The organism is Fulverythrobacter ferritrahens, from assembly GCF_020539485.1.
Taxonomy (GTDB): domain Bacteria; phylum Pseudomonadota; class Alphaproteobacteria; order Sphingomonadales; family Sphingomonadaceae; genus Andeanibacterium; species Andeanibacterium ferritrahens.
The window spans coordinates 1-55,368 of the sequence record NZ_JACDXU010000002.1; the positions used below are offsets into that span (position 1 = coordinate 1).

60 protein-coding genes (1 of these 60 only partly in view) are annotated in these 55,368 nt (G+C 64.8%); 28 read left to right on the forward strand and 32 right to left on the reverse strand.

Translation table 11 applies throughout. From position 1 onward, the window contains the following. Nucleotides 1–611: 611 nt before the first annotated feature. The 10 genes from H0274_RS08020 to H0274_RS08065 all read right to left on the reverse strand — a co-directional run bounded on the left by H0274_RS08020 (nt 612) and on the right by H0274_RS08065 (nt 10,307). A complete protein-coding gene (locus H0274_RS08020) occupies nt 612–1,682 on the reverse strand; it encodes a ribonucleotide-diphosphate reductase subunit beta (RefSeq protein ID WP_226794477.1) in 1,071 nt (356 codons plus the stop codon). 138 nt (nt 1,683–1,820) lie between these two features. Continuing rightward, on the reverse strand, nt 1,821–2,204 hold the full coding sequence (locus tag H0274_RS08025; protein WP_226794478.1) for a PepSY domain-containing protein: 384 nt from the start codon (nt 2,202–2,204) through the stop codon (nt 1,821–1,823). Between the two features lie 158 nt (nt 2,205–2,362). Next, nucleotides 2,363–2,656 carry an LPXTG cell wall anchor domain-containing protein gene (locus H0274_RS08030; RefSeq protein WP_226794479.1) on the reverse strand — a complete coding sequence of 98 codons (294 nt, stop codon included), beginning with the start codon at nt 2,654–2,656 and terminating at the stop codon, nt 2,363–2,365. Between the two features lie 271 nt (nt 2,657–2,927). Then, entirely contained in the window at nt 2,928–3,209 is a 282-nt protein-coding gene (locus tag H0274_RS08035) for a hypothetical protein (RefSeq protein WP_226794480.1), read from the reverse strand. Nucleotides 3,210–3,350: 141 nt separating this feature from the next. Continuing rightward, nucleotides 3,351–5,450 (reverse strand): ribonucleoside-diphosphate reductase subunit alpha, encoded by a 2,100-nt coding sequence (locus H0274_RS08040; RefSeq protein ID WP_413463472.1) that lies wholly within the window; start codon nt 5,448–5,450, stop codon nt 3,351–3,353. A 655-nt stretch (nt 5,451–6,105) separates the two neighbouring features. Beyond that, a complete protein-coding gene (locus H0274_RS08045) occupies nt 6,106–6,405 on the reverse strand; it encodes a GIY-YIG nuclease family protein (protein ID WP_226794481.1) in 300 nt (99 codons plus the stop codon). Between the two features lie 43 nt (nt 6,406–6,448). After that, entirely contained in the window at nt 6,449–7,072 is a 624-nt protein-coding gene (locus H0274_RS08050; protein WP_226794482.1) for a hypothetical protein, read from the reverse strand. A gap of 85 nt (nt 7,073–7,157) precedes the next feature. Further along, on the reverse strand, nt 7,158–8,747 hold the full coding sequence (nadB, locus tag H0274_RS08055) for an L-aspartate oxidase (protein WP_226794483.1): 1,590 nt from the start codon (nt 8,745–8,747) through the stop codon (nt 7,158–7,160). Between the two features lie 64 nt (nt 8,748–8,811). Beyond that, nucleotides 8,812–9,339 carry a hypothetical protein gene (locus H0274_RS08060; RefSeq protein ID WP_226794484.1) on the reverse strand — a complete coding sequence of 176 codons (528 nt, stop codon included), beginning with the start codon at nt 9,337–9,339 and terminating at the stop codon, nt 8,812–8,814. Further along, nucleotides 9,336–10,307 carry an ABC transporter ATP-binding protein gene (locus H0274_RS08065; RefSeq protein WP_226794485.1) on the reverse strand — a complete coding sequence of 324 codons (972 nt, stop codon included), beginning with the start codon at nt 10,305–10,307 and terminating at the stop codon, nt 9,336–9,338. The genes H0274_RS08060 and H0274_RS08065 overlap by 4 nt, the downstream gene beginning before the upstream one ends. A gap of 101 nt (nt 10,308–10,408) precedes the next feature. Here H0274_RS08065 and H0274_RS08070 point away from each other — a divergent pair, with 101 nt between their 5' ends. The 5 genes from H0274_RS08070 to phoA all read left to right on the forward strand — a co-directional run bounded on the left by H0274_RS08070 (nt 10,409) and on the right by phoA (nt 15,066). Then, nucleotides 10,409–10,657: a zinc-finger domain-containing protein gene (locus tag H0274_RS08070; protein ID WP_226794486.1), complete on the forward strand. Its 249-nt coding sequence runs from the start codon at nt 10,409–10,411 to the stop codon at nt 10,655–10,657. 119 nt (nt 10,658–10,776) lie between these two features. Beyond that, nucleotides 10,777–12,201 carry a metalloprotease TldD gene (tldD, locus tag H0274_RS08075; RefSeq protein WP_226794487.1) on the forward strand — a complete coding sequence of 475 codons (1,425 nt, stop codon included), beginning with the start codon at nt 10,777–10,779 and terminating at the stop codon, nt 12,199–12,201. Nucleotides 12,202–12,557: 356 nt separating this feature from the next. Further along, a complete protein-coding gene (locus H0274_RS08080) occupies nt 12,558–12,962 on the forward strand; it encodes a hypothetical protein (RefSeq protein ID WP_226794488.1) in 405 nt (134 codons plus the stop codon). An 8-nt stretch (nt 12,963–12,970) separates the two neighbouring features. Continuing rightward, nucleotides 12,971–13,525: a DUF924 family protein gene (locus H0274_RS08085; RefSeq protein WP_226794489.1), complete on the forward strand. Its 555-nt coding sequence runs from the start codon at nt 12,971–12,973 to the stop codon at nt 13,523–13,525. Nucleotides 13,526–13,617: 92 nt separating this feature from the next. After that, nucleotides 13,618–15,066, forward strand: a complete 1,449-nt coding sequence (gene phoA / locus H0274_RS08090; RefSeq protein ID WP_226794490.1) for an alkaline phosphatase — start codon at nt 13,618–13,620, stop codon at nt 15,064–15,066. 12 nt (nt 15,067–15,078) lie between these two features. Here phoA and H0274_RS08095 read toward each other — a convergent pair whose 3' ends face one another. The 4 genes from H0274_RS08095 to H0274_RS08110 form a co-directional block, all read right to left on the reverse strand. Further along, nucleotides 15,079–15,768 carry a DNA alkylation repair protein gene (locus H0274_RS08095; RefSeq protein ID WP_226794491.1) on the reverse strand — a complete coding sequence of 230 codons (690 nt, stop codon included), beginning with the start codon at nt 15,766–15,768 and terminating at the stop codon, nt 15,079–15,081. Beyond that, complete coding sequence (locus tag H0274_RS08100; protein ID WP_226794492.1) at nt 15,765–16,229, reverse strand: GNAT family N-acetyltransferase; 465 nt, start codon at nt 16,227–16,229, stop codon at nt 15,765–15,767. Before H0274_RS08100 ends, H0274_RS08095 begins: the two co-directional genes overlap by 4 nt. Nucleotides 16,230–16,341: 112 nt before the next feature. After that, nucleotides 16,342–16,917 carry an NADPH-dependent FMN reductase gene (locus H0274_RS08105; RefSeq protein ID WP_226794493.1) on the reverse strand — a complete coding sequence of 192 codons (576 nt, stop codon included), beginning with the start codon at nt 16,915–16,917 and terminating at the stop codon, nt 16,342–16,344. 89 nt (nt 16,918–17,006) lie between these two features. Then, the gene (locus H0274_RS08110) at nt 17,007–17,642 is read right to left on the reverse strand and encodes a YqaA family protein (RefSeq protein WP_226794494.1); all 636 of its coding nucleotides are present in this window, start codon (nt 17,640–17,642) and stop codon (nt 17,007–17,009) included. Nucleotides 17,643–17,890: 248 nt separating this feature from the next. Here H0274_RS08110 and H0274_RS08115 point away from each other — a divergent pair, with 248 nt between their 5' ends. Beyond that, a complete protein-coding gene (locus tag H0274_RS08115; RefSeq protein ID WP_226794495.1) occupies nt 17,891–18,418 on the forward strand; it encodes a hypothetical protein in 528 nt (175 codons plus the stop codon). Further along, the gene (locus H0274_RS08120; RefSeq protein ID WP_226794496.1) at nt 18,408–19,751 is read left to right on the forward strand and encodes a DNA-packaging protein; all 1,344 of its coding nucleotides are present in this window, start codon (nt 18,408–18,410) and stop codon (nt 19,749–19,751) included. The genes H0274_RS08115 and H0274_RS08120 overlap by 11 nt, the downstream gene beginning before the upstream one ends. An 858-nt stretch (nt 19,752–20,609) precedes the next feature. On the opposite strand, the gene H0274_RS08125 is transcribed toward H0274_RS08120, so the two are convergent. Next, nucleotides 20,610–20,924 carry a GIY-YIG nuclease family protein gene (locus tag H0274_RS08125; protein WP_226794497.1) on the reverse strand — a complete coding sequence of 105 codons (315 nt, stop codon included), beginning with the start codon at nt 20,922–20,924 and terminating at the stop codon, nt 20,610–20,612. 90 nt (nt 20,925–21,014) lie between these two features. Here H0274_RS08125 and H0274_RS08130 point away from each other — a divergent pair, with 90 nt between their 5' ends. The 17 genes from H0274_RS08130 (at nt 21,015) to H0274_RS08210 (ending at nt 33,952) form a co-directional block, all read left to right on the forward strand. Further along, entirely contained in the window at nt 21,015–22,166 is a 1,152-nt protein-coding gene (locus tag H0274_RS08130; RefSeq protein ID WP_226794498.1) for a phage portal protein, read from the forward strand. Then, nucleotides 22,163–22,471, forward strand: a complete 309-nt coding sequence (locus H0274_RS08135; RefSeq protein WP_226794499.1) for a DUF6127 family protein — start codon at nt 22,163–22,165, stop codon at nt 22,469–22,471. The genes H0274_RS08130 and H0274_RS08135 overlap by 4 nt, the downstream gene beginning before the upstream one ends. Continuing rightward, complete coding sequence (locus H0274_RS08140; protein ID WP_226794500.1) at nt 22,468–22,872, forward strand: HK97 family phage prohead protease; 405 nt, start codon at nt 22,468–22,470, stop codon at nt 22,870–22,872. The genes H0274_RS08135 and H0274_RS08140 overlap by 4 nt, the downstream gene beginning before the upstream one ends. 134 nt (nt 22,873–23,006) lie before the next feature. Continuing rightward, nucleotides 23,007–24,140 carry a phage major capsid protein gene (locus H0274_RS08145; RefSeq protein ID WP_226794501.1) on the forward strand — a complete coding sequence of 378 codons (1,134 nt, stop codon included), beginning with the start codon at nt 23,007–23,009 and terminating at the stop codon, nt 24,138–24,140. Nucleotides 24,141–24,296: 156 nt separating this feature from the next. Next, nucleotides 24,297–24,845, forward strand: a complete 549-nt coding sequence (locus H0274_RS08150; protein ID WP_226794502.1) for a head-tail connector protein — start codon at nt 24,297–24,299, stop codon at nt 24,843–24,845. Then, nucleotides 24,842–25,009 carry a hypothetical protein gene (locus H0274_RS08155; protein WP_226794503.1) on the forward strand — a complete coding sequence of 56 codons (168 nt, stop codon included), beginning with the start codon at nt 24,842–24,844 and terminating at the stop codon, nt 25,007–25,009. Before H0274_RS08150 ends, H0274_RS08155 begins: the two co-directional genes overlap by 4 nt. A 3-nt stretch (nt 25,010–25,012) precedes the next feature. Continuing rightward, complete coding sequence (locus H0274_RS08160) at nt 25,013–25,399, forward strand: DUF3168 domain-containing protein (RefSeq protein WP_226794504.1); 387 nt, start codon at nt 25,013–25,015, stop codon at nt 25,397–25,399. 68 nt (nt 25,400–25,467) lie between these two features. Beyond that, nucleotides 25,468–25,875 carry a phage tail tube protein gene (locus tag H0274_RS08165; RefSeq protein ID WP_226794505.1) on the forward strand — a complete coding sequence of 136 codons (408 nt, stop codon included), beginning with the start codon at nt 25,468–25,470 and terminating at the stop codon, nt 25,873–25,875. Further along, complete coding sequence (locus tag H0274_RS08170; RefSeq protein WP_226794506.1) at nt 25,872–26,186, forward strand: gene transfer agent family protein; 315 nt, start codon at nt 25,872–25,874, stop codon at nt 26,184–26,186. The genes H0274_RS08165 and H0274_RS08170 overlap by 4 nt, the downstream gene beginning before the upstream one ends. Next, nucleotides 26,183–26,380 carry a phage tail assembly chaperone gene (locus H0274_RS08175; RefSeq protein ID WP_226794507.1) on the forward strand — a complete coding sequence of 66 codons (198 nt, stop codon included), beginning with the start codon at nt 26,183–26,185 and terminating at the stop codon, nt 26,378–26,380. Before H0274_RS08170 ends, H0274_RS08175 begins: the two co-directional genes overlap by 4 nt. Next, entirely contained in the window at nt 26,373–26,945 is a 573-nt protein-coding gene (locus H0274_RS08180) for a tail tape measure protein (RefSeq protein ID WP_226794508.1), read from the forward strand. The genes H0274_RS08175 and H0274_RS08180 overlap by 8 nt, the downstream gene beginning before the upstream one ends. 126 nt (nt 26,946–27,071) lie before the next feature. Next, nucleotides 27,072–29,402, forward strand: coding sequence for a DUF2460 domain-containing protein (locus tag H0274_RS08185; protein ID WP_226794509.1), 2,331 nt, complete (start codon nt 27,072–27,074; stop codon nt 29,400–29,402). After that, entirely contained in the window at nt 29,399–30,223 is an 825-nt protein-coding gene (locus H0274_RS08190; RefSeq protein WP_226794510.1) for a DUF2163 domain-containing protein, read from the forward strand. Before H0274_RS08185 ends, H0274_RS08190 begins: the two co-directional genes overlap by 4 nt. Before the next feature lie 11 nt (nt 30,224–30,234). Next, the gene (locus H0274_RS08195; protein ID WP_226794511.1) at nt 30,235–30,666 is read left to right on the forward strand and encodes an NlpC/P60 family protein; all 432 of its coding nucleotides are present in this window, start codon (nt 30,235–30,237) and stop codon (nt 30,664–30,666) included. Between the two features lie 10 nt (nt 30,667–30,676). Next, nucleotides 30,677–32,863: a GTA baseplate fiber-binding domain-containing protein gene (locus tag H0274_RS08200; protein WP_226794512.1), complete on the forward strand. Its 2,187-nt coding sequence runs from the start codon at nt 30,677–30,679 to the stop codon at nt 32,861–32,863. Between the two features lie 15 nt (nt 32,864–32,878). Continuing rightward, nucleotides 32,879–33,337, forward strand: coding sequence for a DUF2793 domain-containing protein (locus H0274_RS08205; protein ID WP_226794513.1), 459 nt, complete (start codon nt 32,879–32,881; stop codon nt 33,335–33,337). Between the two features lie 63 nt (nt 33,338–33,400). Beyond that, nucleotides 33,401–33,952: a superoxide dismutase family protein gene (locus H0274_RS08210; protein WP_226794514.1), complete on the forward strand. Its 552-nt coding sequence runs from the start codon at nt 33,401–33,403 to the stop codon at nt 33,950–33,952. A 14-nt stretch (nt 33,953–33,966) separates the two neighbouring features. Here the strand turns inward: H0274_RS08210 and H0274_RS08215 are convergent, their stop codons facing one another. The 7 genes from H0274_RS08215 to H0274_RS15650 form a co-directional block, all read right to left on the reverse strand. Beyond that, nucleotides 33,967–35,532, reverse strand: coding sequence for an MFS transporter (locus tag H0274_RS08215; protein ID WP_226794515.1), 1,566 nt, complete (start codon nt 35,530–35,532; stop codon nt 33,967–33,969). Nucleotides 35,533–35,559: 27 nt separating this feature from the next. After that, a complete protein-coding gene (gene queC / locus H0274_RS08220; RefSeq protein ID WP_226794516.1) occupies nt 35,560–36,273 on the reverse strand; it encodes a 7-cyano-7-deazaguanine synthase QueC in 714 nt (237 codons plus the stop codon). A 68-nt stretch (nt 36,274–36,341) separates the two neighbouring features. Further along, complete coding sequence (locus H0274_RS08225; protein ID WP_226794517.1) at nt 36,342–36,755, reverse strand: hypothetical protein; 414 nt, start codon at nt 36,753–36,755, stop codon at nt 36,342–36,344. A gap of 86 nt (nt 36,756–36,841) precedes the next feature. Further along, nucleotides 36,842–37,750 carry an Hsp33 family molecular chaperone HslO gene (gene hslO / locus H0274_RS08230; protein WP_226794518.1) on the reverse strand — a complete coding sequence of 303 codons (909 nt, stop codon included), beginning with the start codon at nt 37,748–37,750 and terminating at the stop codon, nt 36,842–36,844. A gap of 9 nt (nt 37,751–37,759) precedes the next feature. Continuing rightward, on the reverse strand, nt 37,760–38,686 hold the full coding sequence (gene argF / locus H0274_RS08235; RefSeq protein ID WP_226794519.1) for an ornithine carbamoyltransferase: 927 nt from the start codon (nt 38,684–38,686) through the stop codon (nt 37,760–37,762). 4 nt (nt 38,687–38,690) lie between these two features. Further along, the gene (locus tag H0274_RS08240; protein ID WP_226794520.1) at nt 38,691–39,887 is read right to left on the reverse strand and encodes an aspartate aminotransferase family protein; all 1,197 of its coding nucleotides are present in this window, start codon (nt 39,885–39,887) and stop codon (nt 38,691–38,693) included. A 144-nt stretch (nt 39,888–40,031) separates the two neighbouring features. Next, a complete protein-coding gene (locus H0274_RS15650; RefSeq protein ID WP_319018211.1) occupies nt 40,032–40,811 on the reverse strand; it encodes a cold-shock protein in 780 nt (259 codons plus the stop codon). A gap of 251 nt (nt 40,812–41,062) precedes the next feature. On the opposite strand from H0274_RS15650, the gene H0274_RS08255 reads away from it, so the two are divergent. Genes H0274_RS08255 through H0274_RS08270 form a run of 4 tightly spaced genes read left to right on the forward strand, consistent with a single transcriptional unit; the run spans nt 41,063 to nt 43,659 of the window. Further along, nucleotides 41,063–41,866, forward strand: coding sequence for a TerC family protein (locus H0274_RS08255; protein ID WP_226794521.1), 804 nt, complete (start codon nt 41,063–41,065; stop codon nt 41,864–41,866). Then, nucleotides 41,863–42,300 carry a protein tyrosine phosphatase family protein gene (locus tag H0274_RS08260; RefSeq protein WP_226794522.1) on the forward strand — a complete coding sequence of 146 codons (438 nt, stop codon included), beginning with the start codon at nt 41,863–41,865 and terminating at the stop codon, nt 42,298–42,300. Before H0274_RS08255 ends, H0274_RS08260 begins: the two co-directional genes overlap by 4 nt. Before the next feature lie 9 nt (nt 42,301–42,309). Then, complete coding sequence (locus tag H0274_RS08265) at nt 42,310–42,711, forward strand: hypothetical protein (RefSeq protein ID WP_226794523.1); 402 nt, start codon at nt 42,310–42,312, stop codon at nt 42,709–42,711. 3 nt (nt 42,712–42,714) lie between these two features. Then, a complete protein-coding gene (locus H0274_RS08270; RefSeq protein ID WP_226794524.1) occupies nt 42,715–43,659 on the forward strand; it encodes a sterol desaturase family protein in 945 nt (314 codons plus the stop codon). Nucleotides 43,660–43,722: 63 nt separating this feature from the next. On the opposite strand, the gene H0274_RS08275 is transcribed toward H0274_RS08270, so the two are convergent. The 10 genes from H0274_RS08275 to pheS form a co-directional block, all read right to left on the reverse strand. Continuing rightward, nucleotides 43,723–45,864: a tetratricopeptide repeat-containing sulfotransferase family protein gene (locus tag H0274_RS08275; RefSeq protein WP_226794525.1), complete on the reverse strand. Its 2,142-nt coding sequence runs from the start codon at nt 45,862–45,864 to the stop codon at nt 43,723–43,725. 187 nt (nt 45,865–46,051) lie between these two features. Continuing rightward, nucleotides 46,052–46,390 carry a P-II family nitrogen regulator gene (locus H0274_RS08280; RefSeq protein ID WP_226794526.1) on the reverse strand — a complete coding sequence of 113 codons (339 nt, stop codon included), beginning with the start codon at nt 46,388–46,390 and terminating at the stop codon, nt 46,052–46,054. Between the two features lie 234 nt (nt 46,391–46,624). Next, entirely contained in the window at nt 46,625–48,031 is a 1,407-nt protein-coding gene (locus H0274_RS08285; RefSeq protein WP_226794527.1) for an ammonium transporter, read from the reverse strand. A gap of 29 nt (nt 48,032–48,060) precedes the next feature. Further along, on the reverse strand, nt 48,061–48,399 hold the full coding sequence (locus H0274_RS08290) for a P-II family nitrogen regulator (RefSeq protein ID WP_226794528.1): 339 nt from the start codon (nt 48,397–48,399) through the stop codon (nt 48,061–48,063). Nucleotides 48,400–48,661: 262 nt separating this feature from the next. Beyond that, the gene (locus H0274_RS08295) at nt 48,662–49,369 is read right to left on the reverse strand and encodes an endonuclease/exonuclease/phosphatase family protein (protein ID WP_226794529.1); all 708 of its coding nucleotides are present in this window, start codon (nt 49,367–49,369) and stop codon (nt 48,662–48,664) included. Nucleotides 49,370–49,374: 5 nt separating this feature from the next. Beyond that, nucleotides 49,375–49,953: a pyridoxamine 5'-phosphate oxidase family protein gene (locus tag H0274_RS08300; RefSeq protein WP_226794530.1), complete on the reverse strand. Its 579-nt coding sequence runs from the start codon at nt 49,951–49,953 to the stop codon at nt 49,375–49,377. A gap of 273 nt (nt 49,954–50,226) precedes the next feature. Further along, nucleotides 50,227–51,762 carry a peptide chain release factor 3 gene (locus tag H0274_RS08305; protein ID WP_226794531.1) on the reverse strand — a complete coding sequence of 512 codons (1,536 nt, stop codon included), beginning with the start codon at nt 51,760–51,762 and terminating at the stop codon, nt 50,227–50,229. A gap of 138 nt (nt 51,763–51,900) precedes the next feature. Then, the gene (locus tag H0274_RS08310) at nt 51,901–52,275 is read right to left on the reverse strand and encodes a hypothetical protein (protein WP_226794532.1); all 375 of its coding nucleotides are present in this window, start codon (nt 52,273–52,275) and stop codon (nt 51,901–51,903) included. 25 nt (nt 52,276–52,300) lie between these two features. Next, nucleotides 52,301–54,706 carry a phenylalanine--tRNA ligase subunit beta gene (gene pheT, locus H0274_RS08315; protein ID WP_226794533.1) on the reverse strand — a complete coding sequence of 802 codons (2,406 nt, stop codon included), beginning with the start codon at nt 54,704–54,706 and terminating at the stop codon, nt 52,301–52,303. Continuing rightward, nucleotides 54,703–55,368: the 3' portion of a phenylalanine--tRNA ligase subunit alpha gene (pheS, locus tag H0274_RS08320; RefSeq protein ID WP_226794534.1), read on the reverse strand. The gene runs 450 nt beyond the window's last position; 666 of the gene's 1,116 nt are visible here — the last part of the coding sequence; its start codon lies off the right edge, out of view; it ends in the stop codon at nt 54,703–54,705. Before pheS ends, pheT begins: the two co-directional genes overlap by 4 nt.

Genomic DNA, 55,368 nt, shown 5'->3' on the forward strand with positions numbered 1-55,368 from the left:
GGGCGTTGACATCCACCCTGTCCATGAGGCCCGGCTCTGCAGACAGCGCCGACCCGGCGCGGGAGAGGAGCGAAGCGCTACCGCCCCCGCAACCCGTCACTGCTGGGCCATATAACCCAAATGGTTCGCAATGTCAAGATGGCGTGCCATATGCGCTCGTCATCCCGAGTCAAGCCCGGGGTGACGATGGAGGCCAGCCTAATCCTCTACAGTCACCCCGGCCTCGTGCCGGGGTCCAGCTTTCTAACAGGAAAAAGCGGGATCCCGGAACTAGTCCGGGATGACGATGTATCGGGCGCTGCGCCCTGAGTGAGTGAAAAGGGATTCGCGCAAAGATCGCCAAACCCCTCCTTCGTCATCCCCGCGTAGGCGGGGATCCAGCAGCAACCGCCGAGCTGGATTCCCGCCTACGCGGGAATGACGAGACAGAAAAATGAACGCCAGTGCTTGAGTGCCATCAGCGAATGACGGAACTCGAAACCGTCTTTATAGAAATAAAAACTAATCACTGCCAATTGGCTTTCTAATCTAAAAGTCCAAGCCAATCAGCGAATATTTGGACGGTAGCGACCATCGCTTCCACTGCTGACGCGTGGGAAACATTTACCCCCTCACTCCGCCGCCTGCACCCCGCCGGACGCATCGCCAAACATATCCGGCTCGCCATCGTCAGCCGCCACATCATTCGCGCCGTCGCTGGTCTTGGCCTTGCGGCGCTGGTCGAAGCTGGACCAGACGTCGTTCCAATTGCCCTTGGTCGCGCCCTTTGAATATTCGGTGGCGCGGGTTTCGAAGAAGTTGGCGTGTTCCACGCCGTTGAGCAGCGGGGTGAGCCAGGGCAGCGGGTGGTCGTCCACCATGTAGATCGCCGGGAGGCCCAGCTGGCCGAGGCGCCAGTCGGCGATGTAGCGGATGTAGCGCTTGATTTCCTTGGCCGTCATGCCCGGCACCGGGCCGGCTTCGAAGGCGAGATCGATGAAGGCGTCTTCCAGGCGCACCGTCTTCTGGCACATGTCCATGATGTCGTCCTTCACGGACTTGGTCAGGCAGCCGCGTTCCGCGCAGAAGGCGTGGAACAGCTGCGTGATGCCTTCGCAATGCAGCGATTCGTCGCGGATCGACCAGGTGACGATCTGGCCCATGCCCTTCATCTTGTTGAAGCGCGGGAAGTTCATCAGCATGGCGAAGCTGGCGAAGAGCTGCAGCCCTTCGGTGAAGCCGCCGAACATGGCCAGGGTGCGGGCGATATCCTCGTCCGTATCGACGCCGAATTCCTGCAGATAATCGTGCTTGGCCCGCATCTCCTCATATTCGAGGAACATGCCATATTCGCTTTCGGGCATGCCGATCGTGTCGAGCAGATGGGAATAGGCGGCGATGTGCACAGTCTCCATATTGGAGAAGGCGGTGAGCATCATCTTCACCTCGGTCGGCTTGAACACGCGGCCGTATTTTTCGTGGTAGCAATCCTGCACTTCCACGTCGGCCTGAGTGAAGAAGCGGAAGATCTGGGTAAGCAGGTTGCGTTCGTGATCGGACAGCTTCTGCGCCCAGTCGCGGCAGTCTTCGCCCAGGGGGACTTCTTCCGGCAGCCAGTGGACCTGCTGCTGCCGCTTCCAGAACTCGTAAGCCCAGGGATATTCAAAGGGCTTGTAGGTCTTGCGGGCTTCGAGCAGCGACATGTTGTGTCTCCATGGGCGTCAGTGCGAACTGCCAACATAGGGAATCATGCCCGAGATTCGAAGGCAAGAGTGAATGATTCGGCGGGGATAAAGCGATTTATCCCCGCCCCGGCCCTGCTTTGCGGCAGGCCGTTGAAATCACTTCCAGAACAGGCCGCCCTTCAGCCCCCGGCTGGCCCGGTTGCGCCACATGCGGATGTAGAGCCACAGGCCCGAAATGGCGAAGAACAGCAGCGCGAAGCCCGAGAGGACCGAGATCGCGGTGCCCACGGCGCCGAAGCTCTCGCCCGAATGGAGGTGGTGCATCAGGCCGACCAGCCCGCGCATTCCCGATGGTTCCACCGCAGGCATGCAGCGCCAGCCTTCGGGGCAAGCGAAGCCTTCCGGCGTGGCGGGCATGGCCGGCGGGCCTTCCGCGCCCGTGGGCCAGAGGACGAAGAGCTGGCTGAGAATGCCGGTGGCGGCGATCCAGATCATGAAGACCCCGAAGAAGATCGAGATCCAGCGATGCCATTTGCGCATGGGATATGCCTTTATGTGCGGTTCGTTCCAGAAAGGCGGATCTAGCCCAAGCCGCATTCCATTTTTCTAATATAGCTGCCCGGCGCACTTGCTCCAAGCCGCGAAATGTCGCGGAGGGTAACGGGCGGGGGCGTAACGGGCGAGCGGGGCGGCGCCGCTCAGTCGCGACTGCGCCGCTTCGAGCCGAAGAACGATCCCCCGCCCAGCATGGTGATGCCCAGAAAGAAGCCGAAATCGTACCAGCCGCCGGTATTGGGCACCGCATAGATCGCGATCTCATCCGAGAACAGCGAACCGATCCAGGCCCAGGGGAAGATGAAGCCATGCCACAATCCCCACCAGAAGCCCGGCACATCCGCGCCATGGCTCACCGCATCGGGCACCTGCCGCGCGCAGGCGGCCAGCAGGATCAGGAGCGCCGCAGCCGCAAGGGGCCGCGCGTGCCGCACCATGGAATCAGCTACCAAAGCCGCGGATCAGTGTGGCGAGGCTCTGGATCACATTGGACAGTTCAGCAGCGCGCACGACGAGAAGTTCGATCAGCATGAATATCTCCCACTGTTGCAGCCATCATCCGGACGGCGCCAGCAGGCTAACGCGGGGGATGGCGGCATGGCAAGGCGGGTATTTGCCCAGCCCCTGATGGAAAACCCCTATCCTTGCCTCACCCCTCCGCTCATCCTGAGCCTGTCGAAGGACGAGCGGGGACTGGAGAAAATCCCCTTAACCCGCGGCATCCACCACTTGCACGGCTTCATCCGTCATCGCCCAGCTCCAGATCGCGACGCTGCCCAGCCAGCCGACATTGAAGGCCAGCAGCATGGCCAGCACCACGCCCCGCGGAGGAGGCGGGGTCTGCCGGCCCAGCTTGGGGCCGGGCTCGATAATATCGCTGTGGCGGAACAGGCGCGCCACCGCGCGCGCATTGATCAGCAGCCAGACGCCGGTCCCTGCGGTCAGCACGATGGCAAGGGCCAGCATGATCTGGGGAACGTAAAGGGGCATTTCGGGCACTCCTCGGGATAATCCTGTCCCCCGTGCCCTGCCGGAATGAAACGGGCGAGCGGCGCGGATGGTTCCGCAACGCCGCTCGCCCTGATTTCGGTTCGCCGTTTTTACCGGCCAGTTCTTACCGGCAGACCCACCTTACTGGCAGGCGAGACATTCCTCGTAATCGGTCGGGCTGGCGCTGAGCTCGATCTTCGGCGCATCGGCGGTGTTGTCTGCCTCCACCCCGCCGGCGAAGCCCGCGCGCTGCACGCTCTTGGAGCGCAGGTAATAGAGCGATTTGATGCCCTTTTCCCATGCCTGATAATGCAGCATCAGCAGATCCCACTTGTCGACATCCGCCGGGATGAACAAATTGAGGCTCTGCGCCTGATCGATGAAAGGCGCGCGGTCGGCAGCGAATTCCAGCAGCCAGCGCTGGTCGATCTCGAAGCTGGTCTTATAGACGGCCTTTTCCTCGGGGCTGAGGAAATCGAGATGCTGGACCGAGCCGCCGCGTTCCAGAATCGAGTTCCACACATTGGTGGAATCCTTGGACTTCGCCTGCAGCAGCTTTTCCAGATAGGGGTTCTTCACCACGAAGCTGCCCGAAAGCGTCTTGTGGGTGTAGATATTGGCCGGAATCGGTTCGATACAGGCGCTGGTGCCGCCGCAGATGATGCTGATCGACGCTGTGGGCGCGATTGCCATCTTGCAGCTGAAGCGTTCCATCACGCCCATATCCGCCGCATCGGGGCAAGGCCCGCGTTCCTGCGCCAGCAACAGCGAAGCCTCATCGGCCTTGGCGTTGATGTGCTTGAACATCTTGAGGTTCCACGCCTTCGCCATCGCGCTTTCCATCGCGATGCCCTTCATCTGGAGGAAGGAGTGGAAGCCCATCACACCGAGGCCCACCGAGCGTTCACGCGCGGCGGAATATTTGGCGCGGGCCATTTCAGGCGGTGCGCGGTCGATATAATCCTGCAGCACATTGTCGAGGAAGCGCATCACGTCTTCCACGAAGCGCTTGTCGCCGTTCCACTGGTCCCACGTCTCAAGATTGAGCGAGGACAGGCAGCACACCGCCGTACGGTCGTTGCCGAGGTGGTCCTTGCCGGTGGGCAGGGTGATTTCCGAACAGAGGTTGGAGGTGGAAACCTTCAGCCCCAGATCGCGGTGATGCTTCGGCATCGTCCGGTTCACCGTGTCGGAGAAGACGATATAGGGTTCGCCCGTGGCGAGGCGGGTTTCCACCAGCTTCTGGAACAGGCTGCGCGCATCCACCTTGCCGCGCACGGAACCGTCCTTCGGGCTCTTCAGCTCGAATTCGGTGCCGTCACGCACGGCTTCCATGAAATCGTCGGTCAGCAGCACGCCGTGGTGCAGGTTCAGCGCCTTGCGGTTGAAATCGCCCGACGGCTTGCGGATTTCCAGGAACTCCTCGATCTCCGGGTGGGAGACGTCGAGATAGCAGGCGGCCGAACCGCGCCGCAGCGAGCCCTGCGAAATGGCCAGCGTCAGGCTGTCCATCACGCGGACGAAGGGGATGATCCCGCTGGTCTTGCCATTGAGGCCCACCGGCTCGCCAATGCCGCGCACCGCGCCCCAATAGGTGCCGATGCCGCCGCCCTTGCTGGCCAGCCAGACATTCTCGTTCCAGGTGCCGACAATGCCTTCCAGGCTGTCGGACACGGAATTGAGATAGCAGCTGATCGGCAACCCGCGATTGGTGCCGCCATTGGACAGCACCGGGGTTGCCGGCATGAACCACAGCTTGGAAATGTAATCATACAGGCGCTGGGCGTGTTCGGCATCGTCCGCATAGGCATCGGCCACGCGGGCGAACAGATCCTGGAAATCCTCGCCGGGCAGCAGATAGCGGTCGGTCAGGGTTTCCTTGCCGAAATCGGTCAGCAGCGCATCGCGGGCACTATCGGTCACCACATCGAAGCGGCGCGGGCGGACGGATTTGGAATCGTCCTTCGGCGCCGCGGCGCTCTCGGCGACAGCCTGCATCGCCTGCGCAAGCGCACCGGCGGCGGCTGTTTCCACCGCCCCGGTTTCCAGCGCGCCGGTTTCCAGCGCGCCGGTTTCCACCGCGCCGGTTTCCACGAGCGTGGCGGTGGCCATATCCTTGCTTTCCATCGTCATTGCCGGGCCATCCGTGTTCCCAGGGTTCTTGTCCGCATTGCTATCCTTGGCTGCCGGCGCATCCATATCGAGCGCCAGCGCAGCTTCGTCCCCAGTCCTGAAATCCATATACGAGCCCCCGATCTGTTCACTCCGGGCGATGTTTTCAACGCCCCTTGTTCCGCATTCGTTCGAATCGGTGGCCAAGCAGCCATTCACCCGATCCGCAGGCCGCGACAGGGAAAGAGCTTTCCCTGCCTGTTGCCGACCGAATGGCCGAAGGGCCTGCCCGCCGCCTGATTCCGCTGCTGGAAAGGCCCCCTGGCCCATCCGGCGCAAAATCAAAGTCTTGTGGGTGCCCCTCGCTGTTCGGCCTAGACATAGTGCTTGCACTGGGAATCAGGCGCAAGGGCTGAAATGTCTGATTTACCATATGTGACCTGGTAAAGACTCGGTGTCCTACCCCGACAACACAGCGCGACGCGCGGTCAAAGCTCGGCTTGTGAGCGGCGCAAGGGCCAAAATGAATCCGGGCAAAAATTTTCATGTGAAATTTTCTCTAACCAGGCTTTGAATCAAACGAATCGCCCCCGGCAATTTTGCTGCGCCGGAAAGTGAGGAAATGCCCCGTTTCGGAGCCTGGCAGGAGTGATCAGGGCACTGGGCAACTGTTTCCCGTGGCCTTCGACAGGCTCAGGCTGAGCGGGGTTTGTTTACCGCCTTCTCATAATCGAATCGCACAACATCCGCTCAGCCTGAGCCTGTCGAAGGCCACACGCCAATCTCACCCCACCGACCGGGGCCCTTGGCGATTGACCGCAAGCTGCGAGATCAATTCCCAATCCCCCGCCATGAGGGCTTCCTTCTTTGCCCTGCTCCAGCCCTTGATCCTGCGTTCGGCGGCAAAGGCATCGTCCCTGCTAGGGAAACTGTCCGACCAGACCAGTTCAACCGGCAGTCTCTTCGCCGTATAGCCACCCAGAGCTCCCGCCATGTGCTGGGCAATGCGCAGCTCGATGTCGTCCGTATGGCCGGCATAATAGCTGCCGTCATTGCAGCGCAGGAGATAGGCATAGAAAGCCATTCCAAAGGGCTAGGTTTCCGCCAGCCAATCGACAAGCCCAGACTCAGCGGATTTGGAGACAATCCCCCGCACCGTTCATCGCCGCCCGTGTCCGCAGGGTCAGATCCGGGCCGGGATCGACGCGGGCGACCACGCAGGGCTTGCCTTCCAGCCGCACCACGATGCCGTAATCCTTCTCATTCCGGCCCTCGGCGCCTTCCGGCACTTCCTGTTCCAGCAGGAAGAAGGCGGGCTTGAATGCCCCTTCCACCATTTCCCCATGCCATTCGACACTATCGTCCAGCTCGCTGAAGCCGCCGCCCGCCAACCCGGCGAGGCCGAGCTTGTGGGCAGTGCCGTCGGGCGCGATCACGGCAAGGTCTTCGCGCAGATCGGCCTTGGTGAAGCGCAGGCGATAGCCGCCTTCGCCGGGGCAATCATATTCAAAGAAGCTCGCCTCGTCCGGGTTGGAGCGCAGCAGCTTGCACCCGTCATCGTCCAGCCTGGTCTGGCGGATCGTGTCCTTGTCGGGGGCGGGCGCGGGCGAGGCCGCGCCGGGCAGGCCAGCGGGGGCGCCCGTGCCGCTCGCAGCGGGATCGGGCTCGCTGCCCGAACAGGCGCCCAGCAGAGTGAGGGAGGAAACCGCCAGCAGCGGCAGGACGACCATGCGCGTGCGTGATTGGGTCATGCCCCGAGTAAAGCGAAGGCAATGCCCCACCGCTCCCGCCCTGCGTCAGGCAGAGGCGCGAATGCGGCGATCCGATGGTCTGGACCTAGGGAACCAGCACCGTATCCAGCGCCTCCGGCAACATGCCGGGATAATCCAGCGTGTAATGCAGGCCCCGGCTCTCATGCCGTTTCAGCGCGCTTTTCACGATCAGATCGGCGCATTGCAGCAGGTTGCGCAATTCGATGAGGTCGGTCGTCACGCGGAAGTGGCCGTAATAATCCTCGATCTCGTCATGCAGCAGCTTGATGCGGTGCTGCGCGCGTTCCAGCCTTTTGGTGGTGCGCACGATGCCGACATAGTTCCACATGAAGCGCCGGATTTCGGTCCAGTTCTGCTTGATGATCACTTCCTCGTCGGAATCGGTCACCCGGCTTTCGTCCCAGGGGCGGACCGGCGGCGGGGCATCGAAACTGTCCCAGCGGGCGAGGATGTCCTTCGCGGCGGCTTCCCCGAACACGAAACATTCCAGCAGGCTGTTGGAGGCCAGGCGATTGGCGCCATGCAAGCCGCTTTCGCTGCATTCGCCTGCGGCATAGAGGCCGGGCAGATCCGTGCGGCCGGCAAGGTCCGTCAGGATGCCGCCGCAGGTGTAATGCTGCGCGGGCACTACCGGGATCGGCTCCTTCGTCATGTCGATGCCCAGGCCGAGCAGCTTTTCATGGATGTTGGGGAAATGCTCCCGCACGAATTCCGCGGGCTGGTGGCTGATGTCGAGATGGACGTAATCCAGCCCGAAGCGCTTGATTTCCGAATCGATCGCGCGGGCCACAACATCGCGCGGGGCCAGTTCCAGCCGCTCGGGATCGTAATATTCCATGAAGCGCTTGCCGGTGCGCGGATTGATCAGCCGCCCGCCTTCGCCCCGCACCGCCTCGGTAATCAGGAAGTTCTTGACCTCCAGATTGTAGAGGCAGGTCGGGTGGAACTGCATCATTTCCATGTTGGAAACGCGGGCGCCCGCGCGCCAGGCCATGGCGATGCCATCTCCCGTGGCGCCGCGCGGCGCGGTGGAGAACTGATAGACGCGCCCCGCCCCGCCCGATGCCATGATCGTGGCATGGGCCGTATGCGCCTCCACATGGCCGGTATCGGTGTTCAGCGCATAGACGCCCCACACCCGGCCCGAGCCGGAATAGCGCAGCTCGTTCTTGCCGGTGATCAGTTCGATGCAGCTGCGATTGGGCAGCAGGGTGATGTTGGGATGTTCCTCCGCCGCCTTGAGCAGGGCCATCTGCACGGCCCAGCCGGTGGCGTCGTTCACATGCACGATCCGCCGGTGCGAATGGCCGCCTTCGCGCGTGAGGTGCAGATTCGCCCCTTCGGTGTTGAAGGGCACGCCCAGCTCCATCAGCCGGTCGATCGCATGGGGCGCGCTTTCGATCACGAACTCCACCGTCTCGCGCCGGTTGAGCCCCGCGCCTGCGATCATCGTGTCGCGAATATGTTCCTCGAAAGTGTCGCCCGCATCCAGCACGGCGGCGATCCCGCCCTGCGCCCAGGCAGTGGAGCCCGAATTGAGCGTGCCCTTGGCCAGCACCAGCACCTTGCGGCTGTTGGCCAGCGTCAGTGCCGCGGTGAGCCCCGCTGCACCGGAGCCGATGATGAGGACGTCATGGATGCCGTTGCTGCTCACGCCGAACTCCGCTCGCAGGTGGGTTGAACGAAAGCTCCGTCCGGATTGGACCCCAGGCGGAAACTCACTGCCGTGCTTCCAGCATCAGCACTCGTTCCATCTCCAGGGTCGTATCCGCGTTATTATCGTGCAGGACAACATGGAACCTGTAGGAACCGGGCGGATCGCTCGATTGCAGCATTGCCGACACCGGATCTTCACTGAAGGCCGCGATACGGCCCTTGGGCTTGGCCGCCTTGGTCCAGATCCTGCGGCCCGGATTATCGACGATCTTTTCTCCGCCGGGGCCGAATACGGTGTAGTCAGCGGTCACGTTGCATTTGCCGTTCGCTCCCGCCTTGCAGTCGCCAACCGCAACCATGATGAGGAAAGGAACGTCCGCGAGTTTCGCCGGGACGGCCGTGGCTTCGTCAAGTCCACCTTTGCCTTCTGTCCAGGCCCGATATTTCTGCGGGTCGAAGAAGATATGAAACTGAGCCTGAAGTCCGTCCTGAACCCGGTAGGTCTCGGCTGCATGGGCGGAAACCGGCTGGATTGCGGAAAAACCGATCAGTGCGGCAAATGCGATGTTTCGCCACGGATTGTTCATCATGCCGCCTCCCTGTTGCTCGTCAGCTGGACGAATACATCCTCAAGGTCCGGCTCCTGCGTGGAAACATCCACTATGACGAAGCCCTGCGCCTGCACCTGGCCCAGCACGTCGCCGGCAGTGACGCGATCCTTGTCATAGGCGATCTCGATCTCCCGCTCCCCGGTCTTGCGGCATTTGACGAAGGCGGGGTGGCTGGGCAGATCGCCGATGTCGCGGTCCAGGGTCAGCAGCAGGATCTTTTCCCGCGTCATTTCCACCAGTTCGCGCGTGGGGCGGTTGGTGATGAGCTGGCCGTGATTGATGATCGCGATCCGGTCGCACAATTCCTCGGCTTCTTCGAGGTAATGGGTGGTCAGCACCACGGTCACGCCCTGATGGTTCAACTCGCTGACCAGTTCCCACAGCTGGCGGCGCAGTTCCACGTCCACGCCCGCCGTGGGCTCGTCCAGCACCAGGATCGGCGGGGAATGGACCATGGCCTTGGCGATCAGCAACCGCCGCTTCATGCCCCCCGAAAGCGAGCGGGAATAGGCATTGCGCTTGTCCGCCAGATGGACGGCTTTCAGCAGTTCTTCCGAGCGGCGCAGCGCCTTGGGCACGCCCCACAGGCCGGCCTGATTCTCCAGCACCTCGAACGGAGTGAAGAAGGGATCGAACACGATTTCCTGCGGGACTATGCCGATGGATGCCTTGGCATTGCGCATGTCGCTATCGATGTCATGGCCCCAGATTTCCACCGTGCCGCTGGTTTTCATCACCAGCCCGGCCATGATGTTGATCAGGGTGGACTTGCCCGCGCCGTTGGGGCCCAGCAGGCCGAAGATCTGGCCCTGCGGAACGTCGAAGCTGACCCCGCCCAGGGCGAGCTTGCCTTCGCCGCCTTGCCCGGCCTTACCGCCCTTGCCCCGCACGGGAGCATAACGCTTGACGACATCCCTGATCGAGATCGCAACGCTGCTGTCACTCATGCCCCGCTCCTTGCGCCAGCGGGGGGCCCACGTAAAGGGCAAGCTGTGACAGATGCGCTACCGTCTTGCGGATCGTGCGGGCTGGGGTTAGTGGCGAATCCATGCTTCCGCCGCCAGAAACCACTATCGTCGAAACCACCCGCGTCTCGTGTGACGGTTCGGGCGGCATTCGCGGCGGTTCCAGCTACCGCGCAGCGGCGCTGGGCCACCCGCGCGTCTTCCTGGAAATTGACGAGCACGGCTATGTCGATTGCGGCTATTGCGACCGGCGCTTCATCCTGAAGGGCGGCCCGGCCGACGGCGCGGACCAGTCGCAGCTGCCGGACATCGCCTCGGGCGCGAGCGTCTAGGCCTGATCCACCCTTTCCGTTCGTCCTGAGCCTCCCGATCTTCCCGCCAGGACCGGAATCTGCACCGCGCGGCCGAACCCGCACTTTCGCTCGCCGCCGGGCGGACCTATATCCATCCCATGACTTTCACCGATCCGCGCGGCCATCTTTATGCAGATGGCAAGCTTTCGCCCGAAGAAGCCCAGGCCCTCGCCCGCAAGACGCTGGCGCAATGCGACGATGGGGAGCTGTTCCTCCAGTTCGTCGCTTCGGAGAGCTTCGCCTTTGACGATGGCCGGCTGAAGACCGCCGATTATTCGCGCGATTCGGGTTTCGGCCTGCGCGGCGTTTCGGGCGAGATGACCGGTTTTGCCCATGCGAACGACATTTCCGCCAGTGCCATCGCGCGGGCAGGCGAGACGCTGAAACTGCTGGACCCGACAACGGGAAGCCCCGCCGCGCCGCCGCGCCTCAACAATCGCCACCTCTATACCGATGTCAGCCCGCTGGACCTGGTGCCCTTTGCCGAAAAGGTCGCGCTGCTGGAAAAGATCGACGCCGCCGCCCGCGCCCGCGATCCGCGCGTGGCGCAGGTCACGGCCAGCCTCTCGGGCAGCTGGTCGGTGGTGGAGATCGTGCGCGCCGATGGCTTCGTGGCCACCGATGTGCGCCCGCTGGTGCGGCTCAACGTCTCCATCGTGGCCGAAGTGAACGGCAGGCGGGAAACCGGCAGCTACGGGATCGGCGGGCGCCATCTGTATGACCGGCTGTTCGTGGAAAGCGCCTGGAACGAGGCGATCGACCATGCGCTGGGGCAGGCCCTGGTGAACCTCGAAAGCGTGGCCGCGCCTGCGGGTGAAATGACCGTATTGCTCGGCCCCGGCTGGCCCGGCGTGCTGCTGCACGAGGCCATCGGCCACGGGCTGGAAGGCGATTTCAACCGCAAGGGCACCAGTGCATTCACTGGCCGCATCGGCGAGCGTGTGGCCGCCCCCGGCGTGACCGTGGTGGACGATGGTTCGATCCATGACCGGCGCGGTTCGCTGTCCATCGACGATGAGGGCACCCCCACCGGCGAGACCGTGCTGATCGACGACGGCATCCTGAAAGGCTATATGCAGGACCGGCTCAATGCCCGGCTGATGGGCATGGAACCCACCGGCAATGGCCGCCGCGAGAGCTATCAACACGCGCCCCTGCCGCGCATGACCAATACTTTCATGAAGGCCGGCAACGACAATCCGGAAGAGCTCCTCTCCCGCATGAAGAGCGGCATCTTCGCCAAGAGCTTCGGCGGCGGGCAGGTGGACATCGTTTCGGGCAAATTCGTGTTCAGCTGCACCGAGGCCTATCTGGTGGAGAACGGCAAACTGGGCGCGCCGATCAAGGGCGCCACGCTGATCGGCGACGGGCCTTCGGTGCTGACCAAAGTCACCGGCATCGGCAGTGATCTGGAACTCGACCCCGGCATCGGCATGTGCGGCAAGGGCGGGCAGGGCGTGCCTGCGGGCGTGGGCCAGCCGACCCTGCTGGTGGACCGCCTGACGGTGGGCGGAACCGCCTGATCCGGGCCTCTGTCGCCATCAATTGTCGTCATGCTGAACTCGTTTCAGCATCCATCTCTCCCCACAAGCAACAGCTCGATCAGGAGAAATGGGCCCTGGAAGCGAAGCTGTGCCTGCACAAACAAGTTCAGGGTGACGATTGCATCGAGCCTTTGCGCGCCCCGATTTGCAGCCTGTTTCGGCGGAAGCTTTCCCGCTCAGGCAATCGCTGCACTCCAGGGTACAAGGATCACCAGAAAAGGCGTAATATTGCAGAGGTTCCAACACTGCGAGTCCGTCTTTTCAGGCAGGAACCTCCCGTCAGCATGTATTAAGCCTGCCGGTGATAGGGGTCCCGCCATCTTACGGAGATTTATATGCGCAAGATCATTACTGCTCTCGCCATTTCCGCTCTTGCCCTGACCGGGGGCGCCGTCAGCGCCAAGCAGACCGCGTCGGAAAAGGGTGAAGCCCAGCTTCAGAAGCTGATCGCAGGCCGCACCGCCGGAGAGCCGAAGAGCTGCATCAACACCATGCGCCAGAACGGGATGCGGATCATCGATCGCACTGCCATCGTCTATGAATCGGGCGATACGGTGTGGGTCGCGCGGCCGACCGACTCGCGCCAGCTGCGCCGCACCGACATTCTGGTGATCGACCGGGTGAACGGCAGCCAGCTGTGCACCAATGACACGATGTACACCATCGACCAGTCGAGCGGCATGTATTCCGGCGCGGTCTTCCTCAAGGAATTCGTCCCCTACACCAAGCCGAAGGGCTGATCCTAAGCATGGCTGCCGCTCCGCGCCGCTGGGCGGCAGAATTGCTGCATTTCTGGTTCCACACACTCGGCCCGCGCGACTGGTTCGGCGGCGGGCCGGAAGTGGACGAGGCATTGCGCCGCCGGTTCGAGCCGGATCTGCTGGCGCTGTTCACCCAGAGCGCGGATAATTTCCTGACCGATCCGCTCACGGCCCGCGCGGCAGTGCTGCTGTTCGATCAGTTGCCGCGCAATCTCTATCGCGGCACGGCCGAGGCTTTCGCCTTCGATCCGCTGGCCCATGCCATTTGCGTGGAAGCCCTCTCGCGCGGGTGGGACAGGGGGCTGACCCTGCAGGAACGGCAATTCCTCGGCCTCCCACTGATGCATGGGGAAAGCCGGGCAGACCAGCTTGCCTCGCTCGCCTATTACGGGGCGCTGGGTAACGCCTTCATCCTGTCCTTCGCCCGCGCGCATTACCGCATGGTCGCGCGTTTCCGCCGCTTCCCCCATCGCAACGAAGTGCTGGGCCGCAAGAGCACCCCGGCGGAACTCGCCGCCATCGCTGCCGGAAATCACTGGTAAGGGCCGCAAATCGGGACATGTGACACGGCGGTGTCACACAGCAAGGCCAAGGCGGGCGCCAGTTATCAGGCGCTTCGAGGCTTCCCCCAAAAATGAAATATCCCTTCTTCGCGATCACGCTGTTGTTCGGCGCTGCCCTGCCGCAGGCCCTGTTGGCGCAGGCCCCGCAGGCAGAAGACCTTTCCGCCCTGCCGCGCCACGCCTCCGCCGATCCGAGCCTGCCTGACGGCGCGCGCCGCCTGCCCGGCGATCTGAGCGGCGCCTATGCCGCCATGGCCTCCACCGACGCGCAAAAGCCGGTGCGCAATGTGATCCTGCTGATCGGTGACGGAATGGGCGATTCCGAAATCACGATCGCGCGCAATTATGCCGCAGGGGCGGGCGGCTATTTCAAGGGTCTGGATGCCCTGCCGGTGAGCGGCCAATACACCCATTACTCGCTCGACAAGGACAGCGGGAAGCCGAACTACGTCACCGATTCCGCCGCCTCCGCCACGGCATTCTCCAGCGGGGTGAAGAGCTATAATGGTGCCATCGGCGTGGATATTCGCGGGCAGGCCCATCCCAGCCTGCTGACGCTGGCGCGCAAGGCGGGGCTCGCCACGGGCGACGTTTCCACTGCCGAAATCCAGGACGCCACGCCCGCCGCGCAGATCGCCCATGTGGCGGATCGCGATTGCAAGGGCCCGCAGGAAACCAGCAAGGTCTGCCCCGCCGATGCGCTGGAAAATGGCGGGCGCGGATCGATTGCCGAACAATTGCTCGACACGAGGCCCGATGTGGCGCTGGGCGGCGGCGCGAAATATTTCCGCCAGAACGCCACTGCCGGAAAGTGGAAGGGCAAGAGCCTGCTGGATCAGGCGGCGGAACGCGGCTTCACGCTCGTCACCGATGCGGCGCAGCTTGCTGCGGTAACCAGCGCGAACCAGAAGAAGCCGCTGCTGGGCCTCTTCGCGGAAGGCAATATGCCGGTGCGCTGGAAGGGGCCGCGTGCCAGCTATCACGGCAATATCGACCTGCCGCCGGTGACCTGCGCAGCGAATGCGGAGCGCCCGGCCAACCAGCCCACGCTGGCATCGATGACACGCAAGGCAATCGACCTGCTCTCGCCTGCGCCCAGGGGCTTCTTCCTGCAGGTGGAAGGCGCCTCGATCGACAAGGAATCGCATGGCGCCAATCCCTGCGGCCAGATCGGGGAAACGGTCGATCTCGACGAAGCGGTGCAAGTGGCGCTGGAATTCGCGCGCAAGGATGGCAACACGCTGGTGATCGTCACGGCCGACCATGCCCATTCCGGCCAGATCATCTATGCCGACGAAAAGGCCCCCGGCCTCACCCAGGCGCTGATGACGCAGGACGGCGCGGTGATGACGGTAAGCTACGGCAATAGCGAGGATGGCTCCATGGGTCACACCGGCACGCAATTGCGCGTCGCCGCCTATGGCCCGCGTTCCTTCAACGTCACCGGCCTGCTCGACCAGACGGACATCTTCTACATCATGCGCGACGCGCTGGGGCTGGCTTCGGCTCCGGCGAAATGATTGCCGAGGCGCTCAGGCAATATGCTTGAGCGCCTCCCGCTTCGAGAGCGGGCTCAGCTCGCTTTCATGCGCGGCGACATAGCGGGCCACTTCGGCGGGATCGGTGCGGGCATATTGCCGCAGCGCCCAGCCGATGGCCTTGCGCAGGAAGAATTCCTTCGATCCCATCGACGGAGCGATGGCCGCGTAAAGCAGATCGAGATCCGTCTCCTGTTTGGCAAGCAGCTGGCACAGGATCGCACTGCGCCGCTTCCACATATCCCCGCCCCGCGCCCATTCGAGCATGGCCTGCTTCATCGGCACGGGTTCGGCCCGCAGGATCGCCAGAAGGTTCTGCCCGGCAATCGTATCGACATAATCCCACCATGCGCCGGTGACGATCATCTCCTCATACATGGGCAGAGCATCCATCCGCTGGAAAGCGCGCGCCTGGCGGATGGCTGCCAGATCGAGGGCACAATAGCGTTCCTCGCGGAATTCCGCCCCCCGCCAGATCGCCAGAACCTCGGCCTGCCATTCGGCGGAAGAGGTGAATTGCAGGGGCTTCAACAGATCGCGGCACAATACCCGCCGCACCGGCGTCGGCACGCCCAGATAGGGCATGGCGCTTTTCATATAGGCTTGCATCGCCGGCGCGCGGGCAGGCTCGGCCACCTCTTCCAGCGCCGAACGCAGGCGGCGGGCGAGCGGGATCGCGCTCAATGGCCCGCCCCGGAATGACCAGCTTCGGCATGAATCGCAAAGCGCAGGCTGGTCGCCTCATAGCCTTCCCGCTCGTAGAAGCGGTGGGCATCCTTGCGGGTATTATTGCTGGTGACTTCGATCATCGTGCAGCCCCGCGCCGCCAGCGCCGCTTCGCCCGCGCGCAGCAAGGCAGCGCCGATGCCCTTGCCGCGCTGCCCCTCTGCCACCACCAGCATGGCAATGCGCCCCACGGGCCGGGGGCGATGGAGCACGGGCATGACCGAGGTGGTGAGGCAGCCGACCACGCATCCATCCAGTTCGGCCACCAGCGCATCCATGCCCGCCGCCTCGATCAGCGGCAGCCGCGCGGCGACATCTTCGGCGCTGCTGCCAGGATGGCCCAGCTGATCGATCAGCACTGCGATTGCGGCGCTGTCTTCCCTCCGGGCCGGACGGAGGAGCAGGCCCGGTATAGTCATGCGGATCATCCCTTCTTTGCGCTCGACTGGGCGCTCGACTGGGCGCTCGGCTGGTGCCTATCGCGGAAGAGGGGGGAAATCCATCGGCTGCAATGCCTGCGGGGCTATCCCTTCACTTCTGCCTGAACTGCGGAATCTCCGCATCCTTGTGGCGCTCCACATGGGCGAGGAAGGCTTTCATCCAGCGGTCGAGCAGATCATGGTGGTCCTTGCCCACCCGGCCATCGCCATCCACCAGATCGTCGCTCCATTTCAGGAAGACTTCGGGCTGCTGCAACGGGGGCATGTTGAGCGAGACGAGCACGTTGCGCAAATGCTGCTGCGCCATGGCCGTGCCGCTGATGCCGGGGGAAACCCCCAGCACGCCGGCCGCTTTGCCGCCCCAGCAGCTATCCCCATAAGGGCGCGAGCCGTGATCGATGGCGTTCTTCAGCACGCCGGGGATCGAGCGGTTATATTCGGGCGTAACGAAGATTACCCCGTCCGCCGCGCGGATGCGTTCCTTCAGGCGGCGGGCGGGCTCCGGCTGGTGGGAATCCGTATCCTGATCGTAAAGCGGCAGATCGCCGATCTCCACCACTTCAAAGGAATGGCCTTCGGTGGAGGGCAGATGGGCAATCGCGCGTGCAAGGCGGCGATTGTAGGATTCCTTGCGCAGGCTGCCCGGAATGATCGCGATATGGCTCATAAAGGCTCCTTTCACCGGAACCAATGAACCGGGAGGGGCGGAAGTTCCCCGGCCCGCCGCGCGTCTCGCCCGTCCAGCCTATCGGCCGGTCAGGCGACTGTGCTGGCCGCCTCGCACTTGGCCTTCACTTCGCCCGAACCATCGCCTTCCAGCAGGGTGATCGCCAGGAAGCCCGCCACCACCAGCACCGCGAAGCCCGCCGTGGCGAGGCCGAGATATTTGTCGATGAAGGCCTTGATCGGACGCCCGAACAGGCGGAACAGCACGCCCACGATCATGAAGCTGATCGAGCGGGAGACGATGCTGGCCAGCACGAAGGTCAGCAGATTCATGTGAATGAAGCCGGCGGTGATCGTCAGCAGCTTGAAGGGGATGGGCGTGGCGCCCTTGATCATGATGATCTCTGCCCCGTATTCCCGCAGATAGCAGGCCGCCACCGGGAAACTGGCCGTCAGGCCCAGCCAGTCGAGCAATTGCTTGCCCAGCGTATCGTAAAGGCCCCAGCCGATCGCATAGCCCAGCACACCGCCCGCCACGGAGGAAAGCGTGGCGATCGTGGCGAAGCGCACGGCCTTTTTCGGTTCGGCCAGGCACATCAGCCCCAGCACCGGATGCGGCGGAATGGGGAAAAAGCTCGCCTCCACAAAGGCAAACAGGGCCAGCCACCATTCGGCATGCGGATGGCTCGCCTTGGCCATCGTCCATTCGTAAAGGCGGCGCAGCATGAAAAACCTCGGGGTTTGGAAAGCGGCAGCGTCATTGCGAGGGGCACGGCCCCGAAGCTTCGCTCGCAATGACGAGCCCAAAGCACCGCCCATCTACGCGAGGGTGTGAACCATCACAAGCCAAACTGAATAACCTATCTGGCACTTTTCTATTGACATCGTGACGCTATGAGGTTAGGAAGGCTCAACATCGCGATAGTGCGAGCAGGGGCGGTAACGCCCTTCCCCCTCAGAAACGGACCCTTGCCATGACCGAGCCGACTTCCCGGCCCGGCGCCGCCGCGCGCCGTGCCGCCACTCCTGCTGCCTCCAGCTGGCGCCGCGCCTTTCTGGCCGCGCTCGCCGAAACCTCCAACGTCGCCCGCGCGGCGCGCAAGGCCGGAGTGACCACCTCCACTGCCTATGACACCCGCCGCAAAAAACCCGACTTCGCCCGCCAGTGGCGCGATGCCCTGTGCGAGGGATATGACAATCTGGAAATGGAACTGCTCGGCCGGTTGCGCGAAGGCGAAGTCAAACGCGCGACAGGGGCGAAGATGGGCGTGCGCAGTTTCGACAATGCCACCGCCTTCCGCCTGTTGAGCGTCCACCGCGAGGGCGCGGCGCAGGCCCGGGCCGAACGTGCCCATCTTTCCGCAGCCGATATTCGCGCCGCGCTGGAACGCAAGATCGCCGCGATGCGCGCACAGGTGCTGGCCCGCCAGGAGGCCGAACTGCCGCTGATCGAGGGCCCCTCCCCCAAGGCAGGGCCCGCGGAAGCCCATAATGCCGACTGACGATCCGCGCGGCTGGCTGTGCGAGGCGCAGGCAGGGGATCTGGCCCGCCTGACCCAAAGCCTGACCCCGGCGGAGCGCGACGCGCTGCCCTATGCCTTCTGCGCCTTCCAGGCCCATGCCGGGCAAATTCCCCCGCCGGGCGACTGGCGCGTCTGGCTGGTGATGGCCGGGCGCGGTTTCGGCAAGACACGAGCCGGGGCCGAATGGGTGCGCTCCGTGGCGGAGGGCGATCCCGATGCCCGCATCGCGCTGGTCGCCGCATCGCTGGGGGAGGCGCGCATGGTGATGGTGGAGGGGGAAAGCGGCATTCTGGCCTGCTGCCCGCCCGATCTGCGCCCCGCCTATGAACCCAGCCTGCGCCGCCTGACCTTCCCCAATGGCGCGCAGGCCATGCTCTATTCGGCAGGCGAGCAGGAAAGCCTGCGCGGCCCCCAGCATAGCCATGCCTGGTGTGACGAGATCGCCAAATGGACCAATGCCCATGGCCGCGCCGGGCAGGCGTGGGACAATCTGCAACTCGGCCTGCGGTTGGGGCAGGATCAGCGCGTGATGGCCACCACCACGCCCCGCGCCGTGCCGCTGCTGCGCCGCCTGCTTTCCGGCGAGGAAGCCGAGGACGTGGCCGTGACGCGCGGATCGACTTTCGACAATGGCCATCTGCCGCGCGCCTTCACCCGCCGGATGCGCTGCGAATATGGAAGCTCGCTGCTCGGCAGGCAGGAACTGGAAGGCCACTTGCTGGAGGAGATCGAAGGCGCCCTGTGGAGCCGCGCGCTGCTGGAGCAATGCCGGGAAGCGGAACTGTCCGCCCCGGCGCCCTCCACTTTCCGGCGCATAGTGATCGGCGTCGATCCCCCCGCCTCCGCGCAGGGGGACGCCTGCGGCATAGTGGTCTGCGCGCTGGGGGAGGACGGCGTGGCCCGCGTGCTGGCGGACCGTTCGATTGCCCGCCCCAGCCCGGAAGCCTGGGCCCGCCGCGTGGCCGATAGTGCGAGCGAATTTTCCGTTGACCGCGTGATTGCCGAAGCCAATCAGGGCGGCGAAATGGTCCGCTCCGTCCTCAAGGCCGCCGACATCGCCCTGCCGGTGAAACTGGTCCACGCCAGCCGGGGCAAAAGCGCAAGGGCCGAACCCGTCGCCGCCCTCTACGAGACCGGAAGAGTGCGCCACATCGGCCAGTTCCCGCTGCTGGAGGACGAGCTATGCGGCATGTTGGCAGCAGGCGGCTATGAAGGGCCGGGCAGGTCGCCCGACCGGGCGGATGCCTTGGTCTGGGCGCTCACCGAACTGATGCTGGGGGTGCGGAGAGTGCCGCGGGTGGTGGGGTTTTGATGTGTAATTGCCGATTTTTCTGTGGACTGAGCCACTAAACATCGGAAAATATAGAGAACAAAAAATTTGCTCCCTGACTCAGACTGTGCGAACAAAATTAGCGCTCACGCTAATTTGGCTTGGGTGTTGTGGTAGCCAGCCTGCCGCTCAGGTTACGTCATAAATGAAAACGCATACTGGTTAGGCCACCGCCGGGTGTGAGCACGGACATGCTCAACCCGGCCTAGGCGCCAACGCCAATACGCGCGTACTGATACGCGTCGCATAGGACACCGTCTTTCTTGATGCGGGGGTAAGCCCGCGCTCCCGAAGGCCCGTTTGCCTCCGCGCCGTTCAGAGGCGCTCGGGAGGGAGCAGAAAGACGGCAGACCAGCTACCGAGAGCGACTATCAGGACCAACCGTTGATCAAGTCAACCGCGCCACATTTCATGCTTTGTTCTGATGCGCCCTGATAAATCATTAATGCAAATTAAGCCTCTCTATTCTCAAGATTTTTATGGCATGAAATATCCCCAGTTGGATGACGATCCTGCCCTGTGAAACATTTCATCAACCGTCTCACGTGGCCTTCGACAAGCTCAGGCTGAGCGGGGAAAGGCGATTCGCTGACCAACATCCGCTCATGCTGAGCCTGTCGAAGCACACGCACGGCAGTAACCCGACCTCCGTCCCGGAGCGCCCGGGTTTTACGGACTGACGTAGCCGTGAACCAAAAGCTGGACCCCGGAACAGGTCCGGGGTGACGGGATTGTCCTGGCTGCCCTGAGGCGGAAGGGCTGGGTTGCGGATGCCGGGTTTTTTTGGGAGAATTCAGTTTCCACCCCAATAGTCACCCCGGACTTGTTCCGGGGTCCAGCTTACCCCTCTCCCAGTGGCGCAAATCCGAAATCGACCGCCAGATCGCGCCAGTCGGGATTATGCTGCTCGATCAGGGTGAACTTCCACTCCCGCGGCCAGCGCTTGATCGTTTTTTCCCGCCGGATCGCCGCCTCGATATCGTCATGGCGTTCGAACCACACCAACCGCTTGATGTCGTAACGGGCAGTGAAGCCTTCGAAAGTGCCACTGCGGTGCTGATGTAGCCGCCCCAACGGGTCCGACGTAACGCCCGTATAGATCGTACCCCGGTAGCGGTTGGCGAGGATGTACACCGTCGGCTCGAAGACGCGCATCGTCCTTCAATGCTGAAAGCTGGACCCCGGAACAAGTCCGGGGTGACCAAATCAGACCAAACCGGACCCTTCCAAACCGAAAGGCATTCCATGTCCTTCCTCACTTCTCTGGCCTCCGCCTTCAAGGGCGGGGGTTTTTCGCGTGCGCCCTTGTCGCGCTGCTATTCCGCCGCATGGGCCAGTGCTTTCGATATGGGCCCGCGCGCCTTCGATTATCGTGGGGCGGTTGCCCGTGCGTTCCTCGACAATCCCGTCGCCCAGCGGGCCGTGCGGCTGGTGGCGGAAGGGGTGGGCGGCGCGCCCATGGCGGCCACCGACGCGGCGCTGGAAAAGCTCGTCACTGCCGCCAGCGCAGGCCAGCCCTTGCTGGAGACGCTGGCGGCCCATCTGCTGCTGCATGGCAATGGCTTCCTGCAGATCGTGAAGGACGGCGCCGGGCAACCGGTGGAACTGTTCGCCCTGCGGCCCGAACGCATGGCGATGGTGCCCGATGCCAGCGGTTGGCCCTCGGCCTGGCTCTATCGCGTGGGTGAGAAGGAACTGACCCTGCCCGTGGAGGATGAGGAAGGCTGGCCCGCCATCATCCACATCAAGGCCTTCCACCCTTCGGACGATCATTACGGCGCGGGCTGCCTTTCCGCCGCCGACGAGGCAGTGGCCACGCACAACGCCGCCGCGCGCTGGAACCGGGCGCTGCTGGAAAACGCCGCCCGCCCATCGGGCGCGCTGGTGATGGAAGGGGGCGAGGCGGGAACGCTGAGCACCGAACAGTTCGAGCGGCTGAAGGCCGAGCTGGAAGGGGCCTATGCCGGAATGGCCAATGCCGGGCGACCGATGCTGCTGGAAGGCGGGCTCAAATGGCAGTCCCTTTCCATGAGCCCGGCGGATATGGATTTCGCCGAGCTGAAGGCCGCCGCCGCGCGCGACATTGCCCTCGCCTTCGGCGTGCCGCCCATGCTGCTGGGCCTGCCGGGCGACAATACCTATGCCAATTATCGCGAGGCGAACCGCGCCCTGTGGCGGCTCACCCTGCTGCCGCTGGCGGGCAAGATTCTCTCCGCCATCGCCGAAGGGCTGGCCCCGTGGTTCCCCGATGCGCGGCTGGCGGTGGACCCGGACCGCATCCCGGCGCTGGCCGAGGATCGCGAGCGGCTGTGGGCGCAGGTCAGCGCCGCCGCCTTCCTTTCCGACACTGAAAAGCGGGCCCTGCTGGGGCTCGACATCAAAGGAGCAAGCCAATGAACCGGCAAGACATGCTGGCCAGCCTGATCGCGCAGGGCGCGCAGCAAGGCGGCGACCTGACCACATTGCGCGCCATCGTGGAGGAAGCCTCCGAACTGGGCGCGGACCGGGTGCTCGCCCGGCTCGGCCTGGCCGATGAAAGCGCGCAGGGCGATATCGACGAATTGCGCGAGCTGCTGCAGGCCTGGCGCGATGCCAAGAAAAGCGCCTGGCGCGCCGCCATCGGCTGGGCCGTGCGCGGCATTCTGGCCATGGTGCTTGTGGGCATCGCCCTGCGTTCCGGCCTGACGGAGCTGCTGCGGTGAGGCTGGCGGGCTATGCCGCCCTGTTCGGCATTGCCGACGGGGCGGGCGACGTGATCCGGCCCGGCGCCTTTGCCCGCACGCTGGCGGAGCGGGGCGCGAAGCCGGGCGCGGTGCCACTGCCGCTCTACTGGCAGCACCGGGAGGACCAGCCCATCGGCACGGTGACGCTCGCCGCCGAGGACAGCAGGGGCCTGCGCGTGATCGCCCGGATCGACAATCCCCGCGGCCGCGCGGGCACGGCGCTTGCCCGGCGCGAGGTGAGCGGCCTCTCCTTCGGCTACCGCGCGCGGGGCTGGCGGGCCTTACCGAAAGGCCGCGTGCTGGAGGAAATCGACCTGTTCGAGATCAGCCTCGTCACCCTTCCCCTGCAACATGGGGCGCGGGTTCATATGGTTATGTGAACATCCGTGAGTCCCTGCGCAGGCAGGGCCCCAGCCTCTTGGGCTCCTGCCTGCGCAGGAGCGCACACGCTCCCTCCCCCCACCCCCTCCCCAACCGGAGGGGGTTTTCTTTTGCCCACCAAAAAGGACTCCCCATGGAAAACGAAACCGACAATGCCATGCTCGAAGCCAGCTTCGACCTCGCCACTCGCATCGACGAGGCGGAAAGCGCCATTGGCACCCTGCGCTCCGATGTGGACGAGGTGAAGGCCCGGCTGGACCGCGTCAGCCGCGCCGCATCCCGCCCCTTGCTGGATGGCGGGCAGGCAAGCCCCGAGGTGAAAGGCTTCGTCGACGGATATCTGCGCCGGGGTTCCGAAACGCAGGTGAAGTCCATCAATGGCGCGGCGCCGGGCGATGGCGGCTACGCCGTCCCGCGCGAGATCGATGCCGCCATTGCCCGCCATTTGCAGGACATCAGCCCGATCCGCGCCATCGCCCAGGTAGTGCAGGTGGGCAGCGCGGGCTATCGCAAGCTCATCACCAGGGGCGGCACGTCCAGCGGCTGGGTGAGCGAGACTGCCGGCCGGCCGGAAACCGGCACGCCCGGCTTTGCCGAGATCGCCCCGCCCTTTGGTGAGCTTTACGCCAATCCCGCCGCCAGCCAGGCCATGCTGGACGATGCTGCATTCGATCTGGAAGGTTGGCTGGCGAGCGAAATCGGACAAGAATTCGCCCGGGCGGAAGGCGCGGCCTTCATTTCCGGCAGCGGGGTGGACCAGCCCAAGGGCTTCCTGAACGGGCCCAAGGCTGAGGAAGGCGACGCCACTCGCTCCTTCGGCACGCTGCAATTCGTAAAGAGCGGCGAGGCGGGTGGCTTCAGCGAACTTGCCGAAGTAACGCTGATCGATCTCGTCCATACGCTGAAGGCCGGATACAGGCAGGGCGCCTGCTGGGTGATGAATTCCGCCACTCTGGCCAAAATCCGCAAGCTCAAGACCTCGGACGGGGCCTTCCTGTGGCAGCCGGGTCTGGTGGAAGGCCAGCCGGATCGCCTGCTGGGCTATCCGGTGGTGGAAGCCGAGGACATGCCGGATGTGGCGGCAGGCACCTTCCCCATCGCCTTCGGCAATTTCAAGGCCGGCTATCTGATCGCGGAACGCAGCGCCACGCAGATCCTGCGCGATCCCTTCACCAACAAGCCCTTCGTCCACTTCTACGCGACGAAGCGCGTGGGCGGGCAGCTGCTGGATAGCGCGGCGATCAAGCTGCTGAAGATCGCGGCGTAATTTGCTGCGCCCTCAGGCGCCGGGCGCGGGCCATCCGGCCCGCTTGGCTTTCCTCGCCCTTTCCGGGCTGCGGGCGCCCGAAGCAGCGAAGCTGCGAAGGATAGCCAAGGCCGCGGATGCGGCCGCCGGCGCTTGAGGTCAATCAAAGGAACCAAAATGCGGACGATCCTTACCCCCGCCCCACTGCCGGAAGCGGCACTGGGCGAATTGAAGGCGTGGCTGGCCATTGCCTCCGGCGCAGAGGACCAGCTTCTCGCCGCCCTGCTGCGCGCCGCGCTCGACGCGTTTGCGGGTTTCACGGGCCGCATTGCGCTGACGGCAGAATGCGAGGAACTGCTGCCCGCCCACCCCGGCTGCTGGCTGCGCCTGTCCGCCGATCCTGTGCAGGCAATCACGGCGGTAGAGAGCGTCGCAGGGGACGGCACCCGCACGCCGTTACCCGCCGATGCCTATGCGGTGGAGCTGGAAGCGGATGGTTCGGCACGCTTCCGCGTCCTGCGGCAGAGCGCAACGAAACGCCTTGCCCTTGCCCTCACTGCCGGGCTTGCCTCCGACTGGCCTGCCCTGCCCGAGGCGATCCGCCACGGCGTGATCCGGCTGGCCGCGCATCTCTATCGCGAACGCGATGGCGAGGCGGCACAGGCCAGCCCGCCCGCGGCGGTGGCAGCGCTCTGGCACCCATGGCGGCGAGTGCGGCTGGCATGATCCGGGCGAGCCTTTCCACCCGCAGCCTTGCGGCGAGACTTGGCGCCAAGGCCACGATCCTCGCCCAAGCCGCCGCCGAAAACCGCCAGCGCACCCGCCGCGCCGATCCGCTGCGCTGGCGCCTGCCGCGCCTGCTCTGGCCGCTCATCACGAAAGGGGACTGACCCATGGAAATCCTCCTGCGCGCCGCGCTGCTCGACTGGCTGCGCGCCGATCCCGCACTCGCCGCCGTCAATCTGGTGGCGGAAGAAGCGCCCGCCGCCGCCAGCCTGCCCTGGCTGGGCATCGCCGCCAGCGCCAGCACGGACTGGAGCGCCAAGGGCGTGGCGGGCCGCGAAATCCGCATCGCGCTGGAACTCCACTGCCGGGGCGGCGACCCCGCCAGTGCCGCAACGCTGGTCCGCGCGATTGGCGAGTGCGTGGAAGCCCTCCCGCGCGACCAGCCGGGCCTTGCAATCATCACCACCCAGTTCCTGCGCGCGCGGGCCGAGCAGCGGGCGAGGAACACCCGCTCGGTGCTGCTGGAATATCGATTCCGGGTTCTGGCGGACTGAATAAGCAACCTGATCCCCCTCCTCTGAAGAGGAGGGGGCTTCTGACCCTATCCCCACAGGAGACCCCCATGACTGCCCAGAAAGGCTCCGCCTTCCTCCTCAAGATCGGCGATGGCGCCACCCCCGCCACTTACCGGATCGTCGCCGGGCTGCGTACCACGCAGATGTCCATCAATGGCGACACTGTCGTCATCACGCACAAGCAATCCGGCGGCTGGCGCGAGCTGCTTTCCGGCGCGGGCATCCGCTCCGTCTCGGTCAGCGCGGCGGGGCTGTTCCTCGGCAGCGAGGCCGAGGCCGACCTGCGCAGCCACGCGCTGGCGGGTACGCTGGAGGAATATGAGCTGTCCTTCGAGGATGGCGAGCGCCTGCGCGGGCGCTTCCTGATCCAGCGGCTGGACTATGCCGGGGATTTCAATGGCGAGCGCAATTACACGCTTCAGCTTGAAAGCTCCGGTGCCGTGGTGCCGGCATGAGCCGCCCGGCCAATTCCTTGCGGGGCGAAGCAGCGATCATGCTGCAGGGCCGCGCCCGCCTGCTGCGCCCCAGCTTCGCGGCACTGGTCGCGGCGGAGGAAGAACTCGGCCCCCTCTTCGCGCTGGTCGAGCGGGCCGGGCGCGGCACCTTGCGGCTGGCGGAAATGGCCGCGCTGTTCTGGCACTGCCTGGCCGAGCCGGAAGGGGTGAGCCGCGAGCAGATGGGCGAGGCAGTGCTGACTATCGGCCTTGCCGAAGCAGCCAAGCCGCTGCGTGTGCTGCTCGGCCAGATCTTGCAGGGGCGCGAGTGAGCGACAGCTTATCCCCGGTTGCCCGGCGCCTTTCCGGCCTCGTCCCGCGCCTGCTCGGGTGGAGCCCGGACGCCTTCTGGGCCGCCACGCCCGCCGAACTTGCCGCGATCCTCGTGCCCGAAGCCGGGGGCGATCCCGCCCCGCTCTCCCGCGCCGACCTCAACCGAATGATGGAGCAAGATGGCCATGGATGACGAAATCGAGAGCCTGCTGGTGGAAGTCCGCGCCAATACGCAGGGCTTCGCGCAGGATATGGAGGCGATGCGCTCCTCCTTGGACGGCACGCTGGTCGGCGGGTTCGAACGGGCGGGCAGCGTGCTCGAAACCGGCCTCACTTCCGCGATCCGCCGGGGCGGGCTGGGCTTCGACGATCTGAAGCGCGTGGCCCTGCGCACCATGGACGAGATCGCCGCACAGGCCGTGCAGAGCGGACTGGGCTCGATCCTCGGCACCGGAGGCGGCGGAGGCGGCGGAGGCGGCGGACTGACCGGAAGCCTTGTCGGCGCGCTGTTCGGCCTGCCCGGCCGCGCGACCGGCGGCCCGGTCAGCCCCGGCAGTGCCTATGTAGTGGGCGAGCGCGGGCCGGAACTCTTCGTGCCGACCAGCGCGGGCCGCGTGGAGGCGCAGCCCGGTGGAAGCCCGCGCGATGTACGCGTGGCGATCCGGCTCACCATTCCACGCGGCAGCGACAGCCCCACAGCCCTGCGCCGTTCCACCCGCCAGCTGGCCAGCGCCGTGCGGCGGGTGCTTGATTCTTGAGCCTCAAGCGCCGGCGGGGCCTTCCGGCCCCTTGGCTTTCCTCGCGCCTACGGCGCTGCGGGCGGCCGTTCGGCCTTGCGGGCCGCGATACGGCCCGGGGCGCACCTATGATCCGGAGATATATAAATGGCATTCTGGCTCGCCGCCCGGCGGAACGGACAGCAATCCGATTGGGTCCAGCGTTTCGATCCGCGTTTCTGGACCGCCGATTTCCCGCGCCCGATGATGGCCAGCGTCACCACGACGGCACCCGATACGCTGCGAGTGGAGGCCGAATTCTTCCGCGCCTCCGACCTTGCCGGGCTGATCTGGGACAGCGAGGACCGGATCGACCACCCCCTGCTCGCCTATGAGACGGACCGCGATTATTCGCGCACCACCTTGCGCTTCCGCTGGCGCTCCGGCGGCATCCAGCCGCTCGACGCCGCCAATGGGCCGACCCTGACTATCGAGGGGCGCGATACCGCAGGCGTGCCGCGCAGCTGGTATGTCCGCCTGTGGAACTATGCCAGCGGCACGCCGGAAGACGCGCTGGTGGAACTGCCCTTCTCCGCCCTCGATAGCGGGTGGAGCGTTTCGGAAGGGACAGACCCGGTCAATCCGGCAGCCATCGACCGCATGTTCATCTCGCTCGCCCCGCTCGGCTATGCGCCCGGCGTAGATGATCTGCTGCCCGCCCGTGTGGATGGCTGGGCCGAAATGAGCGGCATCGCCTGCGAAGGCCATCGCCCCATGCTGCGCATCGGCGATGTGCTGCTGCCCCCGCATGGCACCGGCATCGCCACCGGCTATGACGATTGCTACAACCAGACGCCCGCGCGGGTGCTGCGCTCCATCCGCGGCCTCGGCTATCGGGGGCGGATCGTGCATTATCTGGGCATGAGCCATCTGTTCCGGCTGGTGTCCGATGGCTCGGCCCTGCTGGCCGATCCGTCGGGCGCTCTGTCCGGCCCCGCTGCTGCATGGCATGGTGATTTCTTCCGCCTTTGTGCCGCGCAGGGGTTCGAGGCCATCGCCTCGCTTTCCTACGAAATGCTGGCTGAGCACTGCCCGCCCACCTGGCAACAGCGCGCCTTCGACGGCACGCCTGCCCGCACGGCATGGAGCCCGCCTTCCGCACTGCTCTCCCCGGCCCATGGCGGTGCGAATGGCTGGTTGCAGGCTGTAGCGGCGCAAGTGGTAGCGCTGCTAAAGGCGGCGGACCTGCCGGTGCTCTTCCAGATCGGGGAGCCGTGGTGGTGGATCACGCCGGAAGGGCGCATCTGCCTCTATGACGATGCGGCGAAAGCGGCTTTCGGCGGCGATCCGCCCGCCATACCGGATATGCGCCAGCCGCTGGGCGCGGCGCAGAAAGGCCTGCTCGACGCGGCAGGTGAAGTACTCGCCGCTTCGACCGCCGCGCTGGCCGATGCAGTGCGTGGGGCGGCGGGTGAGGCGGGGGCCGAAGTGCTGCTGCTGGCCTTCACCCCCATTATTCTCGATCCCGCCATGCCGGAACTCTGCCGCGCCAATCTGCCCGCGGGCTGGGCCTTCCCCGCCTTCGACCGCTTGCAGGTGGAGGATTATGACTGGCTGACCGCCGGGGCCGATGCCCCGCGCCGCGCGGCCTATGCCGTGCTGGACGAGCGGCTGGGCTACCCGCCGGACCGGCAGGATTATCTCGCGGGCTTCGTCCCCTTGCCCGAAAATGCCGACACGCAATGGCGGCGGATCGACGCCGGACTTTCGGAAGCCGCCGCGCGCGGCATTGCCCGCCGCTTCGTCTGGGCCCTGCCGCAGGTCGCGCGGGACGGTTTCACTTTGCTTGCCCCACCGGAAGGAGATGCCATGCAGGCCTTCGACGATGTCCATTACCCCCTCGCCCTTGGCCGCGACGCCGGGGTCAGCCCGGAATTTTCCACCAGCATCACCGTCACCGCATCGGGCCATGAACGCCGCGCGAGCCATTGGGCCGATGCCCGGCTGCGCTTCGATGTCGGGCCCGGCATCCGTTCCGAAGAGGAACTCGGCACGCTGATTGCCTTCTTCCGCGCCCGGCGCGGGGCGGCGCGCACCTTCCTGCTGGCCGATCCCTTCGATTTCAGCTCCAACGGGATGAGCGGCGCGCCCACCATGCTGGACCAGAAACTCGGCACGGGGGATGGCGCAAGTGCCCGCTTCCCGCTGGTGAAGCATTATGGCGGCGCGGACGATCCGCAGATCCGCCCGATCACCCGGCCTCGGCCCGAAAGCGTGACCGTCAGCGTGGATGGCCTGCCCGCCAGTGGCTGGACGCTCGGCGAAAAGGGGCTGGTGCTGTTCGACGCCGCCCCGCCCGAAGGCGCGGATATCCGCGCGGGCTTTCTGTTCGACGTGCCGGTGCGCTTCGCGGAAGACCGGCTGGACGTGACCGGCGCCAGCTTCGCCGCCGGGGAAGCGCCCAGCGTGCCGCTGATCGAAGTGCGGGAAGCGGCATGAGCCGGGTGTTCTTTTCCAGCGAGCTGGAAGGCACTGCGCTTTACTGGCGGATCGAACGGCGCGACGGAGTGGCGCTGGGCTTCACCGGCCATGATCGCGATCTGTGGTTCGACGGGCTGCTGCACCGCGCCGCACCCGGCATGCTGCCTTCCGCCATCCGCCGCAATGCCGGGCTGGAAGCGGATAGCGCCGAAGTGGAAGGCGCGTTGTCCCACGATGCCCTGTCCGCCGCCGATCTCGCCGCCGGGCGGTTCGATGGCGCGCGCATCGCCATGGGCGTGGTCGATTGGGAAAACCTGGAACGCACGATCCTGTTCACTGGCGAGCTGGGCGCGGTCACGCTGGAGGGGCAGAGCTTTTCGGCCGATCTGCGCTCCGCCAAGGCGGCGCTGGAAATCGATCCGGTGCCGCGCACCAGCCCCACCTGCCGCGCGGCATTCTGCGGGCCGGGCTGCACGCTTTCCGCCGCGCGCTACACGCATGAGGGAATGCTAGCCGCCTTCGACCCGGAAACAGGCCGCACGCGCTTTACCGGTGCCCCTGCCGCGCCCGAAGCGATGGAAAACGGCAGCCTGCGCTGGCTGGACGGGCCACAAGCCGGGCTGGCGATGGAAGTGGTGGAGGCTGATGCCGAGGGTCTGCTGCTCGACCAGCCGGTGGCTCTCGCTACCCCCATCGGCACGCGCGCGCTTCTGCGGGAAGGCTGCGACCACACTCTGGCCATGTGCGCCGCGCGCTTCGGCAATGCGGCCAATTTCCAGGGCGAGCCTTTCCTGCCGGGCAACGATCTGCTCGCCCGCTATCCGCTGGCCCCAACATGAGCGGCCACGGCATGAGCGGCCTTACCCCCGGCCTCGCTCTCGCCCGTGCGGCCATGGCGCTGATCGGCACACCCTTTCGCCTGCACGGCCGCGATCCGGCGACGGGGCTGGATTGCGTCGGGCTGGTCCATGCCGCGCTGGCCGCCATCGGCCGGGAAGCGCCGGCACCCTGCGATTACGGCCTGCGCAATCGCGACATTTCCCGCCCGCTCGGCTTTCTAAGCAAGGCCGGGCTCGCGCAAACATCCGCCCCGCCTCTGCCCGGCGATGTGCTGCTGGTGGAGCCCGGCCCGCTCCAGCATCATCTGCTGATCCTGGGGGAGGATGGCGCTGTCATCCATGCCCATGCCGGGCTGCGCCGCGTCGTTTCCACGCCCTGGCCCTCTACTGAACCAGCCCCCTGGCCCGTGCTGCACCGCTGGCGCATGATCCCTTCCGCTTGAGGAATTACCCATGGCAACCCTGCTTCTTTCCGCACTCGGCAGTGCAGTCGGCGGGCCGATCGGCGGCGCCATCGGCGCGCTGGCGGGCCAGCAGATCGACCGCTCGCTGGTCGGCGGCCCCCGGCGCGAAGGCCCACGCCTCAAGGAACTTTCGGTCAGCACCTCCACCTACGGCACCCCCATTGCGCGCCAGCATGGCCGGATGCGCAGCGCCGGGTCGATTATCTGGGCCACCGAACTTGCCGAAAGCAGCGAGGCGACCGGCGGCAAAGGCGGCCCCGCCCTCACCACCTATGCCTATTCCGCGTCCTTCGCCGTCGCCCTTTCCAGCCGCCCGATCCGCGACATCGGCCGGATCTGGGCAGACGGGAACCTGCTGCGGGGCGCGGCGGGCGATCTCAAGGTGGGCGGCGCCATGCGGCTCTATCGCGGCTATGGCGACCAGACCGTGGACCCGCTGATCGCCTCTGACCGGGGGGCGGCCTGCCCGGCCTTCCGCGCCATGGCCTATGTCGTGTTCGAGGATCTGCAACTGGCCGATTTCGGCAACCGCATCCCCGCCCTGACATTCGAGATCATCGCCGATGACGGGGAAGTGACGCTGGCCGACGTTCTGGAGCCGCTGGAGGAACCCCTCATTTGCGAACGGGATCTGGCCGGGTTGCAGGGCTTCGCACTGGAAGGCGGGCGACTGGGGGAAGTGCTGGCCGTGCTCGCCGCGACATGGCCCCTCGCGCTCGACGCCGGGGGCGGCGGACTGGCAATTCGCGCGACCGATGGAGCGGCAGGTGCCTTGCCGCTGCTCCCCCCGCCTGCCGCAGCGCGGGATGAGGAGAGCTTCGCGCGCAATGGGGGCATTCGCCACATGCGCGGCGGGGCGGGCAGTGCAGTGCCCGATGCCCTGCGCTACTACGATGCGGCGCGCGATTTCCTGCCCGGAATGCAGCGCGCGGAAGGGCGCGCCCGGCCTGGCGAGGGGCAGGCGATCGATCTGCCGGGCGCTCTTGCCGCCCCTGCTGCCCGCGCCCTGATCAATGCCGCCGCCGCGCGGCATGGCCGGGGGCGGGAGAGCCTTTTCTGGCGGCTGGCCGAACTCGATCCCGCGCTCACCCCCGGCACTGCCGTGCGCGCGCAGGGCTTTCCCGGCATTTGGACCATCGAGAGCTGGGAATGGAGCGAGGAAGGCGTGACTCTGGAACTGCGCCGGCTGCCGCGCGGCCCGGCGCGCCAGCCGGCAGGCGATGCGGGCACTGTACTCGCTCCGCCCGATCTGGTGGCTACGCCCACTCTGCTCCAGGCCTTCGAACTGCCGTGGGAGGGGGCGGGAACGGGCGATCAGCCGCTGATCCATGCCGCGCCCAGCTCTTCCGGGGCGGGCTGGCGCGGGGCCGCGCTCCATGCCGAACGCGGCGGCACACTGGTGTCGCTGGGCGGAACCGGCCCGCGCCGCTGTGTGATCGGCCATGCCGCTGCCGTAGTGCCACCTTCCCCGGCCATGCTGCTGGAACGGGGAGCCGAACTGGACATTCAACTCGTCTCCCCCGATTTCGCGCTCACTTCCGCCACGCCGGAAGAACTGGCCAATGGCGCCAATCGCGCCTTGCTGGGCGGGGAAGTGATCCAGTTCGCCGGTGCCCGCGCTCTGGGCGGCGGCACATGGCGGCTTAGCGGCCTGCTGCGCGGGCGTGGCGGCACGGAAGGCACCGCTCTGGCCGGTCATGCGGCAGGTACGCCATTCGTGCTGCTGAATGCCGCGCCGCGCCTGCTCGATCCGGCCCGGGTCGGCCCATCGGAAGGCACGGCCATCCTCGCTTTGGGCCTTGCCGACAGCACAGCCGTCAGCGCCACCATTGCTAATCCCGGCCTGACCTTGCGCCCGCTGACCCCCGTCCATCCCCGCGCGTTCCGCAAGGCCGATGGCAGCCTGCTGTTCGGCTGGATCCGCCGCGCGCGGGGCGGCTGGAACTGGGCTGATGGAGTGGATGTCCCGCTGGCCGAACAGACGGAAGCCTATCGCGTCGGGCTCGGCCCGGTCGATCTGCCTGCGGCCTATTGGGATGTCTCCACTCCCTCCCTCGCGCTTCCGGCAGCAACGCTTGCCCCGCTGGCCGCCGCTCATCCCGGCGCGCCGTTCTGGGTGCGGCAGGTGGGCAGTTTCGCCCTGTCGCCCCCGCTGTTCCTCACCGCTCTTTCCTGACCATCCGGAGGCACCATGACCGATCCCCTCAGCTTCACTTCTGCCAGCCCGCGCTTTGCCCTGCCCCTGCTGTTCGCCGGGCAGGCGCAGAAGGAATTTTCCGTCAATGAAGCCCATGTGCTGATCGACGCCCTGCTGCATCCCGCCATCGAGGGAGAGCGTAATGCCCCACCTGCTGCCCCCGCTGCGGGCGAGTGCTGGATGGTCGGCGCGTCTCCCTCCGGCGCATGGGCAGGCCATGCGGGCGAGCTTGCCTGCTGGAGCACGGGGGCTTGGATTTTCGCCGCCCCGCGTGACGGAATGCGGCTGATGAACCGCGCCACCGGGCAGATGTTGCTCTATCGCGGCGGCTGGCGCGTGGCGGCGAAGCCCGCTGCCCCAACCGGCGGCGCCACCGTGGATACGCAGGCCCGCGCGGCCATTTCCGCGCTTGTCACCGCGCTGGCCGAGGCCGGGATATTTGCCCAGACGTGAAGTTTCGGAGCCATCGCGGCATTCTTGCGTTAGGAGTGTTCAGGCAGCCCAAGGAGTTACGTCATGAAAACCCGCCGAATAATCGCCCCGATTGCCCTGATCGCCACCCTGGCCGCCTGCCAGTCCACCAGCGATTCGCGTCCCGCCAGTGCCACCAAGCCGCTTGCGCCGATGGGGGCAGCCACTCTGCTCCTCGCCGATGGAACGCCTGCCGGCAAGGCACAGCTCTTCGCCAGCGGGGATCAGATGTCGGTAGAGATCTCTCTTCAGGGGATTTCGCCGGGCGTGCATGCCGTGCATTTGCACACGACCGGATCGTGCGAGGCGCCCGCCTTCACTTCGGCTGGCGGCCATCTCAACCCCGGTATGCGCCAGCATGGGATGAACAATCCGCAAGGCGCGCATCTGGGCGATCTGCCCAATGCCACTATCGCGGCGGACGGCACCGGATCGATCTCTGCGGTTCTGCGGGGCACGAAGGACGAAGTGCTGGCCGATATCTATGATGCGGATGGCACTGCTATCGTGGTCCATGCCGGGCCGGACGACAATGTTTCCGATCCGGCAGGCAATGCCGGCGGCCGCATCGCCTGCGGTGTCGTGAAGGCCCACTGACGCAACAAGCGAGGTCAGGCAGCGGGGATTGCCTCGCCCGCCGCCGCTCGTTCTTCCTTTGCCCGTTCGACAAGCGTCGCGGCGGCCCCCGGCGCGGCGCGAATGGCAATGGCCAGCGCAATCAGGCCAAAGGGCGCCGCGATCAGCGTGGATTTGACGCCAAAGGCCAGATCGCCGGTCGCTTCCGATACGAAGCCCGCCATGAACGGGCCGAGGCCAAGGCCGCACAAGGTCGTTCCGAGGAAGAAAATTCCCGTCGCCGTTCCCCGCATGCGCGGCAGGACGAGCGACTGGCTGGCCGCCGCCGCCGCCCCAAGCGCGGAGGCGGTGACGAATTGCACCGCGAAGGCCAGTATGTAGAACAGGGTCGGGTTGCCGGTGCTGTAACCCACCAGCATGATCGGCACCGGCATGATCAGCGCGATGGCCAGCACCATGATCCGCCCGGCGGCGAAGCGCGCCTGCAACAGATCCGCCAGCCGCCCGCCGAATACCACGCCCAGAAAACCGCCCAGCGCGGCAGGCGCGCCGATCAGCAGGCCCAGCGCGGCCTTGTCCACCTCGAACATCCGCTCCGCATAAGGCGCCGCCCAATAGGATACGGTATAGCCGATGAAGCAATCCGCCCCATAGGCGATGACCACGCCCATGAAGGCAGGCGATCCCCAGGTAAGCGTGAAGAGCGGCCGGTCGCGGTGATAGAGGGCACAGGCCCAGCTGAAGACGGCGTAATAGCCGACCCCCAGAAACAGGAACTGCGCCGTGCTGGCGGTCAACCAGGCAAGCAGCCAGAACAGCCCGCCGATCACCGCAGCCCCGGCAAGGTTGATCGCCAGCGCCTTCGGCCCCCGCCGCGCGGCGTCGATCAGGGTGAGCGGCGGGATCAGCTGGACGAGCTGCTCGAAGAACACCCGCCAGGGATGTGGATCGCCGGGAGTGGGCAGGCCGTCGATGGCGCCGCGCACCGGCTCGCGCAGGGTCAGCACCCACAGCGCCAGCACTACGCCCGGCAGGCCGACGCCGATAAAGGCCGCCTGCCAGCCGACCAGCCCAAGCGGACCGCCTTGCGGAAACGCGCCGTTCCACGCCTCCACAATCGCCCCGCCGATCAGCAGCGACAATCCGCTGCCGATGAACAGCCCGGCGGAATAGATGCCCAGCGCGGTGCCACGCATCCGGGCAGGAAACCAGTCGGCAATCAGCGAATAGGCGCATGGGGTTGCCGTCGCTTCCCCCACACCCACGCCGATCCGCGCGAGGGCCAGCGTGGCGCCGTTCCGGGCAAAGCCGGAAAGCGTGGTCATCACCGACCACAGGGTCAGGCCCAGGCTGAGCAGGCGCACCCGGTGCCAGCCATCCGCCAGCCGCCCCAGCGGCACGCCGAACAGGGCATAGAATATCGCGAAGGCGGTGCCGTAGAGAAAGCCGAGATCGGCATCCGACAGGCCGAGATCGGCCTTGATGTCATTGGCCAGGATGGAGAGGATCTGCCGGTCGATGAAATTGAGCATATAGACCAGCACCAGCACGCCCAGAGCATACCAGCCATAGGGGCCGGCCGGTTTCTCGGCCTCGTTCATCCTGCTCTCCTCCCCCATAAGGTGCGTTTATAGCGGCGGGGCGCCCGGTGCATATTGTGTATCGTCCGTCAGCCCGGCATCGGCAAAACCCTTGCGGCGCAGGCGGCAGCTGTCGCAGGCACCGCAGGCATAGCCTTCCGGCGTGGGATCGTAGCAGGACCAGCTCATTGCCGGATCGAGACCTAGCCGGATGCACTCCTGCGCAATTTCCGCCTTGCCCAGGAATTGCAGCGGCGCATGGATAGTAAAGGGCTCGCCCTCCACTCCCGCCTTGGTGCCGAGCCGGGCGGTTTCGGCAAAGCTGGCGATGAATTCCGGGCGGCAATCGGGATAGCCCGAATAATCGAGCGCATTGACCCCGATGAATATGTCCCGCGCGCCGCTCGCTTCCGCCATGGCGAGAGTGAGCGAGAGGAACACCAGATTGCGCGCTGGCACATAGGTGACGGGAATATCCTCTCCCACGCCATCCTTCGGCACGTCGATCGCATCGCTCGTCAGGGCCGAGCCGCCGAAGCGGCTGAGATCGAGCGGCAGCACGACATGGCGGCGCACGCCCAGATGGCTGGCGATCCGGCGGGCGGCGTCGATTTCGCGCCGGTGGCGCTGATTGTAATCGATGGTCAGCGCATAAAGCGTGAAGCCCGCCTCCTGCGCGAGTGCGGCGGAGACCATGGAATCGAGCCCGCCCGAAAGCAGCACGACGGCAGATTTGTCGGAATTTCCGGAATTGGCGCCCATCAACGCGGGCTAGCCCGGCTGCACGGCAGTGGCAAGAAAAGCCTCGTAAGCCCCTTCAGCAGGCCCGCTCAGCAGCCCCCCACATGGCGGGCCTCTGCCGTGAAGTTGAAGGGCGATTTGCTCGCCACCCCCTGTGTGCTGATCTGGACCAGCTGCGGGCTTTCCTTGCGGATTGTGGTCTGTCCAAAGCCGTTGCCGGGGCAGGCGTAATGCACTGTCACCTGAGTGGGCTTGTCTTCCACGATGAAGCGGCTGCACGCCTGCGGGCCGTGCTGGATCTGGATCAGCTCGCGCCCGTTGCGCACGCAGATGCGCTTGCGCGCTTCACCGTCCCTGATCCGCAATTCCCACGCACCATGGCGCAGCCCGTCCAGCATGGCGAGTTCCGGCCCCTGCGCGGCCGCGGGCGCAATCGTCATTCCTGTAAGGACACCGGCAATCGCCATGATCGGGCGCGCACCGGCAAAAGGCTTCTTACGCATCCGTGAAACTCTGCCCCGCAACATCGAAGGCCATGTAGCACGACTTATCTGAACGGCAAATTGCCCTGTAGGAGCGACGAATCGTGTTACAATTCGATTTGGAACAGCCGCGAACAGAAGGCGCAATCGACCACGATCTTGCCCTGATCGTCACGCATCTCGGCGCGTTCGGCTTCGGGAAAGCGCGCCAGCACCTTCTCGTAATGCTCCACCGTGCAGCGGCAACCGCGTGACAGGCGGGCGCCTTTTTCAACGCGAACTTCGCGTTCCTCATGGAACAGCCGCCATACCAGCGCCTCCAGCGAGAGCGACGGATCGGTCAGCTCATCATGCCGGGTGCTGCCAGCCATCACGGCGACATGTTCCCATTCGGGATGATCGAGCTGCACATGCAGCCGCTCACGCCCTTCCTCGCCTTCAGGCAGATGCTGCACCAGCAAGCCGCCCGCGATGCAGGAATCGCCCTGAGAGCGCACCCCCGCGCGAATCAGCGTAGGCACCTGTTCGGACTGGGCAAAATAGCTCTCGCAAGCCTGGGCGAACGATCCGCCTTCCAGCGGAACGATCCCCTGATAACGCTGGCCGGTGGCCGCCAGATCGAAGGTGATGGCCAGATAACCTTCCCCGAACAGCGAATCGAGCGAGGGATTGGCGCCCAGCCCGCTCATCCCGGCTTCATCAAACTGGGCATAGCCACGCAGCTCGCCGCCGCGATAATCGCACACCATCAGCGAGACGACCCCGCCCTGGGCCTGCGCCTGCAGCGTGATCTGGCTACCATCCTCCTTCAGCAGGGAACCGAGCAGCGCCGTAATCACAAGGGCTTCGGCCAGCACGCACTTGATCGCCGGCGGATAGGAATGGGCGGACAGGATTTCGTCCAGCACCGGGCCCAGCCGCACTACCCGGCCGCGAGCATCGCGGTCGGGCAGCGTGAAAGCCAGGAGCCGATCGAAACCGGTCTCGTCTTCGAGAATGGGAACGACGTCAGTCAAGCAATGTCCTCAGAGTTTTCCGAATGCCCAGAGCAGCACGGATTTCTGCCCGTGAATGCGGTTCTCGGCCTCGTCGAACACCACGGACTGCGCGCTTTCGAACACGCCTTCGCTCACTTCCTCGCCCACATGGGCAGGCAGGCAGTGCAGGAAGATCGCATCGGAAGCCGCACCGGCCATCAGTGCCTCGTTCACCTGGAACGGAGCCATGGCGGCCAGCTTTTCCTCGGCATGGGCCTGGCCCATCGACACCCAGGTATCGGTGACGACGACATCGGCCCCGGCCGCAGCCGCTGCCGGATCGTTGGTGAGTGTCACCACCGCCCCGCCCGCACGCGCCATCTCGACGAATTCGGGATCGGGTTCATAGCCGGCGGGCGTGCCCACGCGAACGTTGAACTTCATCAGGCCAGCCGCCTCCAGAATGGAATGCAGCACATTGTTGCCATCGCCCAGCCACGCGACTTCCAGGCCGGGCAAAGGCTTGCCATGTTCCACCACGGTCAGCAGGTCCGCCACGATCTGGCAGGGATGCGAACGGTCGGTCAGGCCATTGATCACCGGCACGCTGGCATGGCGCGCCAGCTCGTCGATCTTGGAGTGATCGTCGGTCCTGATCATGATCGCATCGCACATACGGCTGAGCACGCGGGCCGTATCGGCCAGCGATTCGCCTCGCCCGAGCTGGGTCGTGCCCGCATCCAGAATCAGCGCGCTGCCGCCCAGCTGGCGCATGGCCATGTCGAAGCTCACCCGGGTTCGGGTGGAATTCTTCTCGAAGATCATCGCCAGCACATGGCCCGCCAGCGGAGCGTCCGAATCGGACGCCCCCTTCGGCAGAGCCGCACGCGCGGCCTTGCGCTCCATCGCGTCGTTGATCATCGCCGCGATCGCGTCTCCTCCCGCATCGGAGAGGTCCAGGAAATGCCGGATCATCGGATCAGTCATCGCTAAGCGGCGCATAGCTCCGCGCCCCCTCGCTCAGCCGTTCCATACATTCGGCAATGTGGCTCTCGTCAATCACCAGCGGCGGCAGGACGCGGAACACATTTTCGCCCGCAGCAACCGTCAGCAGCCCGTGATTGTCGCGCAGATGTGCCACGAAATCGCGGGAGACCGCCGGTTCCTTCAGCTTGATGCCCAGCATCAGGCCCTTGCCGCGGATTTCCTCGAACAGATGATCGTGATTCGGCATGAGCTGTTCGAAGGCCGAACGCATGCGCTCGCCCATGGCGGTGACATGCTCGAAGAAGCCGGGCTCCAGCATCACGTCCAGGATCGCCATGCCCGCCGCCATGGCCAGCGGATTGCCACCATAGGTCGAACCATGCGTACCGAAGACCATGCCCTTGGCCGCTTCCTCGGTGGCGAGGCAGGCACCCAGCGGGAAGCCGCCGCCAATGCCCTTGGCCACCGTCATGATGTCAGGCGTGATGCCGTAATGCTCATAGGCGAAGAACTTGCCGGTCCGGCCATAGCCGCACTGGATTTCATCCAGGATCAGCAGCATCCCGCGCTCGTCGCAGATCTTGCGCAGGCCCTGGATGAATTCGGGCGTGCCCGCCGTCATCCCGCCTTCGCCCTGCACCGTCTCCACCATGAAGCCGGCGGTATCGTCATCGACCAGCGCCAGCGCGGCTTCCAGATCGTTGAACGGGGCATAGGCAAAGCCCGGCACCAGTGGTTCGAATCCGTCACGCATCTTCGGCTGATTCGTGGCCGAGATCGCCCCCATCGTCCGCCCGTGGAAGGCGTTGTTGAAGGTGATGATCTTGTGCCGGTTCGGCTGGCCGTTGACGTAGAAATAGCGGCGCGCGGTCTTGATCGCACATTCGATCGCCTCGGCGCCGGAATTGGTGAAGAAGACCGTATCGGCAAAGCAATTATCGACAATGCGCTGCGCCAGCGCCTCGCCCTGGGGCGAGCCGTAGAGATTGCTGACGTGCATCAGCGTGGCGGTCTGTTCCTGAATCGCCTTGGTCAGGTGGGGATGGCCATGACCAAGCGCGTTCACGGCGATGCCCGCCGCAAAGTCCAGATATCGTTCGCCGCGTTCACCGATCAGATAGCATCCCTCGCCGCGCACGGGGCGAACGTCGCACCGGGGGTAAACGGGCATGAGCGGAGTGATCGACATCGTGGAACTCCCTTGGACTGTTGGGTGGGTAAATATCCGTGAGGTTTATTGGAACGACAAATGGCGGCCCCGAAGGGCCGCCATTCGCTACCGTTTAGGCTTTTGCGGAAGCCCGGTCAAACTACCGGGCGAAACGCAGGCTGGTCAGCCCTGAACGGGCACAAGGTTGACCGCCGAGTACTTGCCTCGTCGATCGACTTCGAGCTCGAATTCAAGCCGGTCGCCTTCGTTGAGCTGCGACAGGCCGGAACGCTCCACTGCGCTGATATGCACGAAGGCATCCGCCTCGCCATCGTCGCGCGTGATGAAACCGAAGCCCTTCATTGCGTTGAAGAACTTGACCGTGCCGGTGGCCTTCTCGCCAGTGCGCTGGCGCTGCGGCGTTGCCGCCGCTGCCGCACGCTGCTCGACCGGGATCACATCGCCCACGATCTGAAGATCGGCTGCGGAAATCTTGCCGCCGCGATCCACGAGGTTGAAAGCGAGTTCCTGCCCTTCGGCAAGGCCTTCCAGACCAGCGCGTTCGACCTGGCTGATGTGGACGAACACGTCCTCACCGCCGCCTTCCTGCTGAATGAAGCCAAAGCCCTTGCCGGCATTGAAGAACTTCACCGTACCCTTGCCGGTACCGACGACCTGGGCGGGCATACCGCCGCCGCCACCACCGCCGCGCGGGCCGCCGAAGCCACCACCGCCGCCGCCGCGCGGGCCGCCGAAGCCGCCACCACCGCCGCCGCCACGAGGTCCGCCGCCAAAGCGATCACCACCGCCGAAACGGTCGCCACCACCAAAACGATCGGAATCGCCGAACCGGTCATGGCCACCGAACCGCGGTCCGCCATCCATGAAAGGGTCAAAACCGTCTTCGCCGATATGATCCCTCTTGTCGCGTCCCCGGCCGCGACGACCTCTGTCAAAACCCATGAAACCTAACGTACCTTCACTTCGTCACATATGCTTCGCGGATGCGAGACACCCGGTCGCGCGGACGAAACGCGCCGGATGCGAGGGCGGACACCCCACTCCCGCCCTGCAAACATATTCCACGTATAACGCAGTTTGGTTTCCTGTGCGAACGATTTAAGCGATTCGTTCTTGACTGCGATTTTCCGCCCCAAAAGGGGCGCTCGATGCGCTTGCCAGCAGGGCTGCGCTTGGGCACAAGGCGCCGCATTATGGATATTATCGCGCTGCTTTCCGATCCTTCCGCATGGGCCGCTCTGGTCACGCTCGTCGTTCTGGAAATCGTGCTGGGGATCGACAATCTGGTCTTCATCGCGATTCTTTCGAACAAATTGCCAGAGCATCAGCAGGCCAAGGCCCGCCGAATCGGCCTGATGCTGGCGCTTGTGATGCGCATCGCGCTGCTGATGCTGATCGGCTGGATCGTGACCTTGCAAACCCCGCTGTTCGATCTGGGCATTTCCGGGGCGCCGGGCGAGCATGGGCAGCCAAGCTTCGAAACCGCTTTCTCAGGCCGCGACCTGATTCTGGTGGCGGGCGGGCTGTTCCTGCTGTGGAAGGCCACCAAGGAAATCCACCACAGTATGGACCCTGAGGGCGAGAGCGGCGAATTGCTGGATCAGGACAAGGGCGTGGCGCAGATGGCCTTCGGCGCCGCCATTGCCCAGATCATCGCGCTGGACCTCGTCTTCTCGATCGATTCGATCCTCACCGCGGTCGGCATGACGGACCATGTGCCGATCATGGTCACCGCCGTGATCATCACCGTGGGCCTGATGCTGGTGGCCGCCAATCCGCTCGCCCGCTTCATCGAGAAGAACCCCACGCTGGTGATGCTGGCCCTCGCCTTCCTTGTGATGATCGGCCTTGTGCTGATCGCCGATGGCTTCGGCTTCCACGTGCCCAAGGGCTATGTCTATGCAGCGATGGGCTTCTCCGTGGCGGTCGAGGGCCTCAACATGATCAAGCGTAATGCCCGCACCCAGCGCGTATCGAACGGAAGGGCCGCCGAATGAGCGATTTTCGCAAGCTGGACGAGGCGGTCTATGCCAGCCCCCAGATCGGGGTGGCCGAGATTGCCGATGCAGCCGCGCTGGGCGTGACGCTGGTGGTCAATAATCGCCCCGAAGGCGAATCGGACGATCAGACCCCCGGGGCCGAGATCGAGGCCGCCGCCCACGCCGCCGGGATGGATTACATCGCCATTCCGGTGACGATGCAGACCCTGTCGCAGGACGATGTCGCCTCCATGGCGCAGGCGCTGGGCGAGGCAAAGGGGCCGGTGCTGGCCTATTGCCGCAGCGGCACCCGCTCCACCCTGCTGTGGTCTCTGGCCGAAGCGAAGCGCGGGCGCGATCCGGAAGAGGTCGCCGCCGCAGCGGCAGCAGCCGGATATGACGTGTCGCCCGTCCGCGCCGCCATGGATGCGCTATACGCCGCCCGGGGCTGAGCCCGCCCAATGAACGGCCAGTTGCTCGTATTTGCGGGCTCGCTTGCCGGAGTGATCTTCCTCGTCCTCATCGCGAAATATCTTGCCTTGGGCAGCGATGCCAGGATCGCGGACGAGGCAGAGGCGCGCGAACTGGCCGACAACGCCCTATGCGGCTTTTCAGCCAGCGAAATCGTGCTGGCAACCGGAGGCAAAGGGGCCCTGCTGCGCGATGGACAGGGGCAGATCATGCTTCTGGCCCCCCATGGCGCGCGCTTCGCTGCCCGACTGCTGGATCGGGACATCGCCGTCTCGCGTGACGGAACCCGCTTGACCCTGATCCTGTCCGACCGCACCTTCCCTCCCGTAAGCATGGATTTCGGCGATCAAGCCGAAGCGTGGGAAAGGCGCATCACGGCGTCGGAGGGTTGAACGGTGCCTGATTTCGATCCCGTCACTTACGCCGTTCCCGCCTTCATCCTACTGGTGCTCGGCGAGATGATCTGGGCGCGGCTGCGCGCCCGGCAGGCCTATGAACTACGCGATACGGCAATCTCGCTTGCCTTCGGGCTGGGCAGCACCGTGGCCGGGGCGCTCACCGCCTCGCTGGTGCTGGCGATGCTGGTGAAGTTGTATGAGTATCGCCTGTTCGCGATCGGCTGGCAGTGGTGGGCCTGGGCCCTGTGCTTCGTGCTGGACGATTTCGCCTATTACTGGTCCCATCGTTTCGGCCATCGCATCCGCTGGTTCTGGGCCAGCCATGTGAACCACCATTCGAGCCAGCATTATAATCTGTCCACGGCATTGCGGCAGACCTGGACCGGCTTCATCGCGATCACTTTCATTTTCCGCCTGCCGCTGGCGCTGATCGGCTTCCACCCGGCGATGATCCTGTTCTGCGGCGGGCTGAATCTGATCTACCAGTTCTGGATTCACACCGAGGCGATCGGACGCATGCCGCGCTGGTTCGAGGCCGTGATGAACACGCCCTCCCACCACCGGGTGCATCATGCCACCAATCCGCTCTATCTGGACCGGAACTATGCCGGCACTTTCATCCTGTGGGACAAGCTGTTCGGCACATACCAGCCCGAGCGAGGCGATATCCGTATCCGCTATGGCATCGTGAAGCAGCTGGGCAGCTTCAACCTGCTATGGGCAGTGTTCCACGAATGGATCGGCATAGCGCGCGACTTGTGGCAAGCGCCCTGGCGGCACAAACTCTCCTATCTGCTGCGCGAACCGGGCTGGAGCCACGATGGCAGCCGCGAGACATCCGACGCGATCCGCGCGCGCTGGATGGAGCTACAGGAGTTGGAGCGACAGGGGCCAGAGCGACAGGGGCCAGAGCGACAGGCGGCCCGGCAACCCGATAACTGAAGCCGGACAGGAAAAAGGGGAGCCGCAGCCCCCCTTCCCTTATTCCATTCCGGCACGGACCGTTCAGGGCTTCTCGATCGCGTCGATCAGCGGCTGCAGGCCATCGCCATATTTCTTCCAGCGCTGCACCGCCGTCTTGTAGATCGGCTGGCGCACCTGGGCGACGCTGGCGGTTTTCACCGGGCGGCTGGACTTGTGGAATTCCAGCATCTTCTCGTCCCAATCGAGGCCCAGGAATTCGATGATGCCGCGTGCCTCCTTCTCGGTATCGGCCACGACATTCTCATATTCCACCACCTTGAGAACGCCTTCGGGCAGCACTGCTTCCCAGTGCTTCATCAAGGCGTCGTACTGGCGATAATAACGGCCCAGCTCGCCCATGTCATAGCTGTGCGGCATGTCGTCCTTGAACAGCTTGGTGAAGGCCGACAGGCAGGAATCCACCGGATCGCGGCGGGTATTGATGAACTTCGCGTTCGGGAACAGCACATGCAGCATGCCGACGAAGAAGTAGTTCGTCAGCAGCTTGTCGGTGACGATCCGTGCATCGCCCGCATTGCGATACATCGATTCCAGATAGCCTTCGCCCAGCAGCTTGAGCTGGTTGGACTTCAGTTCCGTCATCATTTCCGGGAAGCGCGAGAGCGAGGGGAAACGATCGCGCAGGCGGTGGAGGCCCTGCGTGAAATACTTCACTTCACCCGCGCCATAGACGGCGGGGTGGCTGGCCAGGATCTGTTCCACCAGCGTGGAGCCAGACCGCGGCATGCCCACGATGAACAGCAGCCGGTCACCCGGCAGACCTTCAAAGCTGTGATTGGCGATGAAGTCAGCCGTGAACACATTCTTCACATCATCGAAGAACTTGTGGGTTTCGGCCTCGTTATAGGTGAGCTGCGAACGTTTGATCCTGCCGCCCGCAATATAGTGTTCGAGCGCCTTTGCATGCTCGCCATTATCGTCCAGCGCCTTGGCATAGGCATAATGGAGCGGCAGCACGAGTTCGCGATTATTGCTGGTGAAGTTCTCCGCGATCTTGGTCAGACGCTCGTAGAGTTCGGTCTCTTTCGAGTAATCGACCAGATCGTTGAGATTGGCATAGGCGCCGACCATGCGGGGGTTAAGCTCCACGCCCTTGAGAATCTGCGCCCGCGCGTCATCCAGCCGGCCGACCGACTTGAGCGCTACGCCATAGAGGTTGAGCGTTTCCGCATTGGAGGGAGCCAGTTCGGCAGCCTTCGCCAGAAGCTCCACTGCCTCGTCGTAACGGTCCAGCTCGTGCAGTACCATGCCCAGTACGGTAAGCGCCTCGGCCTCCTTCGGATCATCCGTCAGCACCATGCGGCAGGCCCGCTCGGCGGCAGCGAAGTTGGTGCGCTTACATTGCAGCCGGGCAGTGAGGATCAGCGCCCGCTTTTCGCGCGGGGCGATCTTGAGCACTTCACCAAGCTGCCGCAGCGCCTCCACATCCTTCCCATCCGCCGCATAGAGCGAGGCAAGGTTCACATAGGCGTCCACATAGCGGGAGTTCTGGCCGATTGCCTTGCGCAGCGCATGTTCGGCCTGCTCGTTCTTGCCCATCTCGCGCAGCAGCGTGCCGAGATTATTATAGGCTTCCGGATAGCGTTCGCGAACGGCCAGCGCGTTCTGATAGGCGTCGATCGCACCATCGATGTCGCCCGTGCGGCGCAGGGCATTGCCCAGATTGTTATGGGCTTCCGCGAAATCCGGCTGAAGCTCGATCGCCTTGCGATAGCATTCAGCCGCTTCCTTCATATTGCCGCTGTCGAAACGCGCGATCCCCAGATTGTTATGCGCCTGGGCATTACGCGGAGCGAGAGCGAGGGATTCCTGCAAAGCCACGATGGCATCCGCCAGATTACCGCTCTGGCGCTGCATTTCGCCGAGGTTGGAAAAATAGGCGGCGTTCTTCGGCGCGAGCTTGATCGCCCGCTTCAGGCTGGAGATGGCATCCTTCGGCTTGCCTTGGGCATTCAGCGCCACGCCGAGGATGGAATGGGCATCGGCCACTCCCGGCCGAAGCTTGATCACCTGGCGGCAGACGTTCTCGGCCTGCTTGTAGCGCCCGGTGCCGAACAGATAGCCAGCGATGCTGATCGCCTGCTGTTCGGACATCTTCATGGTGCCCTTTTCAACCTTCTGGATAATTTCCTCAAGGCGACGGTCTATCATGGCCTGTTGCATGGGCTTGCTTTCGTCACTTCCTGTGTTTTGCCGGGCATCCCGTTGAGAATGGATGCCGATATCGGCCGATAAAATCTGGACGCAATCCTTTGATCCTGGCGCGATGTGGACAAATGCGCGCTCCGATCAGGATCAGTAGGACAAGGGAAGGCATTGGCCGTAGCGAAACACGGCACGCCACCGGCCCTTAAAGGGCGGTTTCTCCGGTTTCGCCGGTGCGGATGCGCAGGGCGGACTGAAGATCGAGCACGAAGATCTTGCCATCCCCGATGCTGCCTGTGTTGGCCGCCTGCTGGATCGCTTCCACCGCGCGGTCCGCCAGGGAATCCGGCAGGGCGACTTCCACTTTCACCTTGGGCACCATGTTGGTGGCATATTCGGCCCCGCGATAGATCTCGGTCTGGCCTTTCTGCCTACCGAAACCCTTCACTTCGCTGGCCATCATTCCCGCCACACCGATCGCGGCGAGCGCTTCGCGCACTTCGTCGAGCTTGTGCGGCTTGATGATCGCGATGACATATTTCATCTCAATCCAACTCCTTCCCCTCCGGCCATGCCGGTTACCTCCCCACCAAAGCAGCAAGCTGCCCCCGCGTCCAGTGAAGCGCGTCAGAATCTGAACGGCTGTGCGTGAAGCAGGCATAAAAAAGGGGCCGGAGCGGCTGGCTCCGGCCCTTGTTCAGTTTGCGTTCGCAGGAGGAACGTCGTGAGGCGGGATCGGGGGAGGAGAGGAGGAGCCCCGATCCCGCCAAACCTGGTATCAGTTGTAGGCGCGTTCCCCGTGTTCGCCGAGGTCGAGACCTTCGACTTCGACTTCGGGAGAGACCCGCAGGCCGGTCAGAGCCTTCGCGATGAAGATCGCGATGGTGGTGCCGACAGTGGAGATCACGATGGTCGCAGCGACAGCCAGAACCTGGGTGACCAGCTGGCTACCGATCACATAGTCATCGCCACCCGGGCCACCGAGGGCCGGCGAGAAGACGATGGCGGTGCCGATGGCGCCGACGATGCCGCCCACGCCGTGGATGCCGAAGGCGTCCAGCGAGTCATCATAGCCGAGAGCGGGCTTGAGCTTGGCAACCGCGAAGAAGCAGATCACCGAAGCCACCGCGCCGAGCACGATCGCACCGAACGGACCCGAGTTGCCTGCGGCCGGAGTGATCGCGACGAGACCGGCGACGATACCCGAGCAGAAGCCCAGAGCCGAACCCTTGTGGCCCATCAGGCGTTCGGTCAGCATCCAGAAGAGACCAGCCGAGGCAGTGGCGACGAAGGTGTTGATCATGGCGAGCGAGGCAGAGCCATTGGCTTCCAGCGCCGAACCGGCGTTGAAGCCGAACCAGCCCACCCACAGCAGGCCGGTGCCGACCATGGTCAGCGTCAGCGAGTGCGGCGGCATGGGTTCGTTGGGATAGCCCTTGCGCTTGCCGAGGATCAGCGCGGCGACCAGCGCCGAGACACCGGCATTGATGTGCACCACGGTACCGCCGGCGAAGTCCAGAGCGCCCATGGCGAAGAACACGCCGCGAGCTTCCCAGACGAGGTGAGCGATCGGGAAATAGACGATCGTCAGCCAGACAGCCGTGAAGACCATCACGGCCGAGAACTTCATGCGTTCCACGACCGCGCCCAGGACGAGCGCCGCAGTGATTGCCGCGAAAGTCATCTGGAAGCTGACAAAGATATATTCGCTGATGACCACGCCATCGGTGAAGGTGGCGGCGGTCGAATCCGGGCCTACGCCAGCCAGGAAGAACTTGCCCCAGCTGATGAACTGGTTGCCTTCGGGACCGAAGGCGAGGCCATAGCCCCACATCACCCAGATCAGCATGGCGAGAGCGGCAACGGCGCCGATCTGCGTCATGGTGGAAAGCATGTTCTTGGAACGGGTAAGGCCGCCGTAGAACAGGGCGAGACCCGGCAGGATCATCATGAGAACCAGGACGGTGGAGGTCATCATCCAGGCGTTGTTGCCCGGATCGGGAACGGCGGCGGCCGCTTCGGTAGCGGCTTCGGCAACCGGGGCCGGGACAGCGGCGACAGCAGCTTCAGTGGCAGCCGCGGTGGCATCGGCTACCGCCTGGGTAGCCTCCTGCGCCCAGGCGGCGGTAGCGGCGAACATGGACGCGCCAAGCGCGCCGACGCCGCAAGCGAGTTTGCGGATCATAGTAGTACCCCTCAAGTGATGCGGCCGGCTCACAGCGCGGTATCCCCGGCTTCGCCGGTGCGGATGCGCGTTGCGGAAGCGAGATCCAGCACGAAGATCTTGCCGTCACCGATGCTCTCGGTGCTGGCCGTCTGCTGGATGGTTTCGACTACCTGGGCGGCGATCGCGTCGGTTGCGGCGATCTCGATCTTCACTTTGGGCAGCATATTCGTGGAATATTCCGCACCGCGATAGATCTCGGTCTGGCCTTTCTGCCGCCCGAAGCCCTTGACCTCGGACACGGTCATGCCTGCGACGCCAATGGCGCCGAGAGCTTCACGCACCTCGTCGAGCTTGAACGGTTTGATGATGGCGATGATGAATTTCATCTCAAACCCCTGTCTGCTTACCGGCGACACTCCCCGGCTAAGATGAGGGATAGCAAGCAGCGTGCCAAATGAGGGATTCCGGCACTTAGAGCAGGATTTGCGATTCTTTCCCGGTGGTTAAGCACAAGGGCCAGCCCGAATCTTGGGCAGATGCCTATTTTTTAGGCAGTCTATTCCCTGCACACGCGGACAATAGCTGCCGCATTACTGTGCAAATTCTCCGTAAGATGGCTTGGCCGAGAACAGAGGCGCTTTTTCGGGGCTATTTCCGTACTTTGCCCAGTCGCGCCACGGCCCAGATCGGCAGGTGGTCCGATGCGGCCACCGCAAGCGCGCTATGATGAACGCCGTGGTCCAGCACGTCCCATCCGCGCGAGAAGACGATCCGGTCCAGCGGGGCGAGGGGCTGGCGGCTGGGGAAGCTGCGCCCCGGTGCGATCGGTTGCCAGCCGTGGCCGAATTCGCGGATGCTGCCGCCGCGCAGCGACCATTCGTTGAAATCGCCCAGCATCACGGCCGGGCAATCCTCCTCGCAGGTGGCAAGATCGCCCGTCACCGCGCGGATCTGGTCGCGCCGGCGGATGCCCGACAGGTCCAGATGCATGCCAACTACGCGCAGGCGGCGCCCCTCATGCGCCAGTTCCGCCCGCACCGCGCCGCGCGGCTCCAGCGTGGGCAGATGCACGGCATGAGTGCCCAGCACGTCGAAATGGCGGCGAACCAGCACGGCATTGCCGTGCCAGCCCATGCTGTCGGGCCGCATCGCGAGATGGGCGATGGCATAGCCCTGCTCCTCCACCAGCGCGCGCGGCAATACCGAGGCGCGGCGGCCGAAGCGGCGGTCCACTTCCTGCAGGGCGACGATATCGGCATTCACCTCGTGCAGCACGGACAGGATGCGATCGGGATCGCGGCGCCCATCGGTGCCCACGGCCTTGTGGATGTTGTAGCTGGCGAAACGGATTTCCAAGCGGGTCAGTCCTGCGGAATGGTGGAAGGATCGCCCGCGATATAGCGATCCGTCGTGCGCACGGGCAGCCCGTCTATGCTGGTGCGGCGGGTCTTGTGCTTGCCTGCCCATTCGACCGGATCGGCCTTGGCATGGACCTTGAGCAGGGTCGGCCGTTCCCGCTCCAGGCTCATGATCGGCACGCCATAGCCGCAGCTGGTTTGTACGCTTTCCACTTCAATGTCGAAAATCTGCCGTGTGCCGGGCATCAGGGTGAAATGGGCGGCGAGTTCCTCCCAGTCCCGGTCCCACGGCACTACCGGGCGGCCTTGCCCGTAAATGCGCAGGATCAGCGCGGGCTGCTGGAAATTGCAGAACATCACCGTGATGCGTCCATCCTCCAGCAGATGGGCGTTGGTTTCGTTCCCCGATCCGCCGAGATCCAGATAGGCAACGCGATTGGGCGTGAGGATGCGGAAGGCATCGTAGCCCTTGGGGCTGAGATTGATCCGCCCGTCCTTTGCCGCCGTGGCGACGAAGAACATGGGCTGCCGCTCGATCATGGCGGCATGGGCGGGGGTGAGCGCGTCGAAGAACTCGGCCATGGGGGATTGGTAGGCAGTCCATGGCAAGGCGGCAAGCGGGGAGGTGGGCATGCCCCCAACTCGACATTCTGCATTGTCACCCCGGCCCTGTGCCGGGGTCCAGCTTCCTTTCTGGCGACAAGGAAGCGGGATCCCGGAATAAATCCGGGATGACTGGGGGTGGTGCGAATGAGGAAAGGAAGTGGAGGAGAGAACCGCACTATCGCGATGCTGCCCAGCCCTTAACCGGACAGCGTCGCGATGTCAAGATAATTCACCATATAGGTGATTTCCTCACCGCTCCTTGGTCGCGCCGAATTTCAGCTCGGGGTTCTTTTCCTGCTGATAATTCACATCCCACACCGATCTGGCGAGGAACACCAAGTCTCCATCACGATCCCGCGCGAGGTTGGGGCGGTTGAACTGTTCAAAGCTCTTGAGCGCATCGGCAGCGCCTTTCAGCCACCGCGCAGTGTCGAAAGGCGAAGGTTCAAGCCGCGCTTCCACCTTGTATTCCGCCTCCAGCCGGGAAACGAGCACATCCAGCTGAAGCTGGCCAACCACGCCGACGATCCACTGGCTGCCGATCTCGGGATAGAACACCTGGATCACGCCTTCTTCGGAAAGATCGTCCAGCGCCTTCCTCAGCTGCTTGGTCTTCGTAGGGTCTTTCAGGGCGATGCGGCGCAGGATTTCCGGGGCGAAATTGGGCAGGCCGGTGAAGCGCACATCATTCTTTTCGGAGAGCGTATCGCCCACCCGCAAGGTGCCGTGATTGGGGATGCCGATGATATCCCCCGCCTCGGCCGTGTCGGCAATCTCGCGATCCTGCGCAAAGAACAGGATGGGCGAATGGACCGCGATCGGCTTGCCCAGGCCCGAAGGGGTGAGCTTCATGCCCCGCTTGAAAGTGCCGCTGACCATGCGCATGAAAGCGATCCGGTCACGGTGCTGCGGGTCCATATTGGCCTGCACCTTGAAGATGAAGCCGGTCACCTCGTCCTTGTCCGGCGCGATCGTCCCGCCCTCGGCCGGCTGCGGACGGGGCGGGGGCGCATAGCGGGCAATGGCGTCGATCAGTTCGGCCACGCCGAAATTCTTCAGGGCCGATCCGAAATAGACCGGGGTCAGGTCGCCATTGCGATAGGCTTCGAGATCGAATTCGGGATAGATGCCGCGCGCCAGTTCCATCTCCTCCGCCACATCTTCCGGCAGGGAAGGATCGACATCGCGCTTGCCGAGGAATTCGCGGCTGTCCCCTTCCGGGCGGCTGGCGCTGTTGGTGGCGAAGTCGAAAATCCCCTCGAACAGCCCGCCCATGCCGATGGGCCAGGCCTGCGGGGAAACGTCCAGCGCCAGCATGTCGGCCACTTCGTCCAGCAATTCGAAACAGGGGCGCCCCTCGCGGTCCACCTTGTTGATGAAGGTGATGATCGGCACGCTGCGCAACCGGCAGACCTCGAACAGCTTGCGCGTCTGCGGTTCGATGCCCTTGGCCGCGTCGATCACCATGATGGCCGAATCCACTGCGGTGAGCGTGCGATAGGTATCTTCGGAGAAATCCTCGTGCCCCGGCGTGTCGAGCAGGTTGAAGGTAATCCCGTCCTTCTCGAAGGTCATCACCGAGCTGGTGACGGAAATGCCGCGCTGCTGTTCGATCTTCATCCAGTCGGAACGGGCGCGCCGCGCGGCCCCGCGCGCCTTCACCTCGCCCGCAAGATGGATTGCCCCGCCTTGCAGCAGGAGCTTTTCCGTAAGCGTCGTCTTACCCGCGTCGGGGTGGGAGATGATCGCAAAGGTGCGGCGATTGGAAACAGTGGGATTGGCCATGGCCGCGCGGTTAGCCGCAGGGCGCGCCCGCGTCCATATTTCCCGTGAGCATGTCCAAGATGCAGGAACCCGCCTATGGCGAACCGATGGACGAAGTGACTGGATCGGGCTGGCAAGGGCCAGTCGCCCCGCCTCGCCTTATCCCGCGCGAGGGGTGCACCAGCTTTCCCAGCCGCGGGTCAGCATCCAGGACACCAGAATGACGGCGCACAGCGCCAGATCAACCATGCCTGCTACTGCGGCTTCGGCCACGTCCCCCACCGCCAGATGAGTCACCACCATTGCGGCCTTGTGGAAGAACACCAGTTCCCACACGAGCGGCGAACGGGTCGGCCGCCAGGCCAGCAGGGCGAAAAGCCCGGCGAAAACCAGGAAGCCATAGGCTCGCCAGCTTTCTACCCATAGCCGGTCCGCCTCGGCATCAGCCAGCAGCGGCACGGCCCCGGCAAAGGCGCCGACCGCGGAAAGCGCCGCAAGCCCCATCAGCACCTGTCCGATCACGCGGCTACGCATAGCCCCCCTTCCCCGCGCGCGGGGATTACCCGCGCAGTTCGGCCCCCATCTTGGCAGCAGCAGCCACAATTCGCTCGGCAATCGCCTTGAGCTCGTCATCGGTGAAGCTCTTCTCGCCCGGCTGGAGCGTGACTTCCACCGCGAGGGATTTCTTGCCTTCCGGCACGCCTGCGCCGCGGAAATCGTCGAAGATGCGGGCATCGACGATATTGGCCTTGTCCGCACCCTTGACCGCACGCAGCAGATCGCCGGCGGGCTTCGCCGCATCCACCAGGAAGGCAAAATCGCGCGTCACGGCCTGCAGGGCGGGCGGCGAATAGGCCGTGCGGGCAAAGCTGGCGCCGCCCTTCTTTTCCGGAATGGCATCGAGATAGATTTCGGCAGCGACCACCGAGCCATCCACGTCGAAAGCCTCAAGCGTGCGGGGATGCAGCGCGCCAAAGCGGGCAAGCACCACCTTGGGGCCAAGGCGCAGGGTTGCGGACTGGCCGGGATGGAACTGGCTGCCCGCCTCACCCATCACCTGCAGCTTGTCCACCGGCGCGCCGGCTTCAGCCAGCAGGGCCAGCACTTCGCCCTTGGCGTCGAATGCGTCAAACAATTGGGCCTTGCCGGTGCTCCAGCCGCTGGGAACCTTCTCGCCCGCCAGCACCACGCCGAGCGTCAGACGCTCGTCGCTCGTCCCGCCTTCGCCGCGCAGATAGCGGCGGCCGATCTCGAACAGGCGCACGCCCTTGGCACCGCGATCGAGATTACGCTTGGCGGCAGACAGCAGGCCGGGGATCAGCGCGGGGCGCATGGCCTTCATGTCTTCGCTGATCGGGTTATCCAGAACCCACAGCCCGCCGTTCCCGTCTGTGAAATGCTCCGCATCGGGCACGGGCAGGAAACTCCAGGTCACAGCCTCGTTCAGCCCGCGCGCGGCAGCGGCGCGGCGCAGGCGGCGCTCCAGCTTCTGGGCCGGAGTGGCAGTGGGCTGGGCAACCCCATCCGCGCGCGGCAGGGCGACGCTGGCCACCTTGTCGATCCCATGGATGCGGACCACTTCCTCGACGATGTCAGGCGCGCCTTCCACATCATGGCGGCGCAGCGGCACAGTGATGTTCCAATCGTCGGAAACGTCAAAATCCAGCGCGGCGAGGATCGCCTTCTGCTCGGCTTGCGGAACGGCAACGCCGCCCAGTTGCTCGGCCAGAGCCGGATCGTAGCTCACCACTTTCTGCTCGCTCGGCGGGCTGCCCGCGCGGATGACTTCAGAGGCTTCGCCGCCGCAGATCTTCAGGATCAGCGACGTCAGCAGTTCCAGCCCGTCATCGAGGAAGGCGGGGTCCACCCCGCGCTCGAAGCGTGTGCGGGCATCGGAAGCAAGGCCCAGGCGGCGGCCGGTCGCGCCGATCCGCTCAGGCTCGAAATAGGCGATTTCGAGCAGCACATCTTTAGTGTTTTCCGAAACGCCCGAATGTTCGCCGCCCATGATCCCGGCAATGTCGTGCACGCCGGAATCGTCGGCAATCACGGTCATTTGGGCATCGAGCGTATAGGTCTTCTCGTTCAGCGCGAGGACCTGTTCGCCATCCTTCGCCCGCCGCGCCACGACCGCGCCGGTCAGCTGGGCAAGGTCATAGGCATGGGCCGGGCGGCCGAAGCCGAGCATCAGGAAATTGGTGACGTCGACCAAAGCGCTGATCGGGCGCTGGCCCGCGCTGCGTAGCGCAGCCTGCAGCCATTCGGGCGAAGGGCCGTTTGTCACGCCGCGAATGACGCGGCCATAGAAGGCTGGGCAGCCTTCCGGATCGTCGGTGCGGATTTCCACCGGGCAGGGGAAGCTGCCCACGGTTTTTTCGATAGTGAGCGGCTTCAGCGTGCCGAGGCCCGCTGCGGCAAGATCGCGCGCAACGCCGTAGACGCCCATGCAATCGGGCCGGTTAGGCGTGATCGCCACGTCGAATATCGGGCCTTCGCCGCGATAATCGGCAAAGCTGGTGCCGATGGGCGCGCCTTCGGGCAGTTCGATGATCCCGTCATGATCGTCGCCCAGTTCCAGCTCGCGGGTGGAGCACATCATGCCGTTGGATTCGACGCCGCGGATCGCGCTCTTGCGCAGCACCATGCCATTCGCAGGCACGCTGGCGCCCGGAGTGCCGAGCACGCCCACAAGGCCCGCACGCGCATTCGGCGCGCCGCAGACGACCTGCAGCGGATCGCCCCCCTTTGCCACCTGGCCGGTATCCACGGTGAGCACCTGCAGCTTGTCCGCATCGGGATGCGGCTTTGCCGTCAGCACCTTGGCCACGATGAAGCCAGCCAGCTTCTCGGCCGGGTCTTCGATGCCTTCAACCTCGATCCCGATGGCATTCAGCTTGGCCGAAATGGCCGCCGCATCGGCATCGGTATCGAGATATTCCTTCAGCCAGGAGAGCGAGAACTTCATGCGCGTGCTCCCACCCCGGCCGAAAGCGTCGGCTGATCGAAGGCGGAAAAGCCGTAATGCTTCAGCCAGCGCACATCGCCGTCAAAGAAGGCGCGCAAATCGTCCATCCCGTATTTGAGCATGGCGAGGCGATCCACGCCCACGCCGAATGCGAAACCCTGCCACTGATCGGGATCGAGGCCCGACATTTCGATCACCTTGCGGTTGACCATCCCGCTGCCCAGCAGTTCCATCCAGCCATGGCCCGGCTCGTCGCCGCTGCCGCCCAGCACGCGCCGCCCTTTTCCGTCAGGGCCATTCTCGATGGCAAAGCCAACGTCCACTTCCACCGAAGGCTCGGTGAAGGGGAAATAGGAGGGGCGCAGCCGCAGCACGATATCATCGCGCTCGAAGAAGGCCTTGAGGAAAGTTTCCAGCGTCCATTTGAGATGACCGAGGTGAATGCCCTTGTCGATCACCAGACCTTCGACCTGATGGAACATCGGCGTGTGGGTGGCATCGGAATCGGAACGATAGACCCGACCGGGCGCTATGATCCGGACCGGCGCTCCCCCCGCCTTCATGGTGCGAACCTGCACCGGGCTGGTATGCGTACGCAGCAGCATCCGGCCGCCCTGGGGCGCTGTATCAGGGAAGTAGAACGTATCGTGCATCGCGCGGGC

Coding starts and splice junctions, on each gene's coding strand:
- H0274_RS08200 (WP_226794512.1), top strand. CDS start 30,677: ATGGCAACCCTGCTTCTTTCCGCACTCGGCAGTGCAGTCGGCGGGCCG.
- H0274_RS08160 (WP_226794504.1), top strand. CDS start 25,013: ATGGAAATCCTCCTGCGCGCCGCGCTGCTCGACTGGCTGCGCGCCGAT.
- H0274_RS08050 (WP_226794482.1), bottom strand. CDS start 7,072: ATGACCCAATCACGCACGCGCATGGTCGTCCTGCCGCTGCTGGCGGTT.
- H0274_RS08310 (WP_226794532.1), bottom strand. CDS start 52,275: ATGCGTAGCCGCGTGATCGGACAGGTGCTGATGGGGCTTGCGGCGCTT.
- H0274_RS08070 (WP_226794486.1), top strand. CDS start 10,409: ATGCTTCCGCCGCCAGAAACCACTATCGTCGAAACCACCCGCGTCTCG.
- H0274_RS08170 (WP_226794506.1), top strand. CDS start 25,872: ATGAGCCGCCCGGCCAATTCCTTGCGGGGCGAAGCAGCGATCATGCTG.
- tldD (WP_226794487.1), top strand. CDS start 10,777: ATGACTTTCACCGATCCGCGCGGCCATCTTTATGCAGATGGCAAGCTT.
- H0274_RS15650 (WP_319018211.1), bottom strand. CDS start 40,811: ATGGGTTTTGACAGAGGTCGTCGCGGCCGGGGACGCGACAAGAGGGAT.
- H0274_RS08045 (WP_226794481.1), bottom strand. CDS start 6,405: ATGGCTTTCTATGCCTATCTCCTGCGCTGCAATGACGGCAGCTATTAT.
- H0274_RS08125 (WP_226794497.1), bottom strand. CDS start 20,924: ATGCGCGTCTTCGAGCCGACGGTGTACATCCTCGCCAACCGCTACCGG.
- H0274_RS08100 (WP_226794492.1), bottom strand. CDS start 16,229: ATGACTATACCGGGCCTGCTCCTCCGTCCGGCCCGGAGGGAAGACAGC.
- H0274_RS08305 (WP_226794531.1), bottom strand. CDS start 51,762: ATGGCCAATCCCACTGTTTCCAATCGCCGCACCTTTGCGATCATCTCC.
- H0274_RS08195 (WP_226794511.1), top strand. CDS start 30,235: ATGAGCGGCCTTACCCCCGGCCTCGCTCTCGCCCGTGCGGCCATGGCG.
- H0274_RS08130 (WP_226794498.1), top strand. CDS start 21,015: ATGTCCTTCCTCACTTCTCTGGCCTCCGCCTTCAAGGGCGGGGGTTTT.
- H0274_RS08085 (WP_226794489.1), top strand. CDS start 12,971: ATGGCTGCCGCTCCGCGCCGCTGGGCGGCAGAATTGCTGCATTTCTGG.
- H0274_RS08190 (WP_226794510.1), top strand. CDS start 29,399: ATGAGCCGGGTGTTCTTTTCCAGCGAGCTGGAAGGCACTGCGCTTTAC.
- H0274_RS08215 (WP_226794515.1), bottom strand. CDS start 35,532: ATGAACGAGGCCGAGAAACCGGCCGGCCCCTATGGCTGGTATGCTCTG.
- H0274_RS08185 (WP_226794509.1), top strand. CDS start 27,072: ATGGCATTCTGGCTCGCCGCCCGGCGGAACGGACAGCAATCCGATTGG.
- H0274_RS08205 (WP_226794513.1), top strand. CDS start 32,879: ATGACCGATCCCCTCAGCTTCACTTCTGCCAGCCCGCGCTTTGCCCTG.
- H0274_RS08225 (WP_226794517.1), bottom strand. CDS start 36,755: ATGCGTAAGAAGCCTTTTGCCGGTGCGCGCCCGATCATGGCGATTGCC.
- H0274_RS08030 (WP_226794479.1), bottom strand. CDS start 2,656: ATGGTGCGGCACGCGCGGCCCCTTGCGGCTGCGGCGCTCCTGATCCTG.
- H0274_RS08120 (WP_226794496.1), top strand. CDS start 18,408: ATGCCGACTGACGATCCGCGCGGCTGGCTGTGCGAGGCGCAGGCAGGG.
- H0274_RS08275 (WP_226794525.1), bottom strand. CDS start 45,864: ATGCAACAGGCCATGATAGACCGTCGCCTTGAGGAAATTATCCAGAAG.
- H0274_RS08290 (WP_226794528.1), bottom strand. CDS start 48,399: ATGAAATTCATCATCGCCATCATCAAACCGTTCAAGCTCGACGAGGTG.
- pheT (WP_226794533.1), bottom strand. CDS start 54,706: ATGAAGTTCTCGCTCTCCTGGCTGAAGGAATATCTCGATACCGATGCC.
- H0274_RS08155 (WP_226794503.1), top strand. CDS start 24,842: ATGATCCGGGCGAGCCTTTCCACCCGCAGCCTTGCGGCGAGACTTGGC.
- H0274_RS08065 (WP_226794485.1), bottom strand. CDS start 10,307: ATGAGTGACAGCAGCGTTGCGATCTCGATCAGGGATGTCGTCAAGCGT.
- H0274_RS08020 (WP_226794477.1), bottom strand. CDS start 1,682: ATGTCGCTGCTCGAAGCCCGCAAGACCTACAAGCCCTTTGAATATCCC.
- H0274_RS08265 (WP_226794523.1), top strand. CDS start 42,310: ATGAACGGCCAGTTGCTCGTATTTGCGGGCTCGCTTGCCGGAGTGATC.
- H0274_RS08060 (WP_226794484.1), bottom strand. CDS start 9,339: ATGATGAACAATCCGTGGCGAAACATCGCATTTGCCGCACTGATCGGT.
- H0274_RS08035 (WP_226794480.1), bottom strand. CDS start 3,209: ATGCCCCTTTACGTTCCCCAGATCATGCTGGCCCTTGCCATCGTGCTG.
- H0274_RS08040 (WP_413463472.1), bottom strand. CDS start 5,450: ATGGATTTCAGGACTGGGGACGAAGCTGCGCTGGCGCTCGATATGGAT.
- H0274_RS08145 (WP_226794501.1), top strand. CDS start 23,007: ATGGAAAACGAAACCGACAATGCCATGCTCGAAGCCAGCTTCGACCTC.
- H0274_RS08135 (WP_226794499.1), top strand. CDS start 22,163: ATGAACCGGCAAGACATGCTGGCCAGCCTGATCGCGCAGGGCGCGCAG.
- queC (WP_226794516.1), bottom strand. CDS start 36,273: ATGGGCGCCAATTCCGGAAATTCCGACAAATCTGCCGTCGTGCTGCTT.
- H0274_RS08025 (WP_226794478.1), bottom strand. CDS start 2,204: ATGCGCAAATGGCATCGCTGGATCTCGATCTTCTTCGGGGTCTTCATG.
- H0274_RS08105 (WP_226794493.1), bottom strand. CDS start 16,917: ATGAGCCATATCGCGATCATTCCGGGCAGCCTGCGCAAGGAATCCTAC.
- H0274_RS08165 (WP_226794505.1), top strand. CDS start 25,468: ATGACTGCCCAGAAAGGCTCCGCCTTCCTCCTCAAGATCGGCGATGGC.
- H0274_RS08280 (WP_226794526.1), bottom strand. CDS start 46,390: ATGAAATATGTCATCGCGATCATCAAGCCGCACAAGCTCGACGAAGTG.
- argF (WP_226794519.1), bottom strand. CDS start 38,686: ATGATCCGGCATTTCCTGGACCTCTCCGATGCGGGAGGAGACGCGATC.
- H0274_RS08285 (WP_226794527.1), bottom strand. CDS start 48,031: ATGATCCGCAAACTCGCTTGCGGCGTCGGCGCGCTTGGCGCGTCCATG.
- H0274_RS08240 (WP_226794520.1), bottom strand. CDS start 39,887: ATGTCGATCACTCCGCTCATGCCCGTTTACCCCCGGTGCGACGTTCGC.
- H0274_RS08210 (WP_226794514.1), top strand. CDS start 33,401: ATGAAAACCCGCCGAATAATCGCCCCGATTGCCCTGATCGCCACCCTG.
- H0274_RS08255 (WP_226794521.1), top strand. CDS start 41,063: ATGGATATTATCGCGCTGCTTTCCGATCCTTCCGCATGGGCCGCTCTG.
- H0274_RS08180 (WP_226794508.1), top strand. CDS start 26,373: ATGGATGACGAAATCGAGAGCCTGCTGGTGGAAGTCCGCGCCAATACG.
- H0274_RS08080 (WP_226794488.1), top strand. CDS start 12,558: ATGCGCAAGATCATTACTGCTCTCGCCATTTCCGCTCTTGCCCTGACC.
- H0274_RS08110 (WP_226794494.1), bottom strand. CDS start 17,642: ATGCTGCGCCGCCTTTACGAATGGACGATGGCCAAGGCGAGCCATCCG.
- H0274_RS08115 (WP_226794495.1), top strand. CDS start 17,891: ATGACCGAGCCGACTTCCCGGCCCGGCGCCGCCGCGCGCCGTGCCGCC.
- H0274_RS08300 (WP_226794530.1), bottom strand. CDS start 49,953: ATGGCCGAGTTCTTCGACGCGCTCACCCCCGCCCATGCCGCCATGATC.
- H0274_RS08260 (WP_226794522.1), top strand. CDS start 41,863: ATGAGCGATTTTCGCAAGCTGGACGAGGCGGTCTATGCCAGCCCCCAG.
- phoA (WP_226794490.1), top strand. CDS start 13,618: ATGAAATATCCCTTCTTCGCGATCACGCTGTTGTTCGGCGCTGCCCTG.
- H0274_RS08150 (WP_226794502.1), top strand. CDS start 24,297: ATGCGGACGATCCTTACCCCCGCCCCACTGCCGGAAGCGGCACTGGGC.